58 protein-coding genes (2 of these 58 only partly in view) are annotated in these 56550 nt (G+C 65.8%); 32 read left to right on the top strand and 26 right to left on the bottom strand.

Annotated elements, in window-relative coordinates; all coding sequences use genetic code 11:
- Nucleotides 1–112 carry the beginning of a WhiB family transcriptional regulator gene (locus ACNQS7_RS20210; protein WP_418013960.1) on the bottom strand. 317 nt of this gene lie to the left of the window's left edge, so the window shows 112 of its 429 coding nt (coding positions 1–112); the start codon lies at nucleotides 110–112; its stop codon lies off the left edge, out of view.
- A gap of 146 nt (nucleotides 113–258) precedes the next feature.
- Here ACNQS7_RS20210 and ACNQS7_RS20205 point away from each other — a divergent pair, with 146 nt between their 5' ends.
- From ACNQS7_RS20205 to ACNQS7_RS20180, 6 genes are read left to right on the top strand one after another with little or no spacing between them, the layout of a single operon-like run.
- Nucleotides 259–1035, top strand: a complete 777-nt coding sequence (locus ACNQS7_RS20205; protein ID WP_418013958.1) for a helix-turn-helix domain-containing protein — start codon at nucleotides 259–261, stop codon at nucleotides 1033–1035.
- Nucleotides 1028–1819 (top strand): C40 family peptidase, encoded by a 792-nt coding sequence (locus ACNQS7_RS20200; protein ID WP_418013957.1) that lies wholly within the window; start codon nucleotides 1028–1030, stop codon nucleotides 1817–1819. Before ACNQS7_RS20205 ends, ACNQS7_RS20200 begins: the two co-directional genes overlap by 8 nt.
- Before the next feature lie 15 nt (nucleotides 1820–1834).
- A complete protein-coding gene (locus ACNQS7_RS20195) occupies nucleotides 1835–2188 on the top strand; it encodes a DUF4226 domain-containing protein (RefSeq protein ID WP_418013956.1) in 354 nt (117 codons plus the stop codon).
- A 49-nt stretch (nucleotides 2189–2237) separates the two neighbouring features.
- Complete coding sequence (locus ACNQS7_RS20190) at nucleotides 2238–3629, top strand: DUF4226 domain-containing protein (protein WP_418013955.1); 1392 nt, start codon at nucleotides 2238–2240, stop codon at nucleotides 3627–3629.
- A 21-nt stretch (nucleotides 3630–3650) separates the two neighbouring features.
- Nucleotides 3651–3962 carry an ESX-1 secretion-associated protein gene (locus tag ACNQS7_RS20185; protein ID WP_418013954.1) on the top strand — a complete coding sequence of 104 codons (312 nt, stop codon included), beginning with the start codon at nucleotides 3651–3653 and terminating at the stop codon, nucleotides 3960–3962.
- A gap of 16 nt (nucleotides 3963–3978) precedes the next feature.
- Nucleotides 3979–4284, top strand: a complete 306-nt coding sequence (locus ACNQS7_RS20180) for a DUF2694 family protein (protein ID WP_310777635.1) — start codon at nucleotides 3979–3981, stop codon at nucleotides 4282–4284.
- Between the two features lie 4 nt (nucleotides 4285–4288).
- On the opposite strand, the gene ACNQS7_RS20175 is transcribed toward ACNQS7_RS20180, so the two are convergent.
- On the bottom strand, nucleotides 4289–4432 hold the full coding sequence (locus ACNQS7_RS20175; RefSeq protein WP_310777638.1) for a hypothetical protein: 144 nt from the start codon (nucleotides 4430–4432) through the stop codon (nucleotides 4289–4291).
- Nucleotides 4433–4522: 90 nt separating this feature from the next.
- On the opposite strand from ACNQS7_RS20175, the gene ACNQS7_RS20170 reads away from it, so the two are divergent.
- From ACNQS7_RS20170 to ACNQS7_RS20145, 6 genes are all read left to right on the top strand, one after another.
- Complete coding sequence (locus ACNQS7_RS20170) at nucleotides 4523–5620, top strand: DUF5631 domain-containing protein (RefSeq protein ID WP_418013953.1); 1098 nt, start codon at nucleotides 4523–4525, stop codon at nucleotides 5618–5620.
- A gap of 40 nt (nucleotides 5621–5660) precedes the next feature.
- Nucleotides 5661–6002 carry a YbaB/EbfC family nucleoid-associated protein gene (locus ACNQS7_RS20165; RefSeq protein ID WP_418013952.1) on the top strand — a complete coding sequence of 114 codons (342 nt, stop codon included), beginning with the start codon at nucleotides 5661–5663 and terminating at the stop codon, nucleotides 6000–6002.
- Nucleotides 6003–6047: 45 nt separating this feature from the next.
- A complete protein-coding gene (gene eccB, locus ACNQS7_RS20160) occupies nucleotides 6048–7544 on the top strand; it encodes a type VII secretion protein EccB (RefSeq protein ID WP_418013951.1) in 1497 nt (498 codons plus the stop codon).
- A 2-nt stretch (nucleotides 7545–7546) separates the two neighbouring features.
- A complete protein-coding gene (eccCa, locus tag ACNQS7_RS20155; protein WP_418013950.1) occupies nucleotides 7547–11641 on the top strand; it encodes a type VII secretion protein EccCa in 4095 nt (1364 codons plus the stop codon).
- 82 nt (nucleotides 11642–11723) lie between these two features.
- Nucleotides 11724–12029 (top strand): PE family protein, encoded by a 306-nt coding sequence (locus tag ACNQS7_RS20150; protein ID WP_418013949.1) that lies wholly within the window; start codon nucleotides 11724–11726, stop codon nucleotides 12027–12029.
- A gap of 7 nt (nucleotides 12030–12036) precedes the next feature.
- A complete protein-coding gene (locus ACNQS7_RS20145; RefSeq protein ID WP_418013948.1) occupies nucleotides 12037–13182 on the top strand; it encodes a PPE domain-containing protein in 1146 nt (381 codons plus the stop codon).
- A gap of 81 nt (nucleotides 13183–13263) precedes the next feature.
- Here ACNQS7_RS20145 and ACNQS7_RS20140 read toward each other — a convergent pair whose 3' ends face one another.
- On the bottom strand, nucleotides 13264–14037 hold the full coding sequence (locus tag ACNQS7_RS20140; RefSeq protein WP_418013947.1) for a TIGR03084 family metal-binding protein: 774 nt from the start codon (nucleotides 14035–14037) through the stop codon (nucleotides 13264–13266).
- Nucleotides 14034–15362, bottom strand: coding sequence for an MFS transporter (locus ACNQS7_RS20135; protein WP_418016072.1), 1329 nt, complete (start codon nucleotides 15360–15362; stop codon nucleotides 14034–14036). The genes ACNQS7_RS20140 and ACNQS7_RS20135 overlap by 4 nt, the downstream gene beginning before the upstream one ends.
- A 101-nt stretch (nucleotides 15363–15463) precedes the next feature.
- Here ACNQS7_RS20135 and ACNQS7_RS20130 point away from each other — a divergent pair, with 101 nt between their 5' ends.
- Nucleotides 15464–16072 (top strand): YqgE/AlgH family protein, encoded by a 609-nt coding sequence (locus tag ACNQS7_RS20130; RefSeq protein ID WP_156452530.1) that lies wholly within the window; start codon nucleotides 15464–15466, stop codon nucleotides 16070–16072.
- On the opposite strand, the gene ACNQS7_RS20125 is transcribed toward ACNQS7_RS20130, so the two are convergent.
- The 4 genes from ACNQS7_RS20125 to ACNQS7_RS20110 form a co-directional block, all read right to left on the bottom strand.
- Nucleotides 15986–17353: a sterol desaturase family protein gene (locus tag ACNQS7_RS20125; RefSeq protein WP_418013946.1), complete on the bottom strand. Its 1368-nt coding sequence runs from the start codon at nucleotides 17351–17353 to the stop codon at nucleotides 15986–15988. The two genes, ACNQS7_RS20130 and ACNQS7_RS20125, sit on opposite strands and share 87 nt — an antisense overlap.
- Nucleotides 17354–17513: 160 nt before the next feature.
- A complete protein-coding gene (locus ACNQS7_RS20120) occupies nucleotides 17514–17795 on the bottom strand; it encodes a hypothetical protein (protein ID WP_418013945.1) in 282 nt (93 codons plus the stop codon).
- A 94-nt stretch (nucleotides 17796–17889) separates the two neighbouring features.
- The gene (locus ACNQS7_RS20115; protein WP_055578138.1) at nucleotides 17890–18240 is read right to left on the bottom strand and encodes a hypothetical protein; all 351 of its coding nucleotides are present in this window, start codon (nucleotides 18238–18240) and stop codon (nucleotides 17890–17892) included.
- Between the two features lie 54 nt (nucleotides 18241–18294).
- Nucleotides 18295–19392: an LpqN/LpqT family lipoprotein gene (locus tag ACNQS7_RS20110; protein WP_418016071.1), complete on the bottom strand. Its 1098-nt coding sequence runs from the start codon at nucleotides 19390–19392 to the stop codon at nucleotides 18295–18297.
- 199 nt (nucleotides 19393–19591) lie between these two features.
- Between ACNQS7_RS20110 and leuS the strand changes: the two genes are divergently transcribed.
- Nucleotides 19592–22465: a leucine--tRNA ligase gene (gene leuS / locus ACNQS7_RS20105; protein WP_418013944.1), complete on the top strand. Its 2874-nt coding sequence runs from the start codon at nucleotides 19592–19594 to the stop codon at nucleotides 22463–22465.
- A gap of 8 nt (nucleotides 22466–22473) precedes the next feature.
- Here the strand turns inward: leuS and ACNQS7_RS20100 are convergent, their stop codons facing one another.
- The 10 genes from ACNQS7_RS20100 to ACNQS7_RS20055 all read right to left on the bottom strand — a co-directional run bounded on the left by ACNQS7_RS20100 (nucleotide 22474) and on the right by ACNQS7_RS20055 (nucleotide 31581).
- On the bottom strand, nucleotides 22474–23139 hold the full coding sequence (locus ACNQS7_RS20100) for an SDR family oxidoreductase (protein WP_418013943.1): 666 nt from the start codon (nucleotides 23137–23139) through the stop codon (nucleotides 22474–22476).
- A gap of 38 nt (nucleotides 23140–23177) precedes the next feature.
- Complete coding sequence (locus tag ACNQS7_RS20095; RefSeq protein WP_418013942.1) at nucleotides 23178–23672, bottom strand: MarR family winged helix-turn-helix transcriptional regulator; 495 nt, start codon at nucleotides 23670–23672, stop codon at nucleotides 23178–23180.
- A gap of 79 nt (nucleotides 23673–23751) precedes the next feature.
- Nucleotides 23752–24492 carry an amino acid ABC transporter ATP-binding protein gene (locus ACNQS7_RS20090; RefSeq protein WP_418013941.1) on the bottom strand — a complete coding sequence of 247 codons (741 nt, stop codon included), beginning with the start codon at nucleotides 24490–24492 and terminating at the stop codon, nucleotides 23752–23754.
- The gene (locus ACNQS7_RS20085) at nucleotides 24489–26279 is read right to left on the bottom strand and encodes an ABC transporter substrate-binding protein/permease (RefSeq protein WP_418013939.1); all 1791 of its coding nucleotides are present in this window, start codon (nucleotides 26277–26279) and stop codon (nucleotides 24489–24491) included. Before ACNQS7_RS20085 ends, ACNQS7_RS20090 begins: the two co-directional genes overlap by 4 nt.
- Nucleotides 26280–26317: 38 nt before the next feature.
- Nucleotides 26318–27058, bottom strand: a complete 741-nt coding sequence (locus ACNQS7_RS20080; RefSeq protein WP_418013938.1) for a GntR family transcriptional regulator — start codon at nucleotides 27056–27058, stop codon at nucleotides 26318–26320.
- A gap of 100 nt (nucleotides 27059–27158) precedes the next feature.
- A complete protein-coding gene (locus ACNQS7_RS20075) occupies nucleotides 27159–27959 on the bottom strand; it encodes an LLM class F420-dependent oxidoreductase (protein WP_418016070.1) in 801 nt (266 codons plus the stop codon).
- Between the two features lie 16 nt (nucleotides 27960–27975).
- The gene (locus ACNQS7_RS20070; RefSeq protein WP_418013937.1) at nucleotides 27976–28878 is read right to left on the bottom strand and encodes an alpha/beta fold hydrolase; all 903 of its coding nucleotides are present in this window, start codon (nucleotides 28876–28878) and stop codon (nucleotides 27976–27978) included.
- A 21-nt stretch (nucleotides 28879–28899) separates the two neighbouring features.
- A complete protein-coding gene (locus tag ACNQS7_RS20065; RefSeq protein WP_418013936.1) occupies nucleotides 28900–30003 on the bottom strand; it encodes an inositol-3-phosphate synthase in 1104 nt (367 codons plus the stop codon).
- Between the two features lie 55 nt (nucleotides 30004–30058).
- Nucleotides 30059–30601 (bottom strand): PadR family transcriptional regulator, encoded by a 543-nt coding sequence (locus tag ACNQS7_RS20060; RefSeq protein ID WP_055578147.1) that lies wholly within the window; start codon nucleotides 30599–30601, stop codon nucleotides 30059–30061.
- Nucleotides 30602–30723: 122 nt separating this feature from the next.
- On the bottom strand, nucleotides 30724–31581 hold the full coding sequence (locus ACNQS7_RS20055) for a DUF1707 SHOCT-like domain-containing protein (RefSeq protein WP_418013935.1): 858 nt from the start codon (nucleotides 31579–31581) through the stop codon (nucleotides 30724–30726).
- Between the two features lie 124 nt (nucleotides 31582–31705).
- Here ACNQS7_RS20055 and ACNQS7_RS20050 point away from each other — a divergent pair, with 124 nt between their 5' ends.
- The 9 genes from ACNQS7_RS20050 to dnaB all read left to right on the top strand — a co-directional run bounded on the left by ACNQS7_RS20050 (nucleotide 31706) and on the right by dnaB (nucleotide 40535).
- A complete protein-coding gene (locus ACNQS7_RS20050) occupies nucleotides 31706–32140 on the top strand; it encodes a DUF5318 family protein (RefSeq protein WP_065136884.1) in 435 nt (144 codons plus the stop codon).
- Nucleotides 32133–34637, top strand: a complete 2505-nt coding sequence (locus ACNQS7_RS20045) for a transglycosylase domain-containing protein (RefSeq protein WP_418013934.1) — start codon at nucleotides 32133–32135, stop codon at nucleotides 34635–34637. Before ACNQS7_RS20050 ends, ACNQS7_RS20045 begins: the two co-directional genes overlap by 8 nt.
- Nucleotides 34634–36247: a glycosyltransferase family 87 protein gene (locus ACNQS7_RS20040; protein ID WP_418013933.1), complete on the top strand. Its 1614-nt coding sequence runs from the start codon at nucleotides 34634–34636 to the stop codon at nucleotides 36245–36247. Before ACNQS7_RS20045 ends, ACNQS7_RS20040 begins: the two co-directional genes overlap by 4 nt.
- Complete coding sequence (locus tag ACNQS7_RS20035) at nucleotides 36247–36885, top strand: DJ-1/PfpI family protein (protein ID WP_418013932.1); 639 nt, start codon at nucleotides 36247–36249, stop codon at nucleotides 36883–36885. Before ACNQS7_RS20040 ends, ACNQS7_RS20035 begins: the two co-directional genes overlap by 1 nt.
- A 111-nt stretch (nucleotides 36886–36996) precedes the next feature.
- Nucleotides 36997–37287 carry a 30S ribosomal protein S6 gene (rpsF, locus tag ACNQS7_RS20030; RefSeq protein ID WP_055578152.1) on the top strand — a complete coding sequence of 97 codons (291 nt, stop codon included), beginning with the start codon at nucleotides 36997–36999 and terminating at the stop codon, nucleotides 37285–37287.
- A gap of 76 nt (nucleotides 37288–37363) precedes the next feature.
- A complete protein-coding gene (locus ACNQS7_RS20025; protein WP_055578153.1) occupies nucleotides 37364–37882 on the top strand; it encodes a single-stranded DNA-binding protein in 519 nt (172 codons plus the stop codon).
- Between the two features lie 42 nt (nucleotides 37883–37924).
- A complete protein-coding gene (rpsR, locus tag ACNQS7_RS20020) occupies nucleotides 37925–38179 on the top strand; it encodes a 30S ribosomal protein S18 (protein WP_055578154.1) in 255 nt (84 codons plus the stop codon).
- Nucleotides 38180–38209: 30 nt separating this feature from the next.
- Nucleotides 38210–38668, top strand: coding sequence for a 50S ribosomal protein L9 (rplI, locus tag ACNQS7_RS20015; protein WP_055578155.1), 459 nt, complete (start codon nucleotides 38210–38212; stop codon nucleotides 38666–38668).
- A gap of 487 nt (nucleotides 38669–39155) precedes the next feature.
- A complete protein-coding gene (gene dnaB, locus ACNQS7_RS20010; protein ID WP_418013930.1) occupies nucleotides 39156–40535 on the top strand; it encodes a replicative DNA helicase in 1380 nt (459 codons plus the stop codon).
- 70 nt (nucleotides 40536–40605) lie between these two features.
- On the opposite strand, the gene ACNQS7_RS20005 is transcribed toward dnaB, so the two are convergent.
- Both ACNQS7_RS20005 and ACNQS7_RS20000 read right to left on the bottom strand, forming a co-directional pair.
- Nucleotides 40606–40974: a hypothetical protein gene (locus ACNQS7_RS20005; RefSeq protein WP_418013929.1), complete on the bottom strand. Its 369-nt coding sequence runs from the start codon at nucleotides 40972–40974 to the stop codon at nucleotides 40606–40608.
- Nucleotides 40975–41251: 277 nt separating this feature from the next.
- Nucleotides 41252–41482: a hypothetical protein gene (locus ACNQS7_RS20000; RefSeq protein WP_418013928.1), complete on the bottom strand. Its 231-nt coding sequence runs from the start codon at nucleotides 41480–41482 to the stop codon at nucleotides 41252–41254.
- Between the two features lie 449 nt (nucleotides 41483–41931).
- On the opposite strand from ACNQS7_RS20000, the gene ACNQS7_RS19995 reads away from it, so the two are divergent.
- On the top strand, nucleotides 41932–42519 hold the full coding sequence (locus ACNQS7_RS19995) for a hypothetical protein (RefSeq protein ID WP_418013927.1): 588 nt from the start codon (nucleotides 41932–41934) through the stop codon (nucleotides 42517–42519).
- On the opposite strand, the gene ACNQS7_RS19990 is transcribed toward ACNQS7_RS19995, so the two are convergent.
- The 3 genes from ACNQS7_RS19990 to ACNQS7_RS19980 all read right to left on the bottom strand — a co-directional run bounded on the left by ACNQS7_RS19990 (nucleotide 42509) and on the right by ACNQS7_RS19980 (nucleotide 44394).
- Entirely contained in the window at nucleotides 42509–43000 is a 492-nt protein-coding gene (locus tag ACNQS7_RS19990; protein ID WP_418013926.1) for a TspO/MBR family protein, read from the bottom strand. The genes ACNQS7_RS19995 and ACNQS7_RS19990 overlap by 11 nt on opposite strands.
- Before the next feature lie 100 nt (nucleotides 43001–43100).
- A complete protein-coding gene (locus tag ACNQS7_RS19985) occupies nucleotides 43101–43952 on the bottom strand; it encodes a fumarylacetoacetate hydrolase family protein (RefSeq protein WP_418013925.1) in 852 nt (283 codons plus the stop codon).
- A gap of 1 nt (nucleotide 43953) precedes the next feature.
- Nucleotides 43954–44394, bottom strand: a complete 441-nt coding sequence (locus ACNQS7_RS19980; RefSeq protein ID WP_418013924.1) for a nuclear transport factor 2 family protein — start codon at nucleotides 44392–44394, stop codon at nucleotides 43954–43956.
- Between the two features lie 130 nt (nucleotides 44395–44524).
- On the opposite strand from ACNQS7_RS19980, the gene ACNQS7_RS19975 reads away from it, so the two are divergent.
- Both ACNQS7_RS19975 and ACNQS7_RS19970 read left to right on the top strand, forming a co-directional pair.
- Nucleotides 44525–45232 (top strand): TetR/AcrR family transcriptional regulator, encoded by a 708-nt coding sequence (locus ACNQS7_RS19975; protein WP_418013923.1) that lies wholly within the window; start codon nucleotides 44525–44527, stop codon nucleotides 45230–45232.
- Nucleotides 45233–45359: 127 nt separating this feature from the next.
- Nucleotides 45360–45917, top strand: a complete 558-nt coding sequence (locus tag ACNQS7_RS19970; protein WP_418013922.1) for a VOC family protein — start codon at nucleotides 45360–45362, stop codon at nucleotides 45915–45917.
- Between the two features lie 220 nt (nucleotides 45918–46137).
- Here ACNQS7_RS19970 and ACNQS7_RS19965 read toward each other — a convergent pair whose 3' ends face one another.
- Together ACNQS7_RS19965 and ACNQS7_RS19960 are read right to left on the bottom strand one after the other, a co-directional pair.
- Entirely contained in the window at nucleotides 46138–46305 is a 168-nt protein-coding gene (locus ACNQS7_RS19965) for a hypothetical protein (protein WP_418013921.1), read from the bottom strand.
- A gap of 296 nt (nucleotides 46306–46601) precedes the next feature.
- On the bottom strand, nucleotides 46602–47897 hold the full coding sequence (locus tag ACNQS7_RS19960; RefSeq protein ID WP_418013920.1) for a PucR family transcriptional regulator: 1296 nt from the start codon (nucleotides 47895–47897) through the stop codon (nucleotides 46602–46604).
- Between the two features lie 309 nt (nucleotides 47898–48206).
- Between ACNQS7_RS19960 and ACNQS7_RS19955 the strand changes: the two genes are divergently transcribed.
- Nucleotides 48207–49718, top strand: a complete 1512-nt coding sequence (locus ACNQS7_RS19955) for an aldehyde dehydrogenase family protein (protein ID WP_418013919.1) — start codon at nucleotides 48207–48209, stop codon at nucleotides 49716–49718.
- 97 nt (nucleotides 49719–49815) lie between these two features.
- Here ACNQS7_RS19955 and ACNQS7_RS19950 read toward each other — a convergent pair whose 3' ends face one another.
- Entirely contained in the window at nucleotides 49816–51468 is a 1653-nt protein-coding gene (locus ACNQS7_RS19950; protein ID WP_418013918.1) for a long-chain fatty acid--CoA ligase, read from the bottom strand.
- Nucleotides 51469–51671: 203 nt separating this feature from the next.
- On the opposite strand from ACNQS7_RS19950, the gene phaZ reads away from it, so the two are divergent.
- The 5 genes from phaZ to ACNQS7_RS19925 form a co-directional block, all read left to right on the top strand.
- Nucleotides 51672–52550 (top strand): poly(3-hydroxyalkanoate) depolymerase, encoded by an 879-nt coding sequence (phaZ, locus tag ACNQS7_RS19945; RefSeq protein WP_418013917.1) that lies wholly within the window; start codon nucleotides 51672–51674, stop codon nucleotides 52548–52550.
- 93 nt (nucleotides 52551–52643) lie between these two features.
- Complete coding sequence (locus ACNQS7_RS19940; RefSeq protein ID WP_418013916.1) at nucleotides 52644–53693, top strand: PDR/VanB family oxidoreductase; 1050 nt, start codon at nucleotides 52644–52646, stop codon at nucleotides 53691–53693.
- A complete protein-coding gene (locus ACNQS7_RS19935; RefSeq protein ID WP_418013915.1) occupies nucleotides 53690–54721 on the top strand; it encodes a Rieske 2Fe-2S domain-containing protein in 1032 nt (343 codons plus the stop codon). The genes ACNQS7_RS19940 and ACNQS7_RS19935 overlap by 4 nt, the downstream gene beginning before the upstream one ends.
- A complete protein-coding gene (locus tag ACNQS7_RS19930; protein WP_418013914.1) occupies nucleotides 54718–55575 on the top strand; it encodes an SDR family oxidoreductase in 858 nt (285 codons plus the stop codon). Before ACNQS7_RS19935 ends, ACNQS7_RS19930 begins: the two co-directional genes overlap by 4 nt.
- Nucleotides 55576–55646: 71 nt before the next feature.
- Nucleotides 55647–56550, top strand: the 5' portion of a protein-coding gene (locus tag ACNQS7_RS19925) for a cytochrome P450 (RefSeq protein ID WP_418013913.1). Its footprint extends 410 nt past the window's final position; the window shows 904 of its 1314 coding nt (coding positions 1–904); it begins with the start codon at nucleotides 55647–55649; the stop codon falls past the right edge of the window.

Below are 56550 nucleotides of genomic sequence, written 5' to 3'. Positions count from 1 at the left end.
TCGCCTCGATTGCCGACCGCTCGTAGACGCGTGCCTTGGCGGCACCGTCGCCACCGTCGTCGTCGGGGTAGCCGAACCACAGTTCCGGGTTTGAGGTGCAGGGGTTTGCCATGTTTGAGGCCTCCTCGTCCATCTGAAACGTAGGCAGAAGCGTATACGCAGAAGGGCTGGATAGACAAGATAAACGGATAACAAAACATATAATCACTAGTGAGTCGAGGCGCCTGTGTAACATTCGCGTATGGCCTGGAGCCCGCCGTGAGCCGCGAGTCGGCCGGCGCGGCGATTCGCGCACTCCGCGAATCACGGGACTGGTCATTAGCCGACCTCGCGGCGGCCACCGACGTGAGCATCATGGGGTTGAGCTACCTCGAACGCGGTGTCCGCAAACCACACAAAGGCACTGTTCAGAAGGTTGAGGAGGGCCTCGGTCTGCCTCCGGGCACCTACGCACGGCTGGTGGTCGCGGCGGACCCCGAAGCAGAACTTGCCCGCCTGCTCGCCGCGCGACCGCCGGCACCCGCCTCCGCCCGGAGCCAGGGAGCGGTCACCGTCGAGCGTCACTCTGACACCGATGTGCTCGAAGAGTATGCCGAGGCACAACTCGAAACGCTGCGATCACTCATCGATCGGATGCCGACGAAGACATCAAACGAATATGAGACGTATATTCTGAACGTGATCGCACAGTGCGTGAAGGCGGAGATGCTGGCGGCCAGTTCGTGGCGGGTGGCGGTGAATGCCGGCGCCGATTCGAGCGGCCGCCTGATGGAGCACCTGAAGGCGCTCGAAGCCACTCGCAGCGGGTTGCTGGAGCGGCTGCCGACAAGTCTCAGCGCCCGATTCGACCGGGCCTGCGCGCGGTCGGAACTCCCGGACGCCGTCATTGCGGCGCTGATCGGCGTCGGCACTGACGATGTGTGGGACATCCGCAACCGTGGTGTCATCCCATCCGGGGCCATCCCCCGCGTGCGTGCATTCACAGACGCGGTGCAGGGTCATGAAGCCATCGACGACGGGACCGCAGGTGAGTGAACCGGAAGTCGAGGCACTCGAGCGTGCCCACCGACTGTTCGCGGGGAACACGCCCCCGGTGACGCTGGAGCCGGTTCCGGTCGTTGAAGCGAAAGACGTTGCGCCACCGAGTGGTTATCAGCGTGCCGCCAACCGCAGCCACATCGTCCTGGCATCGGCCGCGCACACGGATTCAGTCCTCGCGACGGTCATGGCCGGGGCGCGGCGGGACCGGGGCGCTGCGCGGGAGCTCACCGCCGGTGTCGTCGATGAAGCTCGCGCTGATGCCGCGGTCGCCCCGGCGACGCCGCTGGCTCAGCGCGAGGCAATACGCCGGCGGGTGGCGCGGTTGCGAGCGCAACGGTCTCACGTTCTCTCCGCGCAAAGCCGCGCGCGGCGGCACGGCGAAGCGCTGCGTACGCTGCGGTATCGCGTCACGCACCGTCGCGCCCGGCTGCCGTCGGCGCACGGTCGCGCGGGCACAGCGGTGCGGGCTGCGCTTTCCCGGCTGGGGCGGCCCTACGTGTGGGGTGCTACCGGTCCCGATCAGTTCGACTGCTCCGGCCTGGTCCAGTGGGCGTACGCGAAGGCGGGAGTGCACCTCGATCGCACCACCTATCAACAGATCAACGACGGCTTTCCGGTGCCGCGCGCCCAGGTGCAGCCAGGTGACCTCGTCTTTCCGCATGCCGGGCACGTGCAGATGGCGATCGGCGACAACCTCGTGGTCGAAGCTCCCTATTCGGGTGCCTCCGTCCGGATCAGCCGACTGGGCACCAATGTGGCGATCCGCCGGCCCTGGTAGAGGAAGGTTCAAGTCATGTCGGACCAAGCGGGATCATCGATCAGCGCCATTGCCGCCCGCCAAGCTGAACTGGCGACCAGGCACCGCGCTGCCTCCGAGGCCGACCGGGTCCTGACCGACACACTCGTCGGCGCGCACGAAGCGCTCCGGGAGAGCCTGCGCCGGCTCGATGCGATCGCCGCGGAGATCGAGCGTGCGCGCGGGCTTGCGCTCGATGCGCCGTTGGGCGCGCGCGAGTTTCAGCGATTCCTGTTGTCCAAACAGCGCGAAATCACCTCTGTCGTCACCGATGCCCGCGAGCTGAGCCGCGCCAAAGGCGCTGTGCTGCAAGGGCTGCGCTCACAGTACGGGCAGCCGTCCACAGGGTGAATTGTCGAGGGGACGGTGCCTGGGTACTGTCCCGCGGCATGGAGGGGTCGTGACGACGTATCAGGACCTCGTGGACACGATGCGACGCATTCAGGAGCGCACCGGCGACCCGTTGGCATGGATGGCCGGGCTGACGCCCGAGGAACGGATCGCCGCGGTATCGCCTCCGACGAGCGGGGCGCAGCTGGCCGAGATCCTGGCCAAGATCCGTCGGCAACACCCGGACCTGTTCCCCCCGACGAATTCGCCGGCGCCCCCGGATCGCGCCGACGGCGATGCTGCCAAGGCCATCGCGGATGCGGAAGTCGCTCTGGCGCACCAAAATTCCATGACATCTCAGCTGGACATGCAGGTGGTTTCGGCAATCCTGAACGCCCACCTGACCACGGTGGAGGGCCGCGACGCACTCACGAAACTGCAGCACGAGATCGAGACCGCCGTCGCAACGCGCTCGGATCTTGACACCCCGGCCGGCGCAAGGGATTTCCAGCGGTGGCTGATCGGCAAACTCAGAGATATCCGCGAGGTGGTCGCGACCGCGAGTCTGGACGACACGTCCAAGTCGGCCTTGATGGCGGCGTGGACGTCGCTGTACAACGCGTCCGAGAACGCGGCGGAGACATCCGCCCGACGGCGGCCGGTGCCGGAACCGACCTCGCCGATCGGGCACGCCGGGGACCGACAGCCGGTGCCGGCCGCCGCAGCGGACCCGTTGCTGGACTCGTTGCTGCTCGATGACCCCGGGTCGGCGCCGGCCGCCGCGCCCGGTCCCTCGCCTACGGCGGTATCACCCCCGACGACTCCACCCAGTTCGGGCGGTGGAGCATCCCCGGCGGGCTCGTCGCCCCCGGCGCTGGGCCTACCAACTGGGTTAACGCTGCCGAATCTGCCGGCCGGCAGCGGTCGCGACGGGCGATCGCTCAACGACGGGCTCTGGGATGACGACCGGATTCATCGAGAATCCGCGGATGAGGACGAACACGACCATCACGACGACGACCATCGGGACGCGGAGCCGCCCGATCCCTCGGGTCAGCATGAGGCGCCGCCGGCAGGTCCGACGACGGTGACGCTGCCGACCGGCGAGACGGTGACCGCTGCCAGCCCGCAACTGGCCGCGGCGATCCAGGCCGCGGCCGGCGGCACCCCGATCGCCGAGGCATTCCAGCAGCAGGGCATCACGATCCCCCCTCCGGGCACCGCAGTCAGCGCTCCCCTGGACCCGTCGCGTGTCGAGCCGGGCGACATCGGCATGTTCAGCGATCGGCACGCGCTGGCCCTCGGACGCAGCAAGGCGCTGCTGGACGGCCAGATTCAACACATTTCGACCGTGGCGGGGCCGAGCTTCCTAGGCTGGGAGCACCCGCCGGCGCCGGCGAGCCAGGCGACAGCACCAGCTACCGAGACACCGACACCGACCCGGCCGTCAGCCACGGCCTAGCCGCAGAGGAGGAGAGAGCGGATGGCAGACCGAATTCATGTGGTGCCGGCGCATTTGCGGGAAGCCGCCGCCCATCACCAGCAGGCCTCCGAGCAACTTCGGGCCCTGCCCGCGTCGCATGCGGCGATTCAGGACAGCCTGGATTCTCTTGGGCCGATCTACAGCGAACTGCGCGAGGCTGGACGGGAACTGCTCGAACTCAGGCGGCAGTGCTACGAGCAACAGGCAGACGACCATGCCGACATCGCTCAGCATCTCCACACCTCGGCGGCGCTGTGGGAGCAGCACGAACAAGAGGCAGCCGACAAGCTCGGCGGCATCCTCGATCGATGACCGTCACTAGACATTCATGACCGACGCCAACCCGGCCTTCGACACGGTGCATCCCAGCGGCCACATCCTGGTGCGCTCATGTCGGGGCGGATATCTGCACAGCGTCGCGCTCAGTGAGGCGGCGATGGAGACGGACGCCCAAACTCTGGCCGAGGGCATCCTGCTGACCGCCGACGTGTCGTGTCTGAAGGCGCTCTTGGAGGTGCGCGACGAGATTGTCGCAGCCGGACACACACCGTCCGCGGAGGTGCCGACGGACGCCGATCTCGATGCCGCTATTGAAAAGCTGCTCGAGCACCGGCTGCGTCGCCGCGCCCCCTGACCTTCTAAAGCAGCCAGGTCCGGCCGGTCTCCGGGTCGGGTGCGATCTCGGTTGGCGGCTCGATCGGGTTGTCGCCGAACAACTCTCGTGCCCGGCTGAGCAGAGAGCGCACCTCGTCGAGTTGCTGCTGCAGTGCGGAGTCAGCCATGGTCACACGCTACCCACGCCACGTCGGCCACACAATTCACCGTTCCCAGAACCGCCGGGACTGCCTGCCGAGTACCGCTACTCTAAGCCGGTGGGGATCTTCGGCCGTATCACGGCGCGTCAGCGGCTGCGCAGAGCTACCCAGGAATCGCTGTCGGTACCCACTTTCAGCGCGCCCCTCGATTGCACACCCTGGGTGATCGGCGGCCTGTGGCCTCCGGAGTTGTCGGCCGGTAACTCCGAAACCGCAACTCTCGCTGGATATCTGAAGGCTGACCTGCAGCGGATCGCCGGCGCCGCAAACGATGAGTTGCGCGTCATCGGCCGATCCGGAATGGAGTACACGGCCCGGCGCGACGCCGAAGCCAGCGTGATCGACGAGGCCCGCGACCTCGCGGTGCGCCGAGTCGAGTCGACGATGCGCCAACTGCGGCGGCTGCGGCAAGAACCGGGCACAGACATGGACAAAACACAGGTCATCCCCGCTGTCCGCGACGAAGCGCCGGTGCCCGCACCGGCACAGAGCGAGGACGGGCAGCGACCCGCCGGGACTACGGAGAGCCCGGCATCGACCGACGACGACCGGCTGCCGCGGCTGCTGGCATTCGTGGCGCGCCAGGAACCACGTCTGAGCTGGGCCGTCGGTGAGCGGCCAGATGGGACGACGGTACTGGTCACCGACCTCGCTCATGGCTGGATTCCGCCCGGCATCGCCTTGCCCGAAAGCGTCCGGCTACTGGAACCACGGCGCCGCAGCGGCCGCGCGGCCGACATGCTGGGTACCACCACCCGCGTGCTGACCTACACACCCGGTGACCCGGCCCGGTGGTCCAGCGATGCCCCCGACCCCCAGACATCGGATCAGCCGTTCGAGCTGCCGCCGGCCGAAGACCTGGACTGGGAGCTGAGGGTGGCGACTCACTGGCGCGAGGGAATACCTCGGATGGTGAACACGATGGTCAGCGCCGTCGCGGCCGGCGCCGACATCGTCGAGCAAGAAGCCGATCTGCTGCGGGTTCAACTGGATACCGTCCGGTACCAGGTGCTGGCGCAGTACCCCGACGTCGACCCGGCGCAACTGCTGAACTGCATGTTGCTCGCCGCTGTCGACAGCCGCGTTTCCGGGGACCCGGTGTCGGCCAACTACCACTTCGCCTGGTTCGCGAATCTGGCTGCCGATACCGCCTGAAACATGAATTGACGCTGGTCGGGGCCGTCGACATACTGTCATGGTGTCGGGGTCGGGTCCTTCCAGCGAGGTCAGCGACCGAAGCGCCGGAAGCGATGCAGACCTCGTCGAAGCGGTTCTTCGTGAACTGAGCGAGGCAGCGGACAAGTGGGAAGCACTCGTCGCTCAGGCTGAGACCGTCACCTACAGCGTGGACCTCGGCGACGTGCACGCGGTGGTGAATGCGGACGGCCGCCTGCTCGAGTTGACGTTGCACCCGGACGTGATGACCGGCTACGCACCCGGCGAGCTGGCCGACAGATTGAACCTCGCGATCGCAGCGCTGCGGGAGGAGGCAGAAGCCGAGAACCAGGCACGGTACGGCGGACGTCTGCAGTGGTGACGGGTACGGAATCGGGTCCGTACCGGTCACCGGAAGGAGAAGACTGTGCCACTCAATCTGTCCAACCGGGACCAGAATTCGGGGCATTTGTTCTACAACCGACGGCTGCGCGCCGCGATCACCCGGTTCTCCGTCCGGATGAAGCACGACGACCGCAAACAGCAAGCGGCAGTGGCCCTCTCTATCGTCCTGGTCCTCATCGGTGTCGGCTGGATGGCCTTGCTGCACATCATGAAGCCCGCCGGGTTGATAGCAAGCTCGGCCGTCATCGGCAACCGCGACACCGGAGCCATTTATGCCAAGGTCAATGGGCGCCTGTACCCGGCATTGAACCTCACCTCCGCACGACTGGTGGTCAGCAGTGCCGCCGCGGTCACCTGGGTCACGGCAAGTGAAATCGCCAAATATCCCACCGGCCCGATGATCGGAATTCCCGGTGTGCCGGACAGCTTGCCGGTCGTGTCCAGCGCGGTGTCGGCCTGGGCAGTGTGTGACACCGCACGCACCGCTACCCGGGGCAGCGCCACGCCGCCTCTCGTCACTGCGATCGCGGGACGTCTGTCCCCGCTGGACCGGGCGGCTGTGATGGAGCCGAAACAGGCACTCCTGACAACCCACAACGGCGCCACCTATGTGATCTGGGGTGGGCAACGGTCGCGGATCGACCCGACCGACCGTTCGGTGACGTTCAATCTCGGCCTGGATCCCGGTGTGACGTATCCGATCGAACTGTCCAATGCCCTCTTCGACGCCATGCCCGCTACGGAACCGCTTGTGTCGCCGATGATTCCGGAGTCCGGCACCCCGTCGAGGTGGCTGCCCGAACTCAAGGTCGGCAGTGTGCTGCAATCGCGCGACGCCGGTGGCACCGTCAACGGTTTCTACGTACTGCTGGGCGGCGGAGTCCAGAAAATCAGCAGCTTCGTCGCAGATCTACTGCGCACCAAGGACTCTCAAGGCTCGCCCGCACCCCTACTGGTAGCCCCGGATCGCCTCGTCCATATCCCGGTCGTCGACGTACTCAACGTCGACTACTACCCACCCGGAAAGCTGGAATTCATTGACACGAAGGCCAATCCCGTGACGTGCGTGGGATGGGAGAAGCAGGCCGGCGATCCCCAGGCCAGGGTCACCATCATCTCGGGCCGGGGGTTACCGGTTCCGAGCGCCATGGACTCCCTTCTGGTGCATCTGGTGCGCGATGACCGGTACCCGGAATCCAGCGAGGCCGACCAGACATTGATGCTGCCGGAAGCGGCCAACTTCGTAGCCACTACCAGCGGTGTATCAACGGCGGACAGCCGCGAAAGCCTGTATTGGGTTGCACCGCAAGGAGTTCGATACGGCATTCAATCGGATGCGCGAACACTGCAAGCGCTCGGGCTGGAGGCGCGCCTCGCCCTGCAGGCGCCATGGCCACTGGTGCGCACCTTCGCGCCAGGCCCGGCGATCAGTCGCGACGCAGCCCTGGTTGCCCGCGACGCCGTATCGGCCGGCGGTGCCCTGGCACCGATTCCCGACAACAGCGACGCCGGGAGCTAGCAGTGTCCAAAAGCGGGTTCGTGCGACCGAAACGCACACCGGTACCGAATGTCCCACCGGTGCGGGTGGCGGTCGGGGCGCCGTTGGCGCTGCCCGAACGCGAGCCACGCAACATCCTGCTGATGATCGCGCTGCCCGCACTACTGGTCGGCATCGTCGGCACGCTGGTCGTGATGTATGCATCCGGGGTCAGGTCATTACAGTCGGGCTTCTTCCCGATGGTCGGCCTGGTCGGTTTCGGCGCTCTGATGTTCGGGGGGCGGTTCGGGCGCGGACGCCGAATCAGTTGGGGTGAACTGGAAAAGCAGCGCCGCAGCTATCTGCGCCAGCTCGATGACGATCGCGAAGAAGTCCAGCGTGCCGCGCGGGTACAACGCCAGAGCCAGCTGTTCGTGCATGCCGACCCGCGGCGACTCGACACGGTGATCGGTGGCCCGCGGATGTGGGAACGGCGCCCCACCGATCCGGATTTCCTCGATGTCCGGCTGGGCATCGGTGTTCAGCAGGCTGGTGACTCCGCCGTCTCGCTGCAGTGGCCGGACGTTCCCATCGGGGAGGAGCTGGAACCGGTAACCGGGGGCGCACTCAGGGATTTCATCCTTGAACAGAGCAAGATCCGGGGAATCGGGAAGGTGCTGAGCCTGCGGTCGAAGCCCGGGTTCAGCTTCACCGCCGAAGATCCAAGCGACCTGCACAATCTGGTGCGCGCGTTGCTGTGCTCGCTCGCCGTCTATCACAGTCCGGAGGACGTGAAGCTGATGGTGGTCACCCGTCATCCGGAGCACTGGCAGTGGCTGGTCTGGTTGCCGCACAGCCAGCACGACGAGATGTTCGACGCGTGCGGGCTGCGCCGCCTGGTATTCGCATCGCCGACGGAGCTGGAAGAGGCACTTGACGCCGAGTTGCACCGCAAGGGCCGTGGGCCCTGGTCGCCGCCCGTGACGGCGAGCCCGACGTCGATGCCGTCACCGATGGAAGCGGCGACGACTCCGGCGTTGGGTCCGCACTGGGTGATCGTGGACGACAACGTCGGCACCCCCGAGCAGTGGGAAGGTGTGACCGGGCAGAAAGGCATGGCCGGAATCACCGTGCTGCGGCTGGCGACTCGCGTCGGCGCCGGCGTCGGATTCGCCGACGAGAGCCAGCGGTTCGCGCTGCGCGGCGGCAGGCTGATCCACCGTGACACCTTCTACGCCGTCGCCGACACCCTGGCGGACAGCACCGCCAACCGATATGCGCGTGCGCTGGCCCGCTGGTCACCGATGAGCGCCGGCGAGCTATCCGAAACCGACAGCCAGGCCGGCGAACTGCTGCGCGCCCTGGGCATCACCGACCCGCGCAACCTGGACGTCGAGCGGCTGTGGGCGGAAAGCCGGGGACGGGGCGATCCGAAGTGGGCGATGGTGCCCGTCGGTGTTCGACCGGGTGGCGACCTGCAGTATGTGATCCTGCGCGCCAAGGACTTCGGTGGCTACGGCTTCCACTCGGTAGTGGTTGGCACGTCTGGTTCCGGCAAGTCGGAGTACTTCCTGTCACTGTGCAGCGGTATCGCGCTGACGCACTCGCCGGAGACATTCATCGTGATCTTCGTCGACATGAAGTTCGAGTCGGCTGCCCAGGATCTACAGGGGTTTCCACACGTCGCCGGGTCGCTGTCGAACCTGGGGAAGGACGACCGCCACCTGGCCGAGCGGATGCGTAAGGCGATCAACGGTGAGATCGCCCGCCGCTACCGCCTTTTGAAGGATGCCGGCGCCCGTGATGCCAACGAGTACGAGGAGATGCGGCTCGCCGGACGGGATCTGGAGCCCATCCCGATTCTGCTGGTGATCATCGACGAGTACCTCGAGCTGTTCATCCATCATCCGGAGTGGATCGACCTGGTGATCCACATCGGGCAGGAGGGCCGCGGCTGCAATGTCTTCTTCACCCTCGGCGGCCAACGGCTGGACCTGTCGTCGCTGAGTAAGGCCAAGAGCAATATTGCTTTTCGGGTCGCGCTGCGCGCCGAGACCGCCGAGGACTCCCGCGACGTGATCGGAAGTGATGCCGCGCTGCACCTGCCATCGCAGGAGAACGGGTACGCGCTGCTCAAAGTTGGCCCGCGCGACCTCGAGCAGTTCCGGTGCTTCTACGTGTCAGCCCCGTTCGTGGTGCCGAAGCCGGCGCTGAACGTGAACAAGACAGTGGCCATGAGCTTCTCGCAACCCCGCGCGTACACCTCGGACTACCAACCGCTCAGTGAGTCCGACAGCGTGGCGTTGGCCGTCGCGGATGCGCCCGAAGAGCCTGACGAATTCCTTTTCCACTCAGACGGTTTCCGCAAGAAGAAACTCGTCGACGTGGTACGCGAGTCGCTCGTCTCGAACCCCGCCCGTCCGCCACATCAGATATGGCTTCCGCCTTTGGAAGTCAGTGAGCCGATAGACGCGCTGGTGGCCCGGTGGCGTGGGCGGCCGTGGCACGACGCCTATGGACAGAACCCAGGTCTGGTGTTTCCGCTCGGAATCGTCGACATCCCCGAGGAACACGACCAGCGCGTGCACGCGATCAACGCAGAAATGGACAACGTCATGGTGGTTGCGACCGCCCAGCGAGGTAAGTCCACCACCTTGATGACGCTGATGACTTCCGCGGCTCTGATGTACCGGCCAGAGCGGGTGACCTTCTTCTGCATCGGGGCGTCGCTCTACCCGGTCGAAGAACTACCCCATGTGGCATCGGTGGTGAGCCCGACCGACCGTGAGGGAGTCTCTCGTACCATCGCCTCGATCGAAGGCCTGATCTCCGCGCGCGAGGCAGCGTTCAAGAGGTATCAGATCGACATCTCCGAGTTCCGGGACCGGCGCTTCGGACTCGACGGTGCCGTTACGGGCACCGGCACCACCGACTCCGGGGACAAATTCGGCGACGTCTTCCTCGTCATCGACAACTTCAGCGATCTCTACGACAAAGACGCCGCCATGGGCGACCGGGCCATCGCCATTGCCCGCCAGGGCCTTTCATACGGTGTGCACATCATGACCACCGCGACGGCTTGGCTCATCGGGCAGAAGCAGCAGTTGGTCAATGTCTCCAACGCACGAATTCAGCTGCGGCTGAGTAATCCCGACGAAACTCAGATGGGTGAGGGATTCGAGCGGAAGAAAGCTGCCCGCAACACCTTGGACCGTCCCGGGTTCGGGGTCACCCGGGAAGGTTTCGAGTTGCTGGTCGCAGTGCCCGAGGTGGTCGGGCCGGCCGGAGAACGGGTGCCGACCCGCGACATCGGTGCCCTCGTATCGGAGATGACCGGGGCCGGGCGGGTCGAGAGCCTCGCCAGGCTGCCCGAACGCATTCCGCTCAGCGAGGTGGCGGACGCGTTTGCCGGTAGTGCCGGGGACGCAGACCCGTTGACCATTCCGTTCGGGATCGGCGAGACCGCGCTGCGGCCGGCGGCGCTGCCCTCGCGGTTGGTACCCAACATGCTGGTGGTGGGACGCCAGTCATGCGGGAAGACAACGACTTTAGCCGCGATGGGCCAGATGATCGTGGCTCGTTGCTCGCCCGAACAGGCGCAGATCACCATCATCGACCCGAAGACGTCTTTGATCGGAAGGATCCAGGGTGAGCAGGTACGGGCGTACGCGTACACCGCGGACGACATCGACGCGGTGATCGCCGAGTTGACGCAGCTGCTGCGCGACCGCCTGCCGCCGTCCGGACTGAGCCAGGAAGAACTCCTCAACCGCAGGAGCTGGGACGGTCCTCACCACTTCGTCCTCATCGACGACGAGCAGGAACTACGACCGCACGGTGTGCTGGGCAAGAATGCGGCGACGGCGCCGCTGTGGGGGCTGATCGAGCGCAGCCGCGAAATCGGCTTGCATGTCGTCGCGTCGCGTTTGCCCGGCAACTGGGCGGGCGTCTCGGTCACCAACCCGTTCCTGCAGAAGATGACGGGCTCCCGGGCGCCGACGTTGTTCATGGACAACGACCCGGTGGCGGTGAAGGTATTCGGCAGGACCAGTGCTCAGCAACTGCCGCCCGGCCGCGGTCTGTTGGTCACCAGCGACGGTGGGATCGAAGGAGTGCTGGTAGCAGAGCCAATGACGTGAATCGACAGGCGCCGGGCCTGAACCTAGACTCAGCGCAACTTGTCGCCGGCAGTGTCCGGCGGGATCGAATTGAGAGGTAGCGATGGGCGGATTCTTCGGCATGGTGCCGGGCGCTGTCGACATGTCGGCGGCCGCCGAGGCGGGGATCAGCGAAGGGATGGCCGCGACGACGGCGGCAGGTGCGGCCGCACTCACCGGAGTGCTGCCGATGGCCGCCGATGCCGACTCGATCGAGTTCGCGGCGGCCCTGAACGCCGCCGGAGCGGCATACCTGGGAACGGCCGCGGAGCACGTCGGGCAGCGCGTCGCGTTCTCCGGGGCCCAGGGTTTGTCGGCGGCCGCCACCGTCGCGGCCGAGGCCGCCAACGCGGGCGCCGTCGGACTGTAGGGCGCCCATGCCAGATCCCCGCTGGACCGGCCCACCCGAAGTCGTCGCCGCGATATTCGAGGCCGGCTCGCCGGCTTCGGTGATCGCCAATGGTGCCGTCTGGGTCACCGAGACCGCCAACAACGAAGTGTCGGCGGGACTCTCCACCCTCAACACGCTGGCCACTCAGGCGCAGTGGCAGGGCGTGGGCTCCACGGCTTCGACGGTCGCTGCGGCAGGCCTGAACGCCGGATTGCAGACCCTGGTGGGTTGGACCGCCGAGAAGATCAATGTCACGCAGGCCGCGGTCGAGGCGTTCATGCTCGCGCGGTCTTCGGTCATCCCGTCGATGGTCTCCCAGACCAACCGCGACGAGTGGGCCGTCCTGAACGCCACCAACTGGTTCGGCCAGAACACACCCGGAATCGTCGAGCGGGACGGCGAGTACTTCGGCGAGCACTGGCCGCACAACTCCGGAGTGGGCTGGGCGTACTCCGGTGCCCTGAGCGCATTGATCGCAGCCTTGGCGGTGCCTCCGCCGATCGCGCCGATGGGCGCCTCACCGGCCGCGCCGGCCGCCGCGGCGGAAGCGGTGGCCCAGGCCGCGGCGCAGACCGGCGTGCAGGCGTCGAGCCAAGCAGGGCAGACGGTGGGCCAGAGCGCGGCCTCTCCCGCCGAGGCGACCGGCCAATTGAGTTCTTTCATGCAGGCACCAATGCAGATGGTGTCGGGGGCCACCGAACCGCTCAAGGGGATGTTGCAGGCGCCGATGCAGGCCATGCAGGGCGTCACCAGCCTGCCCCAAGGGATGGTGCCGGCCTTCGGTGGAATGTTTCCCTCCGCGGGGACCCCAAGTGCGGCGGCCGTCGCCGAACCCGCGGTGGCGGCCGGCGGGAGCGCCGCGGGCGGCGGCACTGGTGCGGCTGGCGGATTTCCCGGTGCCGGGCTCACCAGCTATACCCGGCCCACCAGCAGCTTTGAGCCGGAGGCGGGCGGGAAGCCGGCCGGCCTGCGGGCCGGCGTGCTCAACGCCGCCGAAGTGCGGGGTCCGACGGTCTCAACCGGTGGCACGCCACTGCCGATGACCCCGGCAGGCATGCTGGCGCGTGGTGAGGCGGGCAAAGAAGCCGACAAGGACGTGGCGCGGGCACGCGTCGTGATCGACCCTCGTTAGAACCGCGCCGAGCGTGAAGCAGGCTTCACGTTCGGCGCCGACCGTGCGGCCAGCTTCACGGTCGGCGGAGGCTCCGCGCGCTCATCGCCCGGGTCCGGGCGGGCCCGCGAACGCCTGGGCGATCCGCAACCACTGCTGCGCGTCCTCCCCCACCGCCGTCACATCCAACGCACTCAGCGGCCGCCGCTGCGTGACGAGGAAGCAGAAATCCTCGGCCGAGCCCGTCACGCGCTGGGCCGCCTCCGGCGGCCCCCAGGACCAGGTGTCTCCGCCCGGCCCGCGCAACTCGACATAGAACGCTTCGCTCGGGGGCGTCAAACCGTTGACCATGTACGCGTAGTCGCGGGCCCGCACCCCGATGTGCGCAATCGAGCGCAGCCGGTCCGTCGGCGGCCGGGTGACACCGAGGGCGTCGGCCACGTCCAGCCCGTGCGCCCAGGTCTCCATCAACCGGGCGGTGGCCATCGACGAGGCGCTCATCGGCGGTCCGAACCACGGCAACTTGCGGCCGTCGGCGACGCCGAGCAGGGCCTCGTGCAAACGCCGACGGGTGTCGCGCCAGTCGGCCAGCAACTCGGCGGGCGGCAGCGCCGCCAGTTCCTCCGCGCCGGCATCGACGAACCCGGCCGGGTCTGCGGCGGCGGCGGTCAGCGCCTCGCCGAATGCGGCCTCATCGGTGACCGACAGCAGCGACACCCGGTCGGTCCACAGCAGGTGGCCGATCTGGTGGGCGATGGTCCACCCCGGGGCGGGCGTCATCGTCGCCCACTTATCCGCGGGCAGCGGTGCGACCAGCGCGTCGAGGCCGTCACTCTCGGCCTGCAGATCGGCGACGAACGCAGCTGAACCAGTCATCCCAGAACCTCCTTAACACGTCCTCGACGGCCGACCAGGCTGTGCACCAGCAGCCCGATCAGATAAATCACCGAACCGAACAGCGCAAACGCGGGTGCGCGTCCGTCGTCGGGGATGAACGCGGCGGCAACGGTGACCGCGACGATGAACGAAACCCAGAACAGGGCGTCCTGAACCGCGAACACGTGCCCGCGCAACGCGTCGTCGACATCGATCTGCATCGCCGAGTCGGCGCACAACTTGACCACCTGTCCGGCAATGCCGAGCAGGAAACCGCACACGACCATGACCGGCAGCAACAGCCCCGCGCCCGCCGTCTGGATGACGGCCGCGGCGACCAGAGCACCGTTCGTCGTGGCATACCGGCCCCAGCGCCGTACCAGCACCGGGGCCAGCATGTTGGCCAGAAAAGCCCCCAGACCGGTCGCGGCGAAGAACACCAGAGCGGTACCCAGCCCGTCGCCGTCGACGTTCTTCAGGTGATGCACCAGCAGCAAAATCAGCAGCGAGTTGATCCCGACGACCATCCGGTGCGCGGCCAGCCCCGACAGAGCGGCGGCTACCGACGGGAGTTGAACCACCGTCCGCACGCCGTGCAGCCACCCCGTGACCACGGCGTACACCGCGGACCCGTGAATCGCCCGTTTGGTGTCGTCCGGACCGAGAACCCGGGGCGCGAACCGCAGCGACAGCAGCAGCGCTAATGCCACCGGAACCAGCGCAGTGAAGATGACCGCCGCCGCGCCGTGATCGCCGGCGCCGCCGAGCCAGCGCGGCAGCAGCATGAAATTGGCACCCAGGAAGGCGGAGACCGCGCCGGCCGCGGTAGCCACCGAGTTCATCGTGACGACCTGCTGGCGCGGCACCACGTGCGGCAACGACGCCGACAGACCGGACGCCACGAACCTCGCCAGACCGTTGGCGAGCAGCGCGGCGCCCAGCAACACCCAATCGCCGGCCCCGACCGCGAGAATCGTGCCGATCGCGACGATGAAGCACAGCCGCGCGCTGTTCGCGCCGACCAGCACCAGGCGCCGGTCCCAGCGGTCCATCAGCGCGCCGGCGAACGGCCCGAGCAGCGAATAAGGCAGAAACAGCACCGCGAATGCGCGCGCGATCGCCAGCGGATCGGCGGCCCGGTCCGGGTTGAACAGCAATGCCCCCGCCAGGCCGGCCTGGAACAGACCGTCGCCGAACTGACTTGCCATGCGCACCTGCATAAGTCGCCAGAAGTCGGGCAGGGCGCGCACCGACCGCCACAATTCGACGGGTGCGCTTGCCTGCATCCGGGTGCGAATCACTGAACCCACTTCCACGATCGGCACAGGCAAGGGCGGGTCGGCCCTGCGCCGTCCCAATCACAGTACAAATCTTCATCGAGCGCGGTTGTTTGCACCGGCGATCGGGCATCGGGTGCGATGATGTGATAGTGGCGCAGCACGAAGATCCTGAGGACAACTTCGCACCCGCCGCCCAGCGGGTGCGGGCGGGTACCTTGTTGCTGGCCAACACCGATCTGCTGGAGCCGACGTTTCGGCGCAGCGTCATCTACATCGTCGAGCACAACGAGGGTGGCACGCTGGGGGTGGTGCTGAACCGGTCCAGCGAGACGGCCGTCTACAACGTGCTGCCGCAGTGGGCCAAGCTCGCGTCCAAGCCCAAGACGATGTTCATCGGCGGCCCGGTGAAGCGGGACGCGGCGCTGTGCCTGGCGGTGCTGCGCGTCGGGGCCGATCCGGACGGGGTACCGGGACTGCGGCATGTCGCGGGCCGCATGGTGATGGTCGATCTCGATGCCGAGCCAGATCTGATCGCGCCGGTGGTGGAAGGCGTGCGGATCTTCGCCGGGTACTCCGGTTGGACCATCGGACAGCTCGAAGGCGAAATCGAGCGCGACGACTGGATTGTGTTGTCGGCGTTGCCGTCTGACGTTCTGGCCCCGCCCCGGTCAGACTTGTGGGGGCAGGTGTTGCGCCGGCAGCCGTTGCCGTTGGCGATGCTTGCCACGCACCCGATCGACCTGAGCCGGAACTAGCCGAAGCGGCGCCCCAGTCTTGATTGTCTTGCGCCGGCTTGTCAGCGGCCAGGCGAGTTGACGCAGGTAGCCGGCCGGTTCCACGTCATCGAGACCGTACTGCGCCGGCCAGCGGCGGACAGGCAGGTACAGAGTCCCGAAAATCGCGTCGAGGACCGGGAACTCCCCCGCGAAGTTGCTGTTATGGGCCCGCGGTTCGCGGGCGTGATGCCAGTGGTGGAATTGCGGGGTAGCGATCAGCCATCGCAGCGGGCCGAACCCTGCTTTCAGGTTCGCGTGAATGAAGACCGCTTGCAGCGTCACCACGATCGCGAACGCGCCCAGGCCTACCCGGCCGAAGCCGAGCGCATAGAGCGGTAACACCGCGGCGGACCGAATGAAGGTCTCGTCCACGGGATGCAGGTGGTTGGCCGCGAGCCAGTCCATTTCGCGGACGCTGTGATGGACTCGGTGGAAACGCCACAGCAGAGGTATCTCGTGCGCGGCGCGGTGTCCCGCGTAGTTGCCCACAGCCGAGATCGCCAATCCCGCCACGATCTGCACCCACGTCGGACTCGCGGCAACGGCGAGCCGTAGGGGTTCGGGCACCAACGCACGCAGGAATCCGCCGGCGCCGACCGCCGTGGCGATCAGTCCGAACTTCAACGCGGTTCCGTTGACCAGGTAATGCACCACGTCGGTCCGCCATCCTCGCCGCAGCACGCGACGCCCGTGCAGCGGGAAGAGCCGTTCCAGCGGGACGAAGATGACCGCGAGAGTCGCCAGTCCGAACACGATGCCGCTGCGCACGCTGAGCGCGGCGAGGACCAGCACGATGGTCAACGCCCCCAGCAGGGCCGCAACGGCAGTGGCCGGCGGCCCGCCCGCGGCGCCGTGGTGATCGGAATCCGGCGCCAACTGGCCGCTGCCGGCAGTCGGCGGCGCGACCGGGCGGCCCGAATCCGCGGCATCGGGTCCGGGCTGCGCCAACCGACCCCATCCGGCCAGAATGCCGGTTGCGAGCGCGATCCCAGCGGCCCCGGCGCAACCATTCTGGGTGGCCACCGCGATGGCCGTCATCAAGATTCCCGACTGAAGCGCGAGCCCGGAAACGGATAGCGAACTGCACCCGCGAAGCAGCCGGCGGATCTGCCAACCCACCATCATCACCGCCACCGCCAACGCGACGGCCGGGAGCCGGGTCACATCGCCGCCGGGATGCCACCGGCCACCGCAAGCCAAGGCCACACCGACCAGCACGATCAGTTCGACGCCGTGCAGCACGAGGAGCCCCGACCTCATCATCCGAACGACCTGGACGGCTGGCCGGGCATGTGCAGATGTCGAGGTGGTCCACCGCTCAGGCGAACCGGCCGCGGTCGCTCGACTGAGCAACTGGCCGGCGGCTCCGGCCGCCGGGCTCACGGCGCCGACGACGATGGGTGGCCAAAAGCAGGCGAATTCATCGGGGATCGCTGCTGGGCGGCGGCGTAGCGGGCGGCTTGGTGGTCGTGGCCGCGGGGCCGACGGTTCGGCCCGGCCCGCAGTCGATCGTTGGACCGAAACACGGCCCCCCACCGCCTGCCCCGACCATTCCGTCCAGGAAAGGAAGTCGGTACAGCGACATCACCGTCACGACGAAGACGACCGCAGCAGTGATCACCAGCAACACGGCGACTCGGTAGCGTCGCCCCAACGCGACCCGTACTCGCGACACAGCGGATGATTCCGGACTTGCACTCACGGCTAACAGTATGCGGCGCAGCCGCCGCGAAAACCCGCTCTGAGCTGTGGGTATTTATACCCAACTTGACGCGGCCGGCGGCGAGTGGCAGGACTTAGTGGCAGGACAGAGTGCAGCCCGCGCAGCTGCCGGTACAGCCGGCGGACTCGGCCGGGGCGACTTGACGGCGCAGCGCATATTTCGCGCTCTGCACCGACCCGGTGGCCAGTGTGCCCAGGGCCCCCAGGATGCAGACGATCACCACCACCACCGCGGTCTGCGGCGACGCGGCCAGCGCCACCACTCCCCCGGCGGCGAGCATGATCGCGGCGGCGAACTGCGTAGGTGCCATCGAGCGCAGTGCCAGCTGGGTGGCGTCAGTGGTGGGCGTGTGGGACAGCGACCAGGCACCGAATGCGGCTGACGCTATGGCCGCACATACGCACACCACGCCCGCAATAAGCATGTGCTAACCATACGAGCCCGGCGATCGATCCGCGCGCCGGGCTCCACCGCCCGGCTAGTGCGCAGGGGCCGGCGTCAAGGTGACCAGGGGCGGCTCGGCGGACACCGGGCCGGGAGCGGGCACTGCCCGCGGCGACGCTGCGGCCGGCGGGGCGGACGCCTGGGGGACAGCCGGCACGGTCGATCGGGTGGGCGCCTGCGGAGCTAAGGGTGCTGCGGGTGCGGCCGGCGCCGCGGGCGTTCCGGCCTGCGCCGGAGCCTGGCCGGCCGCGCCGGGTGTGGTCACCCGGAAGCCGCTGACGATGGCGTCGGTGGCGGGTGCGTCGCTGACCGCCTGCGTCGCGGCCGTGGTCACCGACAGCGATACCAGGTACTTGTCGGATCCGGAACTGGCCAGGACGTGGCGCCGCGAGGTGTTCAGCGTCATGTCGTTCTCGCGGTAGGTGCCCTCGATGACCGAGGAGGGGAAGGTGCCGAGGCTGGTCAGGGACGCGTTCGTGGTCTGCCACGCGAGTAGTCGCTGGCTGTCGACGAAGCCATGGCTGATCGCCTCCGTGGCGTCGAAGTCACCCACCAGCTTGTAAACCACTACCTGCGCGTTCGACGTGTACACACTGTTGCCGCCGACCCGATCGGCGATCACCACGAACGCGTCGGGCACGTTAGGGTCCGGCACCTGGGTCCAGCGGGGCGGCATCGGCACGGTGATGTCGAGCGCCTTGAAACCCAGCGGGCGTTGCGCCTCGAGCTTGACGCCTTTGCCTTCCAGGTATTCACGCAGCGTGCCCGTGGTCGCCGGAGTCACCGCCGGCGGCTGTGGAGCGGCCACGGCGGGAGCCGGCCCGGCGGCGGGAACGGCCGCGGGCGCCACCGCCGGAACTGGAGCGGCCGCCGGAGCGGGCACCTGCATCGGCGCGGGCAGCTGAGCCGGCGCCTGCGCGGGTGCGGGGGCGAAGCGGTTGACACCGCCGGGGAACACCCCGTTGCTCTGCGCCGGCGGGGTGCCCGGCTGCATGGGGACCGGGCCGGGCAGCGACGGCTGGGGGACCAGAGGTTCTGCCGAAGCAGTCCCGCCTGCAACCATCACGACGCCGACGACGCCGGCGGCCATACCACCCACGAGTGTTCGCCAGCTGCGCGCGATCCGCTTCATCTCGATCGGTCCCTCCGGAATAGCCGGGGCGTCACTGCCCACCATCGAGGCCGAATGTAACCCCTGCTCAGCGGCGTCGACCATGCCCGAAATCGAGCTGGGATGAACCTCTGACCGGTGCGCAACGGAACCGATACCAACCCGTGCCCGGCGGCCTCGGCGCGGCTACATCCAGACCGGCCCTTATACCCTGTTGGGCGTGACAGAATCGCCGACCGCCGGACCCGACGCGGATGCGCCGCGGTACCGCTACACCGCCGAGCTCGCGGCCGGGCTGGAACGCACCTGGCAGGACAACTGGGCTCAGCTGGGTACGTTCAACGTGCCCAACCCGGTCGGCTCGTTGGCTCCCGCGGACGGCTCAACCGTTCCCGCCGACAAGCTGTTCGTGCAGGACATGTTTCCCTACCCGTCGGGGGAGGGGCTGCACGTCGGCCACCCACTGGGTTACATCGCCACCGACGTCTACGCCCGCTACTACCGGATGCTCGGCCGTAATGTGTTGCATGCGTTAGGTTTCGACGCATTCGGTCTGCCCGCCGAGCAGTACGCGGTGCAAACCGGCACCCACCCGCGCACCAGGACCGAGGCCAACGTCGTCAACTTCCAGCGTCAGCTGGGCCGGTTGGGTCTGGGCCATGACAGCCGGCGTAGCTTCTCCACCACCGACGTGGAGTTCTACAAGTGGACGCAGTGGATCTTTCTGCAGATCTACAACGCCTGGTTCGACCCCGCCGCCGACGGAGCCCGCCCGATCAGCGAGCTGATCGCCGAGTTCGATTCCGGTGCAAGGGTTCTCGAAGACGGTCGGCAGTGGGCGCAGTTGTCGGCGGGGGAGCGGGCCGACGTGGTCGACGGGTATCGGCTGGTATATCGCGCCGACTCGATGGTCAACTGGTGCCCGGGTCTGGGCACGGTGCTGGCCAACGAAGAGGTCACCGCCGACGGCCGCAGCGACCGCGGCAACTTTCCGGTGTTCCGCAAGCGGTTGCGGCAATGGATGATGCGGATCACCGCGTACTCCGACCGGTTGCTCAACGACCTCGAGAGCCTGGACTGGCCGGATCAGGTCAAGACCATGCAGCGCAATTGGATCGGACGCTCGACCGGCGCCACGGCCCTGTTTGCCGCGACCAGGCCGGACGGCTCAGCCACCGATATCGAGGTCTTCACCACCCGGCCCGACACGCTGTTCGGCGCCACCTATCTGGTGCTGGCGCCCGAGCACGAACTGGTCGACGAAGTGGTCGCCGCCAGTTGGCCCGAAGGCGTACCGGAAGCCTGGACCTACGGCGGTGCCACCCCGGCCGACGCGGTGGCCGCCTACCGCCGTGCCATCGCGGCCAAGTCGGACCTCGAGCGTCAGGAAAGCCGGGAGAAGACCGGTGTCTTCCTGGGCAGCTATGCCACCAACCCGGCCAACGGTGAGTCGGTACCGATCTTCATCGCCGACTATGTGCTGGCCGGCTACGGCACCGGGGCGATCATGGCCGTGCCGGGCCACGACCAGCGCGACTGGGACTTCGCCCGGCAGTTCGGGCTGCCGATCGTCGAAGTCATTGCCGGTGGCGATGTTTCGCAGGCGGCCCATTCCGGTGACGGTGTCCTGGTCAACTCCGGCTTCCTGGACGGCAAGAGCGTCGCCGATGCCAAACAAGCCATGACGCAACGGCTGGAGGCTGAGGGGAGGGGCCGGGCCCGCATCCAATTCAAGCTGCGCGACTGGCTTTTCGCGCGGCAGCGGTACTGGGGCGAGCCGTTCCCGATCGTCTACGACGCCGACGGGCGCGCCCACGGGATCGACGAAGCCGCATTGCCGGTGGAACTGCCCGACGTGCCCGACTACTCACCGGTGTCGTTCGATCCCGACGACGCCGACAGCGAGCCGTCACCGCCGTTGGCGAAAGCAACGGACTGGGTGCACGTCGAACTCGATCTCGGCGACGGCCTGAAGCCCTACACCCGCGACACCAACGTGATGCCGCAGTGGGCCGGCAGCTCGTGGTACGAGCTGCGCTACACCGATCCGCACAACTCAGAACGCTTCTGCGCCAAGGAAAACGAGGCCTACTGGATGGGCCCGCGACCGGCCGAGCACGGTCCGGGCGATCCGGGCGGTGTTGACCTGTACGTCGGTGGTGCCGAACACGCGGTTCTGCACCTGCTGTATTGCCGCTTCTGGCACAAGGTTCTCTACGACCTGGGACACGTCAGCTCCCGGGAGCCGTACCGCAAGCTGGTCAACCAGGGTTATATCCAGGCCTTCGCCTACACCGATGCGCGCGGATCGTATGTACCCGCCGAAGAAGTGATCGAGCGCGACGGCGGATTCTTCTACCCGGGACCCGACGGCGAGATCCAGGTCTTCCAGGAATTCGGCAAAATCGGTAAGAGCCTGAAGAATTCGATCTCACCGGATGAGATGTGCGACGCTTACGGCGCCGACACGCTGCGGGTATACGAGATGTCGATGGGCCCGCTGGAGGCATCCCGCCCGTGGGCCACCAAGGACGTCGTTGGCGCGCACCGCTTCCTGCAACGGGTGTGGCGTCTGGTGATCGACGAGGACACCGGCAAAACCCGGGTGGCCGACGCAGACCCGGCCGCCGAGACGCAGCGAGTGCTGCACCGCACGATCGCCGGTGTGTCGGAAGACTATGCGGCACTGCGGAATAACACCGCTGCCGCCAAATTGATCGAGTACACCAATCATCTCACCAAGCAGTACCGCGGCGAGGTACCGCGTGCCGCGGTGGAACCGCTGGTCTTGATGCTGGCTCCGCTGGCCCCGCACATGGCCGAAGAACTGTGGCTGCGGCTGGGCCACACCACGTCACTGGCGCACGGCCCCTTCCCGGTGGCCGATCCCGCCTTCCTGGTGGACGACACCGTCGAGTACCCGGTGCAGGTGAACGGGAAGGTGCGTGGCCGGGTGGTCGTGGCCTCCGATGCGGCCACCGACGCGGTACAGGCCGCCGCACTGGCCGACGAGAAGGTGCAGGCGTTTCTCGATGGTGCCACCCCGCGCAAGGTGATCGTGGTACCCGGCCGGATGGTGAACCTCGTCGTCTGACGTGCCGATCAGCGCGGGCGGATCACCACCTCATGGACGTGGCCGTCCCGGGGGGTGGCCACCACGTTGGCGACCACCTGGGCGACGGTCTCGGGACGCAGGAACTTCGACGGGTCGTACTCGCCGCCCTCGTAGGCGACCAGTTCACGCTGCATGTCGGTGTCCACCCGGCCGGGGTGCACCGACGTCACCAGCAACGCGGGCTCATCCGCGCGCAACGAATCGGCGAAGGCGCGCAGGGCGAACTTGCTGGCCGAATAGGAGGCCATGCCCGGCGACACAGTGCGGCCGGAACCGGAGTTGATGAACACCACGCGGCCCCGGGCCTGCCGCAACGCCGGCAACAGCGCCAACGTAAGGGCCACGGCGCCAAAGACATTCACGCTGAAGGTGGCGCGCCACTCGTCCACGTGCGACTCGTCGACCCGGCCGGGGATCGACACCCCGGCGTTGTGCACGAGCACGTCGAGTTCGTCGACGACTTCGCAACTGGCGTCGATGGAATCGGGGTCGGTCAGATCCAGCGGAAACGTGGTGGCGCCCAGCCGCTCCGCGACAGCATCCAACCGGGCCGACGGTCGACCGGCCAACAGCAACGTGTGCGTGGGTGCCAGCGCCGTCGCGATGGCGGCGCCGATGCCGCCACTGGCGCCGGTGATGAGTGCGGTGGGCATCTGTCAGTAGTTACCAATCTGCTTGGCAACAAACACTTTCACGCCTCGTCGGTGGCCGCCGCGGGCGCGGCCGGCTCACCGCTGGCGAGTCGGGCCAGGGGAGCCAGCGCCTCCATCAGGATGTCCAGGTCGGACTTGGACAGCTGGCTGAGCATCGCCGCCAGCGCGGCGTGTCGGTTGGCCAGCGACTCGTTGTGCACCGCCCGGCCCTGCGGCGTGATGTCGACCAGTACCGCACGCAGGTCCGACGGGTCGCGCGAGCGCTTCACCAGCCCGATCTTCTCGAGCCGGCGGATCGCCACCGTGGTGGTGGGGGTGCGGACCCGCTCGTGTGCGGCCAGGTCCGTCATCCTGATCGGGCCCCGGTCGAGCAGGGTGATCAGGATCGAAAGCTGAGCCAGCGTCAACTCGCCGGCCACCGCGGTATTGGTCGGATCGCCGCGGCGCAGGATGGTGGACAGCTTGGACAGCGAGCGGTGCAACCCCTCCGCCAGCTCCGCCACCTCGGGCGCTGTAGGTTCGCTGTCCGCCATAAATCGGCAGTCTAACCCGCCACGCCCGTGGGCGGAGACAATGCGGTTCGCGGGCGCGCCCGGGTCGAATAATGCCGGGTCACAGCACCTGGGCGAGGAACCGCTGCAGCCGCTCGGTCTCGGCGGCGTCGAATATCTGCTCTGGCGGCCCGAACTCGACGACTTTGCCGTGATCCATGAAGACGACGGCATCGGAGGCTGATCGCGCGAAGCCCATCTCATGGGTGACCACCAACATCGTCATCCCGTCGGCGCCGAGATCGGCGATGAGCTCCAGGACGCCCTTGACCATCTCGGGATCCAGCGCGGAGGTGGCCTCGTCGAAGAACATCACCTGTGGCGCCATGGCCAGCGCGCGGGCGATCGCCACCCGTTGTTGTTGACCACCCGACAGGGTGCCGGGGCGGGCGCCGGCTTTGCCCTTCAGACCTACCCGGTCCAAGTGGTGCAGTGCCAGTTCTCGGGCGTCGTCGGCGGGCAGGCGGCGCAGTTTGCGCGGTGCGAGTGCGACGTTGTCCAGCACGCTGCGGTGCGGGAAGAGGTTGAACTGCTGGAACACCATCCCGATGCGCTGACGCAGCTCATCGGGGTCGTCACGAAGCACCGATCGGCCGTCCAGCAGGATGTCGCCGCTGTCGGGCTCGCGCAGCCGGTTCAATGCGCGCAGCAGCGTCGACTTGCCGGAGCCCGACGGGCCGATCACCGAGGTGGTGGTGCCCGCCGGCACCTGGAGGCTCACCCCGCGCAGCACTGCGGTTCCGCCCAGGACCTGATGAATATCCTTGGCCGCCAGAGAAACCGGATCACGGGGGAGCGTCACGTCATCTCCGTGCCGATGGTCGAGGTGACGACTTCGGGGGGATCGTCGGGCTCGAGTTTGGTGCGCCCCCGGCGCAGCCGGCCGTCGATGTAATTGACCAGGTGCGTGAGCGGCACGGTCAGAATCAGGTAGCAGATGCCGGCCGCCACCAGCGGCGACAAGTTGCCGGTTTGCGCGTTGAGGTCGCGCCCGACCTGGAACAGCTCACGCTGGCTGGCGATCAACCCGAGGAAGTACACCAACGCCGAGGCCTTCAGCAGCGCGATGAACTGGTTGACCAACGCGGGCAACACCCGTCGTATCCCCTGTGGCACTACGACCAGCCGCATCGCCGCCGAATAGCTGAAGCCCAGCGCCCGGGCGGCTTCCAGCTGGCCGGGGTCGACGCTCTGGATCCCGGAACGCAGAATCTCGCCGACGTAGGCGCCGGCCATCAGGCCCAGGGCAGCGATGCCCAGCGGATAGGGGTTGTTGTCGGTCAGCCCGCCCACCACCGGACCGACGCCGAGCCCGATGATCAGAATGATCACCACCTCGGGCAGCCCGCGGAAGACGTCGGTATAGATTCGGGCCGGCCATCGCAACCAGCGCTTATGCGAGATTCCCGCGACGGCCAAGGCCAAGCCGACGGCCAGGCCGATGATCCCGGCGCTGCCGGTCAGAATCAACGTGTTGGGCAGCCCGGTGGTCAGCAGCGTCGGGATGGCCTGGCGGTACATGTCCCAGTCGAGGAATGAGTCGCGCAGCTGCCCGAGCGTCGACCTGGGCGTGGACGGCTGCACCGGCTTGCGGTGGTGCTCGGCGGCGATCGCGGCGAAATCGGGCAGTTTGGGCGACGCGGCCGCCTTCGATCCCGGCTTCCAGTCTGGCGGCAGGGTGCGCGGCACCCACTTGCTGTAGAGCTCGGCCCAGGTGCCGTCCGCGATGACGGCGTCCAACCCGGAATTAAGAGCATCGACCAGCGGTTGATTGTCCCTGGCGACCGCGTAGGCGACGAAGTCGTCGGTGCCGAAGGTGTGGGCGACGATCACCGCGGGATCACTCGGTCGCACTGCGCTCGATGCCTGGTTGGCCGGTGCCACCCACGCGTCGATCTGATGGGTTTTCAAGCTGGCGTACACCGTGGCGAAGTCGGGGTACTTCACCGGCTGCAGGTGCAGGGTGTCCACGACGTAGGTCTCCTCGACCGTGCCTTGCACGACGCCGATCCGCTGGCCCGGCGCCAGGTCGGTGAACTTCTTGATGGTCGACCCCGGGGGCACGACCAGGGAGTAGAAGCCGAAGTCATAGCCGTTGGTGAAGGCCACGGTGTGCCGCCGCGCATCGGTCGCCTTCACCGATGACGAGCCCACGTCGAAGCGGCGCGACGCCACCTGGGCCAGCAGGCCGGAGAAGTCGGTCCCGACGAAACGCACCTGCAGGCCCAGCTTCTTGGCGATCGCGCGCAGCAGTTCGTTGTCGAAGCCGGTGAAGCGACCGGTGGCGTTGATGCAGGTGCTGGGTGGGGCGTCGGACAGGGTGCCGGCCAGCAGAATGCCGGGTGTTCCGAGGCCCAGCGCCGCGGTGTCGACCGAACCCAAAGCCATCACCGACGCGGTCGTGTCGGTGTCATCCGCGGTGCCCGAGTCACCGGTTGTGCGGGAAGACGTGAGGTCTTCGGGCAGGACGGTGGCGCTCTGCACCCCAGGCGGTGCGCATTGACTGCCATCCGCGAACGCGGGCGCCGCGCAGGCCAACCCGGCGATGATCGCGATGGTCGCGACCAGCCCGAACAGTTTTGCCCCCATCACCGCCACCGTATCGAGCGCGCGGCGGCGGCTTCCGCTCAGGACACTATCGACGAGCGCTCGGAGGCTTGGTCCGGATCAGGGTGTACCGGAAGGACCGCGACGTTGGCGTCCGAAGGCTCCTCGCGCGGGGTGAAGACGCCGCGGCGGCACAACTCGGCGACCATTGTTCTTGCCATCAGCTCGGAGCGCCTGATGCAGGCGGCCCGGGCGGCGTCGGGGTCGCGCCGGTGCATGGCAGCGTTCTCTTCTTCGTAGAACGGCAGCATGTCGTCGCGGCTGTGCTGGTAGGTCATGAAGAAGACGCGCGGGATGAGGTTCTGCGACGCCCGAATGGTCGCGTGCAGCCGCGGCCCGGCGTACTCGTCGTTGACCACCCGCCGGTACTCCCAGGCGATCTCGGCGAAGTTCCGCGACTCCTTGGCGGCGCGCAACGAACGCATCAAGGCGTCGAGTTCGCTCAGAATCCGCGGCGTCGGGTTGGCCGCCGCTCGTGCCGAGGCGATGCCGTTGAGCAGGCCGTCGAGTTCGTGGTGTTCCAGGACGGTCGACTCGTCGAAGCGTTCGACGAACGCGCCGCGGTGATACCGCGTGGACACGATGCCGTCGTGTTCTAGCTGAACCAGCGCCTCTTGGATGGGGACCCGGCTGATGCCCAGGTCCTGCGCTATCTCGTTGCGGTCGACCCGGTCGCCGCTGCGCAGTTTCCCGGTCAGCACCAGGTTGAGCAGGTGCGTGACCACCTGGTCTTTTTCTTTGATCCCGTACTTCTTAGGCATCAGTGTTTGACATCTCTTTCAGCCCCCGACGGCCGCCGTGCGCGGCAAGTTTCTCACGACTGAGCGGGAAGGTTGAGATGTTTCGCAGATGAAGCGCGGCTCAAGTCGAACTGTCGCGCCACCGGCACAGCGCTTCGGCGTCCGAAAGGTCGTAATCGGGTCCGTCGCAGCCGACGGTCAGCATCGTGACCCCGAGGCCGACGAGCGCTTCGGCGTTGCCGATCACCGCTGACCCGTTGCCGGCGGACGCGGAGCGTTCGATGGTGGCCGGGTCCCTCCCGACGGCCTCGCAGTGCCGGGCCAGCACCGCCGCCTTGGCGGGAAACTCGTCAGCGGAGGCGAAGCTGTGCCAGATGTCGGCGTGCTCGGCGACCAGGCGCAGCGTCTTACGCTCTCCGCCGCCGCCGATCAGCACCGGAATGTCCCTGGTCGGCGCGGGGTTCAGCTTGCTCAGGCGCGCGGTGATCCGGGGGAGCGCGCCCGCCAGATCGTCAAGCCTGCTGCCGGCGGTGCCGAACTCGTAGCCGTACTCGTCGTAGTCCTTCTGCTTCCATCCCGAGCCGATACCCAGGATGAGCCGCCCACCGGAAATGTGGTCCACGGTACGGGCCATGTCGGCCAACAGTTCTGGGTTGCGGTACGAGTTGCACGTGACCAGGGCGCCGATCTGGATTCTTGAGGTCTGCTCGGCCCAGGCCCCGAGCATGGTCCAGCACTCGAAGTGGGCGCCGTCGGGGTCGCCGTAGAGCGGAAAGAAGTGGTCCCAGTTGAACGCGACGTCCACGCCGATGTCCTCGCAGCGGCGGACGGCATCCCGGATCTGGTCGTACTGCGGGGCGTGCTGGGGCTGCAGTTGCACGCCGATGCGGATGGGAAGGTTGGGGAGCACAGGGGAGTTAATACTCACCACCGTAGGCTCAGGCCCTGTCGATCACCGTGCGCACGAGATCGATCAGAGCGCGCGGCTGGTCGCTCTGCACCGAGTGGCCCGAGTTCTCGACAACATGGGCGCCCCTGAAATATGTTGCGCGCCTGCCGATTTCGGCAACATCATCGTCGTTGACGAAGCCCGACGAGCCGCCCCGGATCAGTGTCACCGGCGCGGCCAGTGCGTCGACGTCGTCCCACAGGGTGCTGAAATCCGGAAAGACCCGGATCGCGTCGTAGCGCCACGTCCAGTTGCCGTTGTCCAACCGGCGCGAGTTGTGAAAGACGCCACGGCGCAAGGCCTTCACCTCGCGGTGTGGGGCCGCGGCGACCGTGAGGTCCAGCATCGCCTGGAAGCTCGGGAACTCCCGCTCGCCGTGCATCAGCGCGACCGTGCCCTGCTGCTCCTTGGTCATCTCGGAGTGACGCTGCAGTGCCGACGGGGTGACATCGATGAGCACGAGTTCTTTGAGCAGCTCCGGTGCCAGTGCGCCGAGCCGGATACCGGTCAGGCCACCCAGCGACATCCCGACCACCAGCTCGGCATCGGGGGCGAGATCACGCAGGACAGGCGCCAGCGCGTCCGCGTTGTGCTGCGGTGAGTAGTCGCCGTCCTCCCGCCAGGAGGAGTGGCCGTGCCCGGGCAGGTCCACGGCGAGCGCGGGTTCGCCCAGGCCGACGATCACCGTGTCCCAGGTGTGCGCGTTCTGACCGCCGCCGTGCAGGAAGACCACCCGCGGCTCGGGTCCACCCCAGCGCAGCGCGCTGATGGCACCGGCGTCCACCCGCTCGACGGTCGGCAAAGGACCGCTGACACCGGCCTGTTCGGCGTTCTCGGCCAGCAGGTCGAACTCGGAGAGCCCGGTCAGGTCGTCATGCGAGGCGTCGGTCACCTCACCGACACTAGCGGCGGTTCAGCCTTCGTTGATGAACTCTTCGAGCTGCGTACGGGCGATGTCGTCGGCCAGCTGCTCCGGCGGGCTCTTCATCAGGTACGCCGACGCGGGCAGCACCGGTCCGCCGATGCCGCGGTCCTTGGCGATCTTGGCGGCGCGCACCGCGTCGATGATGATGCCGGCCGAGTTCGGGGAGTCCCACACCTCGAGCTTGTACTCCAGGTTCAGCGGCACGTCACCGAAGGCGCGGCCTTCCAGGCGCACGTATGCCCACTTGCGGTCGTCGAGCCAGGCGACGTGGTCGGACGGGCCGATGTGGACGTTCTTGTCCTCGACCTTGCCGGCCAGCGAGCCGGTGAGGTTGGACGTCACGGCCTGAGTCTTGGAAACCTTCTTGGACTCCAGACGCTCGCGCTCGAGCATGTTCTTGAAGTCCATGTTTCCGCCGACGTTGAGCTGGTAGGTGCGGTCCAGCGTCACGCCGCGGTCTTCGAACAGCTTGGCCATCACGCGGTGGGTGATCGTCGCGCCGACCTGGCTCTTGATGTCGTCGCCGATGATCGGCACACCCGCGTCCTTGAACTTCTTGGCCCACACCGGGTCCGAGGCGATGAACACGGGCAGCGCGTTGACGAACGCCACCCCGGCGTCGATGGCGCACTGGGCGTAGAACTTGTCGGCCTCCTCGGAGCCCACCGGCAGGTAGGACACCAGCACGTCGACCTTGTTCTCCTTGAGAACTTTCACCACGTCGACCGGCTCGTCGTCGGACAACTCGATGGTGTCGGCGTAGTACTTGCCGATGCCGTCGAGGGTCGGGCCGCGCTGCACCACCACGTTGGTCGGCGGCACGTCGGCGATCTTGATGGTGTTGTTCTCGGAGGCGTAGATCGCGTCGGAGAGGTCGAAGCCGACCTTTTTGGCGTCGACGTCGAACGCGGCCACGAACTTGACGTCGCGGACGTGGTACGGGCCGAACCGGACGTGCATCAGACCGGGGACCGAGGAGGTGTCGTCGGCGTTGTAGTAGTACTCGACGCCCTGAACCAGCGAGGACGCGCAGTTGCCGACGCCGACGATGGCGACTCGTACCTCGGTCGACGCCTGTGTGTTCCCACTCATTGGGCGTTCTCCTAACTTCGTAACTTGGGTTTGTCTTACGTTCTGTGTGCGGTGGTTACGTCTGTTCCACGGGGTTGGGTGCTGCCCGTTCCGCGGCGATCAGCTCGTTGAGCCACTTGACCTCACGCTCGCTGGACTCCAGCCCGAGTTGATGCAGCTGACGGGTGTAGCGGTCAAACGAGCTGCTGGCCCGCGCGACTGCTTCACGCAGGCCTTCCCGGCGCTCCTCGACCTGACGGCGCCGGCCTTCCAGGATTCGCATGCGCGCCTCCGCCGGAGTGCGGTTGAAAAACGCCAGGTGCACTCCGAAGCCGTCATCGGTGTAGTTGTGCGGACCGGTGTCGGCGACAAGTTCGGTGAAACGTCGGCGGCCCTCGTCGGTCAGCTGATAGACCCGGCGAGCTCGTCGTACCGGGGTCCCCGCGGGCGCCGCGTTCTCGGCGATCAGTCCGTCGGCCTGCATCCGACGCAGTGCCGGGTACAAGGACCCGTAGGAGAATGCGCGAAAGGCGCCGAGCAGGCCGGTCAGCCGTTTGCGCAACTCGTAGCCGTGCATGGGTGACTCGATGAGCAGCCCCAAAATGGCCAGTTCCAGCATCGATTCACCTCCTATTGCATGGCTTGTTACGACGATACGACGTCTCGCGTCATAGTATCGCTCCGATATATTAGCGACAACAGCACCGCCCGTTAATGCGCTGTTAGTCACACTCGCGGGCTTCAGCTCACGTAATGGACCTGCTTGACGGTCCCGTCGCCGGCCAACTCGATGTATCCGCTGCCGTAATCGCTGGACACGTAGATAGTCAGCGACAGCGACCCCGGCGCGGTCGGATCCTTGGCCGGCTCCACGATCAGATAGATCGATTTGACGTCCTGTTGTTTGATCCCGACGGTCTCGGGTGCGCCGCGCAGGATGCCTACCACGGTCTTGACGTCGAACTTGCCCAGGTCGACGAGGTCGGTGTTGGTGCTGCTGTTGCGGGCGGAGCTGGACGGGTCGCCCCAGCCGCCGCGGTAGGTGTAGTCCAGGACGCGTCTGTCGTCGGTGGGGTCCTTGCGGTCGATCGACGCGTACTCCGGGTAGACCAGCAGCCGGTAGCCCATGGTGTCTCCGAAGCGCTTGCGGGTCTGCTCCAGTAGTCCGGTCAGGCCGCCCAGCGACTGCAACTGCTTGGGGGGCGTGAGCACCACCGGCGCGATGCCGTCGGACTTGGCTCCGGGATCGGAGGTGAAGTCCAGCGGCGACGTGGTGTTGCCGTAGAGGCCCCACCCGATGCCGATACCCAGCAGTACCGTGACGCCGAACGCCGCGGCGGCCAGCCCCAGCCCGTTGCGTCTCGCTCGGATGATCGGTGTCTGCACCGGCTTCTGGATCTGCGCGCTCTGCCCGGATTGCAGATCGTCTACCAGGAGCTGCAAATCGTCGAGGGTCACGGCGTTGGTGGCCATGCTGACCCGCTCGCGGTGTTCCTCCATCGACAACTCGCCGTCGTTGAGCGCGTTGTCCAGGATCCGGCACGCATCTTGTCGGTCGCTGTCCTTGGCCCGCGTGGTACCGCTCCGAGATTTCGCCACGGGACGATCGTAGAAGTCGGGCCCCCGACCGGCACAGCCTGTGATCACCGGATACCTGCTCAACCACGCGACAACAGCCGCAGTTGCGTGTCGGTGCCGGGGACGGCGACGTACTCTGGTCAGCGTGCGACTGCAGCGACAGGTGGTGGACTACGCGCTTCGGCGGCGCTCACTGCTGGCCGAGGTGTATTCGGGACGCACCGGCGTGTCGGAGGTTTGTGACGCCAATCCGTATTTGCTGCGTGCGGCGAAGTTTCACGGGAAACAAAGCCAGGTGATGTGCCCGATCTGCCGCAAAGAACAACTGACGCTGGTGAGCTGGGTTTTCGGCGAGCATCTCGGGGCGGTCTCGGGCTCGGCGCGTACCGCGGAAGAGTTGGTACTGCTGGCGACCCGCTTTTCGGAGTTTGCTGTCCACGTGGTCGAGGTCTGCCGGACGTGCAGCTGGAATCACCTGGTGAAGTCGTACGTCCTGGGCGCGGCAGTGCCCGCCCACCCGCCGCGGGGTTCAGGCGGCAAGCGGACGGCGCGCAATGGCGCCCGCACCGCCAGTGAATAGCGGAGGGCGCCACCACCAGTCGTCCAGCGACAAACCGGATGAGTCGACGACAGCGGATGGCGGCAGACATTCCGGCGGTGAGCAGCAGGGCGCGCCGCCGCCGCCGCGCCGCGCGGTTCCTCCCGATGACCGGCTGACCACGGTCATTCCCGCCGTGCCCGACGATCGCCCCAGCCGGCACGCCGACCCGATCGACCAGGTCAAGGCCGCCCTCGACAGCCCGTCGTCAGCACCGCCGCCCGCCGACCCCGTGGGTCAGGTGAAGGCCGCACTGGATTCCCGGTCGCCGCGGCCCGGGCACGAGCGGCTCAGCGGCCAGCGCCGTCCGCCGGGCGGGCCGCCACCGTCGGGACCGGCCGGCGCGACCCGCGGGCCCCGTCGCAAGCCGACCTGGTCTCAGCAGATCAACTGGAGATGGGTCCGGCGCTCGCTGTACCTGAGCCTGGCGGTCCTGATCCTGCTGCCGATCGTCACGTTCACCATGGCGTACTTCATCGTCGACGTGCCGCGGCCGGGGGACATCCGAACCAACCAGGTGTCCACGATCCTGGCCAGTGACGGCTCGGAGATCGCCAAAATCGTGCCCCCCGAAGGCAATCGGGTAGACGTCAACCTCAACCAGGTCCCGGTCCACGTGCGGCAGGCCGTGATCGCCGCCGAGGACCGCGGCTTCTACTCCAACCCGGGATTCTCGTTCACCGGGTTCGCCCGCGCCGTCGGCAACAACCTTTTCGGTGGTGATCTGCAGGGCGGTTCGACGATCACCCAGCAGTACGTGAAGAACGCCCTGGTGGGCTCCGCGCAGCACGGGTGGAGCGGCATGATGCGCAAGGCCAAGGAACTCGTCATCGCCACCAAGATGTCGGGGGAGTGGTCCAAAGACGATGTGCTGCAGGCCTATCTCAACATCATCTATTTCGGCCGCGGCGCCTACGGGATCTCGGCGGCGTCCAAGGCCTACTTCGATAAGCCCGTCGAGCAGCTCACCGTGTCCGAAGGTGCGCTGCTGGCGGCGCTGATCCGGCGGCCGTCCACGCTGGACCCCGCCGTCGATCCCGAAGGCGCGCTCGCGCGCTGGAACTGGGTCCTCGACGGCATGGTGGAAACCAAGGCCCTGGCGGCCAAAGACCGGGCAGGGCAGGTGTTCCCCAAGACGGTGTCGCCGGACCAGGCGCGGGCCGAGAATCAGACCACCGGCCCCAACGGGCTCATCGAGCGGCAGGTCACCAAGGAACTGCTCGAGTTGTTCAACATCGACGAGCAGACCTTGAACACCCAGGGGCTGCAGGTCACCACCACGATCGATCCGCAGGCTCAGCAAGCTGCCGAGAAGGCCGTGTCGAAGTACCTGGACGGCCAGGACCCCGACATGCGGTCCGCGGCGGTCTCCATCGATCCGCGCACCGGGGCAGTGAAGGCCTATTACGGCGGATCCAATGCGTTGGGATTTGATTTCGCTCAGGCCGGCCTGCAGACCGGATCGTCGTTCAAGGTCTTCGCACTGGTCGCGGCACTCGAACAGGGCATCGGCCTCGGTTACCAGGTGGACAGTTCGCCGCTGACCGTCGACGGCATCAAGATCACCAACGTCGAGGGCGAGAGTTGCGGCACCTGCAACTTGGCCGAGGCGCTGAAGATGTCGCTGAACACCTCCTACTACCGGCTGATGCTCAAGCTCAAGGGCGGGCCGCAGGCCGTCGCCGACGCCGCGCACCAGGCCGGAGTTGCCGAGAGCTTTCCCGGTGTCCCGCACACGCTGTCCGAAGACGGCAAGGGCGGCCCACCCAACAATGGAATCGTGTTGGGGCAGTACCAGACCCGGGTGATCGACATGGCTACGGCCTACGCGACGCTCGCCGCCTCGGGCCTCTACCACCGCCCGCACTTCGTGCAGAAGGTGGTCAACGCAGAAGGCCAGGTCCTCTTCGATGCCGGCACCGCCGACAACAGCGGAGACCAGCGCATCCCGAAGGCGGTGGCCGACAACGTCACTGCCGCGATGGAGCCGATCGCCGGGTATTCGCGCGGCCACAACCTGGCCGGCGGACGGCAGTCCGCGGCCAAGACCGGCACGACACAGTTCGGCGACACCACGTCCAACAAGGACGCCTGGATGGTCGGGTACACGCCGCAACTGTCCACCGCCGTATGGGTAGGAACGGTCAAGGGCGACGAACCTCTGGTGAGCGCCTCCGGCGGAGCGGTATACGGGTCCGGACTGCCCTCTGACATCTGGAAGTCCACGATGGACGGCGCCCTGAAGGGGCAGCCGAACGAGACGTTCCCCAAGCCGACGGAGATCGGGGGATATGCGGGTGTGCCAGCGGCCCCTCCGCCGCCGCCGCCACCGCCGTCGGAGACGGTGATTCAACCGACGGTCGAGATCGCGCCGGGAATCACCGTGCCGGTGGGCCCGCCCACCACGATCACGGCGCCGCCGCCCGGCGGGCCGGTCCCACTGCCCCCGCCGTCTGACGTCCCCCAACCGCCCCCGTGAGCGAGCGCGCCACCATTTCCCCGCGGCCGCTTGCTGCCGACCGCCGCAGCGCCGACAGTCGAGACTGCCCCAGCCGCAACGACATTCTGGGTGCCGCGCTGGCCGGCGTGATCGGTGGGCCCGTGGGTCGGCACGCGCTGATCGGCCGCACCCGCTTCATGACACCGGTGCGGGTGATGTTTGTGATCGCCCTGGTATTTCTGGCCCTGGGCTGGTCGACGAAGGCGGCTTGCCTGCAGAGTACCGGCACCGGAACGGGTGATCAGCGGGTTGCCAACTGGGACAACCAGCGCGCCTATTACGAACTGTGTTACTCCGACACGGTGCCGTTGTACGGGGCGGAGTTGTTGAGCCAGGGCAAGTTTCCCTATAAGTCGAGCTGGGTCGAGACGGACGGCAGCGGCACACCCCAGATGCGCTACGACGGTCAGATCGCAGTGCGCTACATGGAATACCCGGTGCTGACGGGGGTTTACCAGTACGTCTCCATGCGACTGGCCAAGGCCTACACGGCAGTCAGCAAGATCCTGCCTGTTCCGGTGATCGCCGAAGTGGTGATGTTCTTCAATTTCGCTGCCTTCGGGCTGGCGCTGGCCTGGCTGTTCACCGTCTGGGCCACTGCTGGGCTCGCCGGTCGCCGCATCTGGGACGCGGCGCTGGTGGGCGCTTCGCCACTGCTGATCTTCCAGATATTCACCAATTTCGACGCGCTGGCAACGGCTTTCGCGATGGGTGGCCTGCTGGCCTGGGCGCGCCGCAGGCCGGTGATGGCCGGTGTGCTGATCGGCCTGGGCGCCGCGGCCAAGCTGTATCCATTGTTGTTCTTAGGCCCGTTGCTGGTGTTGGGGATACGGACGGGACGGCTGCGCGATGTCCTGCGGACCACGCTGATCACCGCGGCGACCTGGTTGGCGGTGAACCTGCCGATCATGGTGCTCTTTCCGCGTGGATGGTCGGAGTTCTTCCGGCTCAACACCCGTCGCGGCGACGACATGGACTCGTTGTTCAACGTGGTGAAATCGTTCACCGGTTGGCGGGGGTTCGATCCCGTTCTGGGGTTCTGGCAACCGCCGACGGTACTGAACAGCGTTGTCGCCGTGCTCCTCGTATTGTCTTGCGCGGCAATCGCCTACATCGCGCTGACCGCGCCGCAGCGGCCTCGGCTGGCGCAGCTGGCGTTCCTGGTGACCGCGGCCTTCCTGCTGACCAACAAGGTGTGGAGTCCGCAGTTCTCGCTGTGGCTGGTGCCACTGGCCGTGCTGGCCGTGCCGCACCGCCGGGTTTTGTTGGCGTGGATGACAATTGACGCTCTGGTGTGGGTGCCCAGGATGTATTACCTGTACGGCAACCCGAACCGTTCGTTGCCACAGCAATGGTTCACGGCGACGGTGCTGCTGCGCGATATCGCGGTGATGGCTCTGTGCTTGTTGGTGATTCGGCAGATCTATCGCCCGGAGGAAGATCTGGTGCGCTGGCAGGGGCGCGTCGACGATCCGGCCGGAGGCCATTTCGATCTCGCCCCGGACAGCCCGCCCGGGTGGCTGCCGGTGTGGTTGCGCCCGGCCCGTCGCCCGCGGGTCGCCGAACCCGAGTTGGTCGGACAGACGTGATGCAGGTTGCCATTCCGGTGTTTCCCCGGTTCACCGCACTCGATGCCATCGGGCCTTACGAAGTGCTGCAACGCATTCCGTCGATCGACGTGGTGTTCGTCGGGCATCGGCGCGGTGAGGTGCGCACCGAGAACGGCATGCTGGGCGTCACCTGCGACGCCACCTTCGACGAGGTCACCGCGCCGGATGTGGTGGTGTTCCCCGGCGGTATCGGGACCCGGGTGCTGGTCGACGACGAAACCATCCGCGGCTGGCTGCGGGCCGTGCATCCGGCGACCCGATTCACCACGTCGGTCTGCACCGGTGCCCTGTTGCTGGCCGGCGCCGGTCTGCTCGACGGGTTGACCGCTACGACGCATTGGCGCGCGGCCGACGAGCTGAACCGCCTGGGCGCGCGATATGTGCCCGAACGTGTCGTCGAGCACCTGCCGGAGCGCATCATCACGGCGGCGGGGGTGTCCAGCGGCGTCGACATGGCTTTGCGGCTGGTCGAGTTGCTGTTCGACCGGGTCGCCGCCCAGGCGGCTCAACTGCTGATCGAGTACGACCCACAACCGCCGTTCGACTCCGGCGCGCTGGCCAAGGCGGACGAGGCGACACGGGCCAGGGCGCTGGAATTCATCCAGTCCCGGAAGTGAATTTCGGGTCAGCCCGGCCATCCGGTAGCCTGGGGCGGTTGCCGACGCAGGCGACCCTCCTGCCACGGAGGTTCCGTGGCCGCCCAGACCAGAGGAGGTGATGAGGTCCCTATGCGTCCATACGAAATCATGGTCATCCTTGACCCCACGCTCGACGAACGCACCGTTGCCCCGTCCCTGGAGACGTTTTTGAACGTCGTCCGTAAAGACGGTGGATCGGTCGAGAAGGTCGACATTTGGGGCCGGCGGCGGCTGGCGTACGAGATCGCCAAGCACGCTGAAGGCATCTACGTGGTCATCGACCTGAAGGCCGCCCCCGCGACGGTCTCCGAGCTCGACCGCCAGCTGAGCCTGAACGAGTCGGTGTTGCGCACCAAGGTGATGCGCACCGACAAGCACTGACCGCCCTGTCGGAGCGGTTGCCTAGGCTTGCTCAAAGCTCGTAAAACCACCCACCAGGCGGACCCAGGAGGCATTCATGGCTGGTGACACGACAATCACTGTCGTAGGAAACCTGACCGCTGATCCCGAGTTGCGGTTCACGCCGTCGGGTGCGGCCGTGGCGAACTTCACGGTGGCATCTACCCCGCGGATTTACGACCGCCAAAGTGGCGAGTGGAAGGACGGCGAAGCGCTGTTCCTGCGCTGCAACATCTGGCGCGAGGCAGCCGAGAACGTCGCCGAGAGCCTGACGCGCGGCGCCCGGGTGATCGTCACCGGGCGCCTCAAGCAGCGGTCCTTCGAAACCCGCGAGGGCGAAAAGCGCACCGTGGTCGAGGTCGAGGTCGACGAGATCGGCCCCTCGCTCCGGTATGCGACTGCCAAGGTCAACAAGGCCAGCCGCAGCGGCGGCGGTGGCGGCGGCGGCTTCAGCGGTGGCGGTGGCGGTTCGCGGCAGTCCGCGCCCGCCCAGTCCGGCGGATCCGGTGAGGACCCGTGGGGCAGCGCCCCGGCGTCGGGTTCCTTCGGCGGCGGCGACGACGAACCGCCCTTCTGACCTACCTAACTTTCACAGCACGAGAACGGAAAGATTGACACCATGGCCAAGTCCACCAAGCGGCGTCCGGCTCCGGAAAAGCCGATCAAGGCGCGCAAATGCGTCTTCTGCGCCAAAAAGGGCCAGAACATCGACTACAAGGACACCAACTTGCTGCGGACCTACATCAGCGAGCGCGGCAAGATCCGCGCCCGCCGGGTCACCGGCAACTGCGTGCAGCACCAGCGGGACATCGCGGTCGCGGTCAAGAACGCCCGCGAGGTCGCGCTGCTGCCCTTCACCTCCGCGACGCGCTGATCACGCGCGCCCAACGAAAGTATTTGAACGATGAAGCTGATACTCACGGCTGACGTCGACCACCTCGGTTCCGTCGGCGACACGGTGGAAGTCAAGGACGGTTACGGCCGCAACTTCCTGCTGCCCCGCGGTCTGGCGATCGTCGCTTCACGCGGCGCCCAGCGGCAGGCCGACGACATCCGCCGCGCCCGCGAGACCAAGACGGTCCGCGACCGCGAGCACGCCAACGAGATCAAGACCGCCATCCAGGCGCTCGGATCGGTCTCGCTGCCGGTGAAGACCGCGGCCGACAGCGGCAAGCTGTTCGGTTCGGTCACCGCCGGTGACGTGGTGGCGGCTATCAAAAAGGCCGGCGGCCCGAACCTCGACAAGCGGATCGTCCGGCTGCCCAAGGCCCACATCAAGGCCGTCGGGACGCACCCGGTGGTCGTGCACCTGCACCCCGAGATCGACGTCGAGGTCGCTCTCGAGGTCGTCGGCGAGAGCTAACTAGATCTGCCCTCACCCGGTGTGGCCCTGAGGCCGCACCGGGTTTTCGGCTGCGCGGAATCGGATTCGCGCAGCGGCATTCTGGCGAACAATTCCGAAGGTGTACGCACCGGGCCGGTGTAACCCTGCATTAACTCGGCGAAAATGTGGCTGAAAACCAACACGCCCGACACGATAACCTGCGCCGACACGCCGTAGAGATTCTTGTCCACATGATTTCGGCGGCGTTGTATGGCGGTCAGCAGCAGTGATGTACAAAAACGCGAGAATGATCCACAGGTACTCCACACCCCGTTCAACACGGGTGTTCAACGATATGCACACTCGATCCACAGCTTCATGAACAGGCCCTGTTGGAGTCCCGTCTAGCAACGTTTACGTTTTCATCCGGCGCGAAGCTAGGGGCTGGGGGTCGGTGCCATGACTTGCTCTCGGAATGTCAGTGATCGAATGTATGTTCGGTGGGTGAGTCGAAGGGAGGTGGTCTGTGGCGGTCGTCGATGACATGCCTCACCCGGGGATGGATACTCCGCCGCCGAGCGAGGACTACGGTCGCCAGCCTCCCCAGGATCTCGCCGCGGAGCAGTCGGTGCTGGGCGGGATGCTGCTGAGCAAAGACGCCATCGCCGATGTGCTGGAGCGGGTGCGGCCCAGCGACTTCTACCGCCCCGCCCATCAGAACGTCTACGACGCCATCCTGGACCTCTACGGCCGCGGCGAGCCGGCGGACGCCGTGACCGTGGCCGCGGAATTAGATCGCCGCGGGCTGCTGCGCCGCATCGGTGGTGCGCCGTATCTACACACGCTGATTTCCACGGTTCCCACAGCTGCCAATGCCGGCTACTACGCGGGCATCGTCGCGGAGAAGGCACTGCTGCGCCGCCTGGTCGAAGCCGGCACGCGGGTGGTGCAGTACGGCTACGCGGGCGCCGACGGCGCCGATGTGGCCGAGATCGTCGACCGGGCCCAGGCCGAGATCTACGAGGTCGCTGAACGGCGCACCTCCGAAGACTTCGTGCCCCTCGAGGACCTGCTGCAGCCGACGATGGACGAGATCGACGCCATCGCCTCCAACGGCGGCATCTCGCGCGGTGTGCCGACCGGGTTCACCGAGCTCGACGAGGTGACCAACGGGCTGCATCCCGGGCAGATGATCATCGTGGCCGCGCGGCCCGGTGTGGGGAAGTCGACCCTGGGACTGGATTTCATGCGTTCCTGCTCGATCAAGCACCGCATGGCCAGCGTCATCTTCTCGCTGGAAATGAGCAAGACCGAGATCGTGATGCGGCTGCTGTCGGCGGAGGCGAAAATCAAACTGGCCGATATGCGCTCGGGCCGGATGACCGACGATGACTGGACGCGTCTGGCGCGGCGGATGAGCGAAATCAGCGAAGCGCCACTGTATATCGACGACTCGCCGAACCTGACCATGATGGAGATCCGCGCCAAAGCGCGCCGACTGCGGCAGAAGGCAAACCTGAAACTTGTCGTCGTCGACTACCTGCAGCTGATGACGTCAGGTAAGAAAGTCGAGTCCCGGCAGATCGAAGTATCGGAATTCTCAAGGCATCTCAAGCTTTTGGCCAAAGAGCTGGAGGTTCCGGTAGTCGCGATCAGCCAGCTGAATCGTGGTCCCGAGCAACGCACTGACAAGAAGCCGATGCTGTCCGACCTTCGCGAGTCGGGCTCACTAGAACAAGATGCCGATATGGTCATCCTGCTGAACCGCCCCGACGCATTCGAACGCGACGATCCACGCGGGGGAGAGGCGGATTTCATTCTCGCCAAACACCGTAACGGCCCGACCAAGACCGTGACCGTGGCGCATCAGTTGCACTTGTCGCGGTTCGCCAACATGGCGCGGTGAGAGCCACCCCGGGCACATCTATTGCTGCCAGCCGCACCGGTTCCGTCAGCGGACCTCACGACCGCCGCGACTACGCCTGACCCAAACTCGGCCGGTAATCAGCCGCGTCGGCTTCGGCAGCAAGCAATGCACCGAGCTCACCCTCCTGCTGGGCAACGAACACACCGATCACCTGCCGGCACACCTCCGGCACGCTCACGCCACGCATATCGGCAATACGTTTCAGCCCGAGGAGCATTGACGTAGACACGTGAAACTGCACAGCGAACTGACCGCACGAACCGTCCTCTGGCGGCAACCCCGGACCCACTACCACAGGTTCATCCACCCCGTACTCGTCCACCTCGGCACGCCGAACTCGCTCAACAACCCCACCACTGGCGCCGCCACCAGCGTCGTCGGCCGGGTCCCGGAACTCTTCATGACTGAACAAACCCATTCCGCCCACGCTAGACCCCGCAGGATTCCCAGGCCGCCAACTAAGCGACCCCGGTCGCGAGAGACCCTAGCGAAGCGGAACCGTACGGTCCTCGGATTCGCCACGTTGACCGGTAAATCACCGAACCCGCGTCACCTGAATTTCTGCCACAAAGATTGACGGGGTATGGAGGTAATCCATCCTTGCCAAAGTGGCCCGACGTTTCTTGGCAGTCTTCCCTGAATCTCGACAACCCGCTGCTGTCGGGTCGATTCGGGCCCGTTGCGTCCGTTCACACTCAGCTCGGTCGGATCGCCAGCTGGCTGAGGCTGAACATGAACGAATTGGCGATGCCGGAGTTGAAGAAACCGACGTTGTTGTGGCCGGAATTGCCGAAGCCGATATTGCCGTTACCGGAGTTGAGCAGACCCGCCAGATTGATGCCCACCTGGTTGTCGCCGGTGAGCCCCATACCGATGTTGTTGTTGCCCCGGCCCGCGTGGAAGGTGTACAGGTCTGGATTGTTCAAGTCGGCTGGGCCGCCATTACCGAAATTGATGTTCCCGTTTCCGTTGTTACCGAAGCCGAAATTGCCGTTCCCGACGTTTCCAGCGCCGACGTTGCTGTTGCCCTGGTTGCCGCCACCGACATTGTTGTGACCCGACTGCGCGGAGGCGAGCGAGCTGTGACTTTTCGCCCCCGGTCCGTGGCCCGGGCCGGCGCCCCCAGCCCTCCGATGACACCCGCCTCGGATCCATCGGACCTCGCGGCCCGAGCAGTCGTGCCCACAGACGAACTGAGCGACTCGACGCCCTCCCGCAGCGGACCCATAAGGGCGGCGAGGCTCCGCCGCGCCTCGTGCCGTCCTTCGGCGATAGCGGTGTGTTCGCCACGAGCCGCCTCGACGTGTCAGAGGGCGGGATTAAGCTACGGGCCTGTTTGAGGCCGGGTTTCAGCGGGACCGGGGGAGGGGGAACGATGGCAGCCAGGGTGTGCCGGGATGACGACGATAACTATCTGGACTGGCTTGCCCGCCAAAGCGATCCCTCCCGTGCAGTAACTTGCCGCTCCGTCGACATCGTGCGCCACGCGGTCAAAGCCAGCGGTGGCCTGGGCGAGACGTGGTGCATCGACGGGGACGATGCGATACGGATCGGCAACCTGATGCTAGTGATCGAAATGGACGACCTCGGCTGGATTGTGACGGCGTACACGATCGACGGCGCAGAGGCCGATCTTTTCGCGGTGGTGGCCGCGGAAAACGGCAACCCTGTGCGGGTGGTTACCGATTGGCTGCGGGCCGCGGCTGGCACGATGAGCTGGAAGCGCGTCGAGCCGGGCGTGTACAGCTCTGGCGGTTATGTTGTCGGCAGGCTTGATACCGGTGAATGGTTCGCAGAAGGTCCCGGCGTTGATCAGTGCTTCGACCATAAGAACGACGCTCAGGCTGCGTGCGCAGCCGCCCGCAGCCATAGCACCCCTCTGCCGGCGAGTACCGGGCGGCGAAGGCGTGGGGACGGTGGCCCCGTTTCGTACCCGGCCGATGCAGAACTTGTCAGTTATTGAGTTGCCACACGGCGAAATTCAGGCAAATGGCGAACGTAGTCCAGAGAAGGTACGGCACTAGCAGCCATCCGGCCGCGGCGCTACGGCGAAAGAACAACACGACAGTGGTGACCAGGACCACCCACAGAATCGAGATGTCTATCAACGCGATTCCACGCCAGCGGAGTCCGAAGAACAGCGGCGTCCAGGCCGCATTCAGGGCCAGCTGCGCGGCGTACGCGGCCAGCGCAGTCCGGGTCGCGCTGAAGGGTCCGCTGCGCCACACCAACCAGGCTGCCACTGCCATCAGCGCATAGAGGGTGGTCCATACCGGTCCGAACAGCCACGAAGGGGGTGCCCACGAGGGTTGCCGCAGCCGGCCGTACTGCTGGGCGCTGTTGGCGGCGAGCCCACCTACCCCGGCGGTGAGCATGACCGCGAGCAATGACAAGCCCAGTGCGACGAAATTCGTGGCTCCCCGGCGGTTGGCGGCATCTACCATGCGACCACGGTAACGACCGGTCGTGCCCGTCAGCGGCCAGGGAGGGGTCGACCTCGGCCAACGCGCGTTCAGAACCATCAACTCGGTCCTGCCCTCTCGGCTAAGGACGCGCGGCAGTCACCTGGTTGCGAATGGTGCCGATACCAGCGACGTCGACTTCGACGACGTCGCCGGCGCTCAAGAAGCGCCCGCTGGTCTCGCCAACCCCTGCCGGCGTACCGGTCAGAATGACGTCACCACAATGCAATTCGGTCTGGTGGGACAGCGCCTCCACGATCTCGCCGAATTCGAAGACCATGTCATCAGTCGAACCTTGTTGCCGCTGATCGCCGTTGACGCGAGTGACAACGGTGAGCGCGCCTTGATCCCTGACACTGTCCGCCGTGACGATGCAGGGGCCCAGCGGTTTGAACGACGGAAACGACTTGGCCCGTACGATCGCCGCGATATCGACGAGCTGTCCATCACGGGTGCCCTCATGCTGAATGTCACGCGCGGAGACGTCATTTGCGACGCACATTCCGGCGATGTGATCCCACCCGGACCCCTGGGTGAGCGCATGACACGGCCGACCCACGACGATGGCGATCTCGCCTTCATAGTCGACGTGATCAGGGGCTTCCGGCGGCAGAACAATAGGAGCGAACGGACCTGAAAGTGCCGTCGACGGAATGGGAAGGCCGATCGGGCGCGGGGGAGCCTGCAAGCCGACCTCGTCGACGTGGCTTCGGTAATTGAGCCCGAGCAGAAACATCCGGCCCGCCGAATCTACCGGTGCGCGCAGAACGGCGTCAGTCATCGCGAGGCGGGCACGAACCGGTATTCCTGACACGTCAGCAGGGGTGTCCGCGAGCAACTGCGCGATGCTCGGTGGCCCCGAAATATCCAGGACCGCAAGCTCTTCGCCGTCAGCGCGTGCAATTCCCTGAGTCGTACGAAACAGCTGCAGCATTTCAGCGAGATCCCGCCAGAATGGTGGCGATCCGACGGGAGAAAAGCCACTGTCCGTCTGCCCCACGCCTGAACTCGTCGTCGAATGTGGTGATGGCGTGCGCGCTGAGTTCCTCGTCGCCACCCAGTACATACAAGAAGAGCAGGGACCGCGCCCGCGCGCAGTCTGCATCGGTTCGTTCAAAAACGATGTTGGTGATCTGGTGGCGTGTCTTGCGTGCGACATCGGCCTCTCGCGCGGCCATCGCCGTCGCAATTTGGCCATGGCCGCGTAGAAAGACGTTCGCCAAACCCATTTCAGCGCTTTCGGTGAACAAGTCGACGTTCTTGGTCGCCTCGCCCGAATCGATGTTGAATACGAACCGATAGATCAGATCCTGACACGCCGTCTGTGCGTGCAGTTGCTCCAGAAGGGAGTTGGCTGCGGGCGCTTGATCCTGCACGGGCGCGGCTCCTATCGACGGTTCCTGACGCTTCGCAGCAGCCTACGCAAAGTTGACTGAAAGTCAATACTGCCGACGGTCGTCTGCGGATAGATGATGGGGCGGGCACCCTCGGTGTACGGTTTCGCCTGTGCCTCGACAATCGCCGGCCAAGACGACGCGCAGCAGCGACGACAGCAAGCGACCTCCGGCCCGTACACCCACCACCGCCGGCACCAGGGCTGCGTCCAAAGCCGACCGACGACAACAGCTGACGATCGCGGCGCTGCGACTGTTTTCGCAACACCCGTACGACGACGTTTCGATCGACGACATCGCGAGCGAGGCCGGGGCGGCGCACGGCTTGGTGTCCTACTACTTCGGCGGCAAGCGAGGCGTGTACCTCGCCGCGCTCGCGATGGTCCAGCGGGATCTGGATTCGCTCACCCAGCCGTTGCAGTCCGACGGGGATGTAACAGCGCAGATCAAGGGGATGTCGCGGCGACACTTTGAGTATTTTCGCGCTCACCCCCACCTGATGATCGGAATGCTGCATTCCGGCCCTGTCGACCCGCAGACCAGTCAGATCGCCGAAGCAAATCAGGCCTCCGGTGCCCGGGCACTCGTACGGATGCTGAACCTGCCGGAGAACGACCAGCCGGCGCCGCTCGAGGCCGCTCTGCGCGGTTGCATGGGTTTTGTGAACGCCCTCACCGTCCACTGGCTGACCCACGATCAGGACCTCTCGATCGATCGGGTCGTCGACCTGGTTTTCGACGTCGTGACAGCCGCGGCCGCCAGCGCCGTGGGGATCTCGACCGTCGAGGCGGCGCTGGGACGACCCCTGGCGGGGCGCTGAACCGGCGCGATCGATTATTGACTATCAGTCAAACTCTTGGCACACTGTCCTACGAAGCGGGGAGTGGCTGCCGGCACCGTGACGACCCGCAACGACCGGCCGTTCGTCATGAATCTCGGGAGGCATCATGCCCGCGCCCCAGAAGCTGGCCCATATTGTCCTGGCGTCCGGCCAGCGCAACGTGATGCGCGACTGGTACTGCAAAGTGCTCAGTGCCCGAGTGCAATTCGAGAACGAATTCCTGTGCTTCCTGACCTACGACGATGAACACCACCGGATCGCCATCGGGGAGATGCCCGGTGCTCAGAAGCCTCCGCCCATGTCAACCGGGTTGCAGCACGTCGCATTCAGCTACGACACGTTGGGCGACCTGCTCGACACCTACGACGAGTTGCGATCACAGGACATCCTCCCGATTTGGTGCGTGAACCATGGAACGACCTCATCGCTCTATTACAGCGACCCGGACGGCAACTGGATCGAATTGCAGGTCGACAACTTCGCCTCCAACGAGGAAGGCAACGAGTATCTGCGGTCGCAGCGCTTTGCCGCCAATCCCATTGGGGTACAGCTTGATCCGGAAGCCTACCTGCAGCGGCTGCGCAATGGAGAATCAGCGCAAGATCTGCTGGCAGAACTAGCCCATGTTGAAGGTCCGCCGGCGCTTCTGCCGAATCACATCTAAGGTGGCTGGAAGTCGCGTTTCGGCGACGCGGGCGAAAACCGCTGCGATCCCTTTGCGCAGTCGCCCACGGAGACGGCTTGAGCCACGCACTTTCCGCGTGAACATCACCGGCTCATCGCCGACATAGCAGCAGTGCCCCACGGAACGCTCGACACGTACATTGTCGGGACACGCATCGCGTCATGTGACAATCCAAGCGAGCAATGTTGCTGCGGGGGAGCTAAGCCGCTGCGGGCTGCATGCGGGTGCCGACCGCCTGCGGCTCCTGGTTCACCGAACGCCAGTCGCGGTAATCGTGCCAGGCGGTTACAAGACCGGGGACGAGCACCGGGCTCAATATCGCGAGGCAGAAACCGATGATGGTGAGGTAGCTGCCGAAAATAGCCAACATAATATTTGTCGCCTCAATCCTAAGTCGAGTGGCCAGATGAGCGTTGCTTTGCGAAAGCTCTTTGAATTCGTCGCAAAGCTATCCGGACCACGGCCCAAAGACGATGTGTCCAAGAGCTCAAACTCTTGTCCTGTGGGGACAAACGCCACCAATACCGCCCGTCGGTAACGGGTGAAGGTAAGGGCTCGGCCCCGCCAGCCGCGGCACGTTCGAGGAGCGTCCTGGCAGCAGGTTCTCGCTCAACACATTTGGACCCTGCCCAACCGCCTGTCGTGGGCCGCGACAATCGCCAGTCAGGTCCTCGCCCGCAACAGAACGGCATTTCCGAACCAGTGACACAGCAGCAACGCAAGTTCGACGTCAAGCCGATCGTTTGCGATCCCACGCCCGCGCCTCGCCAACGCCCGAGCCACCCGGTACTTGACCGTATTGAAGTGCACAACCAACTCTTCAGCGGCAAGCTTGTAGCTAGCGCCACAGCTCAGAAACACTCGCAGTGTGTCGCGCAGTAATGCGTCGTTATCCGTAGGGCTGGCCAGTTTGCCGAGCACATCGGCGACCCACTCCCGGGCGTGGTCGAGATCTCCGCCGAGCAGCGCGGCCGCCCCTAAACCGGGGTCGCTACTGGCCAACGCGACGGCCCTTGACTTTCCACAAGCCAAAGCGAGGGTCCGCGCGGTCTCGGCCTGGTAGTGCGATCGACGAAATCCGTCGACACCGGGGGCGACCGAACCCATCGTCACATTCGGTGATTCGCTGCGCTGCAACGCATATCGCTTCACTGCATCGGTAATCTCCGCCGGCGCGCTTTGAAACGGCAACCATGCCCACGCGCTGGCACGGTCGGTAGCGACAAACAACGGCGCGGCAGTCGCCTGGACAGCTGCCCCCAGACCCCGTACGAAGCGGAGTAGGCGATTCAAATCGTCCGCCTCGGGACTGGCCACCGGATACCACAACGCCAGCCCCACATGATGCCAATTCAGTGGATAGCGAATCGCGTTGGTAGCCCAATCGGCATCAACATGCGAGCCACCCGCCAAGACTTCTCGAACCCGCAACGCGCGCAAACTGTTGTTGGACTCGAGCCACCGCTCGCGCTCCTCCTCGTAGATGGCGATGATCTGCTGCGACATCCAGTCGACGTAGATGAAGAGCATCTCAGTGATCGCCTCCACCACACCGACTCGTGATTCGGGCGCAATATCGATTCCGTGCAGCTCCCCGAAGACCAGATGCGTGAGGCGTCGCTGCCCCAAACGGTATCCGCGGATCAGCGCCGTCAGGGGCACTCCTTGTTGAGCAAGACGTCGGGTGTGCTCAATCGCGGCAGTCGGCGCCCGCACGTCGTCAACCGAAATGTTGTGGCGCAGTGCGTACAGGATGGTTTCCACATTGCCCTGAATGGCGTCGTCCAAGAGTGCAATCTGTGATTCGTCACGCGTCTCCGGAATCATTTCAGGAATCTCTTCGCGGACCGACACCTCAATCAACGAGACCGCGTCGGGCACCTTGTCGACGAGACGCGCGGCGAGCTCGGCGACGCACCGCTCGACATCGCCAGCTCGTGTATTCGTCACTGTGCTCATACATTCCCCGAAACATGCCGGACATCGCTGACCGGGAAGGCCCCGGAAATGGGAGGCTCGCGGACGCTGCGCGCAGACCCGGCATCGACCCGCCGCCGAGCGAAACGTACCGCCTCAATAGCCCTGGCCACACCTGTACGAACGGGGTGCTTTTATCTCCTAATCGGAGCACTGTGTGCGGCCGGCACCCGCAGGGGTACTGGCGCTTCTTGCGAGAGAGCTATCCGAACACTCCGTTCGAGCGATGGTGCGTGCGAGTGCTCGACGGTTGACTGAATTCATCGTGAATCACCAGACGCTGAGGTGGCAATGAACATCAAGCACTATCAAATGCTCATCGACGGAAAGCATGTCGACGCCGACGAGATGGACGAGATACTCGACCCGGCAACTGAAGAACTGTATGCGACGATCGCCAGGGGGACGGTCGGGCACGCCGACGCCGCAGTTGCCGCGGCGCGGGCTGCGTTCGAGTCGGGTACGTGGTCGCGGCTGGCCCCCAGCGAACGGTCGCGCATCATGACCAATATCGCTGACCGGATCGGGCAGGAGCTCGACGATTTGGTCGAGCTCGAGATCCACACCAACGGAGCTACGGTGCGGCAGGCGACGGTGTTCCACGTGGGTTATGCCGCGCCTCATTTTCTCTACTTCGCTGAGCTTGCAGCGTCCTACGAATGGCAGCGACAGATACCGACGGCGGCCTACCCGACGCTGTCAACGAATGTCCTGCACCGCGAACCCATTGGTGTGTGCGCCGCTATCGTGCCGTGGAACTTCCCGTTGCTCCTGGGCATTTGGAAGATCGGGCCGGCGCTGGCGGCCGGCAACTCGATCGTCATCAAACCCGACGAGAAGACACCCTTGACGCTCCTGCGCTTCTGCGAGATCGCACAAGAGTGCGGTGTCCCCGATGGGGTGATCAACCTCGTTACCGGGCCCGGGCCGGAGGTCGGTGCGCGGCTGGCCGAACACCCCGATGTCGACAAGGTCGCGTTTACCGGATCGACCGGGGTCGGACGCGAAATCATGCGGCTCGCCTCCGGCACCGTCAAGAAGGTGTCACTCGAACTCGGCGGCAAAGGCGCGCAGGTGCTGTTGGACGACGCCGACCTCGACGTGGCTATCGACGGCGCGCTTTTCGGCTGCATGTTGTACTCGGGCCAAATCTGCGAATCGGGCACCCGGTTGCTGGTCCCCGACGACATGTACGACCAAGTGGTCGACCGGCTGGTCGACCGCGCATCGGCACTGAAGCTCGGCGATACCACCGACCTTGATACCGACGTTGGTCCGGTCATTTCCGCCAAGCAGCGTGACCGGGTGCTCACATTCGTCGACGGCGCAAAGGGCGACGGCGCGAAAGTTGTTCTGGGTGGCGGGATTCCACACGGAGACCGCTTCACCAAGGGCTACTGGATCGAACCGACCATTCTTACCGAGGTTGACAACGACATGGATGTAGCCAGGGAGGAGATCTTCGGGCCGGTCCTGTGCGTCCTGCGATACTCCGACGAGGCAGATGCGATTCGTCAGGCGAATGACTCTCAATATGGGTTGAGTGCCGGGGTCTGGAGCACCGACTATGAGCGGGCCCTGGCAGTCGCGGCGCAGCTTCGGGCAGGCACAGTCTGGATCAACAACTGGCATCAGATCGATCCGGCCCTGCCCTTCGGGGGTTACAAGCAAAGCGGACTGGGCAGAGAACTGGGACAACACGCGCTCGACGAGTACACCGAGGCCAAGCATGTCCATGTCGACCTCACCCAGACACTTGAACGCCACATCTTCGACGCGTTGCTCTCGGAACCGCCCAGCTGAACATCCTGGGAAACGTGCGGCGCGTCGCGTTCCGGCGCAAAAAGCGTCGCGAAGAGGCTGTGCCCGTCGGTCATCTCATGCCGGCGGGCCACGGTCGTCAACCCTTTGGGGTCTGCGACCCCACCGCCCGCCGCCCGGCAAGTCGGCCTTCCGCTAGTTGCTCGCGCAGTTGCTTCTTATCGAACTTGCCCACGCTGGTCTTGGGTACTTCGGTGATGTAGGCGTATTCATCGGGCAGTTGCCACTTGGCGAACCGGCTCTGAAGGTGTGCATTGAGAGCCTCGGGGGTGAGATCCCCGCTGTTCACGACAACACAGGGCAGGGGCCGCTCAGTCCAGCGCTCATCCGGCTTTGCGATCACGGCCGCTTCCAAGACTGATGGATGAGACATCAGCGCATTCTCCATCTCGATGGAGGAAATCCATTCTCCGCCAGACTTAATGACGTCTTTGGTGCGATCGGTGATCTGGATGTAGCCAAGCGCGTCGATCGTCGCGACGTCGCCGGTTCGTAGCCAGCCGTCGTGGAACTTGTCTTCGCCGGCCTGCTCGTCGAGATAGTAGCCCGACGCTATCCATGGCCCGGCCAGCTCGAGTTCCCCGGATTGCTCGCCATCCCAGGGAAGTTCACGACCGGCGGGATCAACGATGCGAGCCTCAACGAGGGGTGTGATGCGGCCGGTCTTGGCACGGTAACGCCAGTACTCCGCACCGCTCGCGCCGGCCGGGGCCTCGGCGATCGCGACCAGCGGGCTTGTCTCCGTCATGCCGAATCCCTGCACCAGCGGAACACCGAAGGCTTCCTCGAATCGCTGCATCAGTGACAGCGGGACGGCGGCGCCGCCACAGGCGACCCGCCGAAGCGATGCCAGGGCCTGCGGTTCGAGTGCCGTCCTGCGCAAGACGTCACTCCAGATGGTCGGGACGGCCGCGGCGAAGGTGACCGCTTCGGCGGAGATCAGTTTGACCAACGGGTCGGCCTGCAGGAAACGGTTGGGCATCACCAGCGCAGCGCCCAACATGCCACATGTGTAGGGCAGACCCCAGGCGTTGGCATGGAACATCGGCACCACCGGCAACACCCGGTCGGTGGACCGCACGTCAAGGGTGTCGGTGAGGCATTCGGCCATGGCGTGCAACACCGTTGAGCGGTGCCCGTAGAGCACGCCCTTCGGATTGCCGGTCGTCCCGCTGGTGTAGCACAGGCTTGCCGCGGCAGTGCCCTCGATCGGGGGGTAATCGAAACCCTCGGGCTGGTCCGCGAGCAACTCCTCGTAGTCGACCGCCCTAGGCAGCCGGGCCGCGCCGACAGTTCCGCCGATGACAATGAACTGTTCGACGACATCGATCGCAGGAAGAATGCGTTCGAGCTGAGGCAGCAGTGAGTCGTCGGCGATGATCACGCGGTCCTGAGCGTGATTGATCACGTAGACGAGTTGCTCGTCGGATAGCCGGATGTTGAGCGTGTGCAGAACCGCGCCCATGCACGGTACTGCGAGATACGCCTCGAGGTGCTGCTGGTTGTTCCACGCAAAGGTAGCCACGCGGTCACCCGGGCGAATTCCGAAAGCGTGCAGCGCATTAGCCAGCCGGTCGGCCCGTCGTACCACCTCACCGTAAGTGGCGCGAGCCAACGATCCCTCGGCATCGAGCATCGTCACCACCTCGACACCGGCGTTCATCGTCCGCATCCGCCGCATGACGTGTTGAATCGTCAGCTCGAAATCGTTCTGAACCAGCGATTGCACCATCGGAATCCTCGTTTCCACCCGGAGGCGGCCGAATACCCGGTACCGCCATCAGATGGACGCGCTGTCGTGAACAGAGCGCGTGCATCCTCGTAACCACGCTAGAAACCCCAAGGGCGCCCGGCGATCTCCCGTTCGTAGGAATGCCCTCTGCCATCTGGTTCGGCGAGCTGTCTGGCGGTTACCGGTGCAGGTAGCGTCCGCGCTTGACCGACAACAACGCAGGGCGGCTGCACGCGGTACAGCTGCGCAGGGAGGAAGCAATGGAAATCGCCCGTGACCAGACTGGTTCGGATCTCGACACTAGAGTTTTCGACATCGACGGGCATCAGTTGCGCGTCGCGGTCCGGGAAGGGACATCCGACCGGCCACCATTGTTGCTGCTCAACGGTTTAGGGGTTCGAATCGAGGGTCTGCAACCCTTCGTTGACGCGCTGAGCCCGGCTGCCGGCGTAATCCGTTTCGACGTGCCGGGCACTGGTGAGTCGTCCACCCCGAGACTGCCGTATCGCATGTGGCAGGTCGCGCGGCTGACCAATCATCTGCTCGATGCGCTCGACGCTCCTGTAGTCGACGTATTGGGCGTTTCGTGGGGCGGTGTATTAGCGCAGCAGTTAGCATTCCAGCATCGCCGGCGGTGCCGGCGACTGATTCTGGTGAGCACTGCCGCAGGCGCGTTCATCCCTGGCCGCCCACAAGTCGTTCGGGAGATGTTGACGCGCAGACGTTTTGACGATCCTGAGCATGCCCGCGACGTGGCGCCCATGATTTACGGCGGTAAGGCCCGCACGGCAGGCCAGGCCCCGCCTCTGTTCAAGCATATGCGAAATGACCCACGGGGCTTGCTTTTCCAGCAACTGGCTGTATTGGGTTGGACCAGTATCCCCTTCGCCCGAATGATCAGGCAGCCGACGCTGATTTTGAGCGGTGACGACGATCCCATCCTTCCGCCGTTGAACGGCAAGCTACTGCGATCGCTGATTCCGAACGCGCACCTGCATCTCTTCAATGACGGTCACCTCGGATTGCTGACCAGTGCGGACGAATTGGCACCGCTGATCGAAAGTTTTCTCGATCAGCCCTGACCTCGATCAGGTTATCAACGCCGCGCCTTGCGGTCGGTCCCGGCGAGATCGGAGCGGCCGCCCCCCGATCGAGGGACGTCAGTCCATCTTCTGATGGCTGGTCCGGCGCTGTCGGGCGGACGAAGCTCGATCCAGACGGTTAGCACCGACAGAAGTAAAGGAGTTGGGGTGAGCCAAGTCCCGCAAATGCAGGAGCGAACGGTCGAACTGATCGTCGCTTCGCGTGAAGTACTGGCCGACGATGTCGTGGGCCTCGTACTTGAAGACCCCAACGGGGCAGGGTTACCGGCTTGGAATCCCGGTGCACACATCGACCTGTTACTGACCGACGCGATGGTGCGGCAGTACTCACTGTGCTCGAGTCCCGGTGACCTCCGGCAATGGAAGGTGGGCGTATTGCTTGACCACAACGGTCGCGGGGGTTCCGAGCATGTCCACCAAGCCCTCGAAGAGGGCACCACTGTTCAGGTGCGGGGGCCCCGTAACCACTTTCCCTTGCAACGCGCCCAGCGCTACCAGTTCATCGCCGGCGGTATCGGCATTACTCCGATCATGCCGATGATTGAGGCAGCCGAGGCTGACGGCGCCGACTGGCACCTGCTTTACGGTGGCCGCCAACGCTCCTCCATGGCCTTCCTGAAGGAACTGTCCCAATACAGCGACCGGGTTACCGTCTGGCCCCAAGATCAGGACGGCATTCTCGATCTGGCAAGTGTGTTGGCCATCCCGCGCGAGGACACCCTGGTGTACTGCTGCGGACCCGAGCCGCTGCTGAACGCCGTTGAAAAGGCCTGTGAAATTTGGCCGAAAGCTGCATTGCACGTCGAACGTTTCGCCGCTAGGCCGGCCGACCAGGCATCGTCGCAAGACGCACTCGACGAATTCGAGGTGGTCTGCCAGCGGTCCGGCATCACCATCGAGGTCGGCGCGGGGGACACGATCCTTGACGCGTTGCGGACCAATGGCGTCAGCATGTTGGCGTCGTGCATGGAGGGCATCTGCGGCACGTGCGAGACACCGGTGCTCGAAGGGACACCTGATCACCGCGATTCGGTGTTGAACGATGATGAGAAAGCGGAGAATGACTGTCTGATGGTTTGCGTCTCACGCTCGCGGACCCCGCGATTGGTGCTCGACATATGAAGACCAACTATCCACGGGACTGCTGGTACGTGGCGGCCACCGGTGACGAGATCACCGATCACCCCCTGCGCCGGCGCATCCTCGACCTTCCAATCGTGTTGTATCGCAGCGCATCCGACGGTGTGGTCGCGCTCGCTGATGCCTGCGGGCATCGCGGCTACCCCCTTTCGCGGGGGCGACTCGTCGGCAACAACATTCAATGTGGCTATCACGGAATCCAGTACGACCCGAACGGTGTGTGCGTCCTGGTGCCCTCCCAGCCGCAACCGCCCTACGGGGGCTGTGTTGCGCACTACCCGATCCGAGAAGTAGGTCCGTTCGTGTGGATCTGGCTCGGTGAACCTTCGCGCTCCCAGGCGCGTTCGGTCCCCGCCCTACCGTGGCTGACCGGGCCGGGCTGGGCGTCCTCGGGTGCGGCTGCTCACGTCGAGGCAAACTACATGCTGCTGCACGAGCACTACCTCGACCTCACCCACATCCCCTGGGTACACCCCGAGGAAACACCTCCAACCGTTGAAAACGTGCCGCCGCTCGATGAGATCGAGGTATCGGAGACCGCGGTGACATTCTCCCGCGAGATTCCGTTGGCGCCCCTGGCGCCGTGGGAAACTCAGGCCACCGGCCTGCCGCCCGCGGGTTCCTACCGGCGTCGGCACCATGGCACATTCATCAGCCCCGCCGTGCTTGCCGAAGGTTGGGATCTCTACAGCGATCGCGGCGACAAGTTCGGCCACGTTCGCATTCAAGCCGTGACCCCCGAGACACCCTCGACCACACATCTGTTCTGGCGGTTCGCCCACAACTACCGGTTGGACGACGCCAGCGTGGGTCAGCACCTGCACGACGTCTTTGAACACGTCATGCGCGTCGACGTCGACGTCATCGAAACCCTGCAAGCCAATGTCGGCGACGCAGGGGCCGGCCAAGGTTTCAAGGTCGCCGCCGACGCCGGGGTGCTCAAGGCACGAAGCATTGTCGGTTCGATGCTCGACAAGGAGAACCCACGTCGTACCCGGTCGTCGCGATGACGAGCCCCCGCGGGAGCGGCCTCGGCAGGCTGGTGGCGCCGGACCTACTCAAGGGCGCATCGGTATTCATCACCGGCGGCGGCAGCGGCATCAACCTTGGAATCGCTCGGTGCTTCGCGCAAGTGGGTGCCAACGTCGCCATCTGTGGCCGTACCCCAGAACGGTTGGACCTCGCGGCGCAAGAACTACGCGGTTTGGGTGCGCGGGTCTTCACGGCAGTCGCGGATGTTCGCGATCCCGATGCGGTTGCCGCGGCAGTCGCGAATGCCGGAGCCGATCTCGGCCCGTTGTCCACGGTCGTAGCCGGAGCGGCCGGCAACTTCATGTCATCCGCAGAATCGATGTCCAGCAAGGGATTCCGTACGGTGGTCGAAATCGACCTGGTCGGTTCGTTTCATGCCGCGCAGGCGGCTTTCGATCAACTCAAGCAAACCCACGGCAGCGTGTTGTTCGTTTCGGCGGGGCAAGCCGACAGACCCTACCTCTACCAGGCGCATGTAGGTGCCGCCAAGGCCGGAATCGACAGTCTGATGCGACATTTGGCGATCGAGTGGGGTCCACTGGGGATCCGTAGCAACGCCATCGTTCCCGGCCCGATCGAGGACACCGAGGGCATGAAGCGACTTGCTGCCCAAGCCGGCCCGCAGGCCTGGACCGACAGCATCGCTCTGGGGCGCTACGGAACGGCCGAGGAGGTCGGCGCGATGGCCGTGGTACTCGCGTCGCCCTTGGCGTCCTTCGTCACCGGGGCACGCATCGTCGTCGACGGCGGACTGGCGCTGTCGGGATCGGGCCTCGTCAACCGTGCCATGGTGCAATCGGTTGCCGCCGGACAGGCACAGGACGTCCGGTGAGTGCGACCGCTTCTCCGATGGCACCCCCAACGAGAGATGCGGTTGCCCCAAGTGCCGGATCGTCAAGCGGTTTGCTCGATGGCACCGTTCTAGGCATGACCGCAATTGCCGACCATCCCACGATTACCGACCCTGACCTGGACCTGTCGGCCCGGTCGTTTTGGGCGCAGGATTTCGAAACACGCGATAAGGCGTTTGCCCGCTTCCGCAACGAAAACCCTGTCCCGTATCACCGGCCGTACGAGTCCACGTTGCTGCCCCCTCAGGACGACACCCCCGGCTTCTGGTCGGTGACCAAGCACGCCGACTGCCGCTACATCTCGCGCAATCCCAAGCTTTTCTGCTCCGGCAAGGGCGTCCTCATGGAGGACATGCCGGAAATCGTGATCACGGCCACCGCTTCGTTCCTGGTGATGGACGGCGAGGCGCACCGCAAGTTGCGAGGCATTGTCGAGCAGGCCTTCACCCCCCGCAACGTCCGCAAGCTCACCCAATGGATCGATTGCCACGCCAAGGACCGCCTCGACGAGATCATCGATCGCGGCGAGGGCAACTTCTCCGAGGATTACGCCAAATACGTTCCAGGACGGATCTTTGCGCACTTTTTCGGCCTGGAACGCGACAGCGAAGAACAGCACATCGTGATGGAGGCCGCCGAGCGGATGCTGGCCTGGGATGACCCACGCATGGCCCTCGGCCGCGACGCGTTGACCACCCACGCCGAGGAGGCCGAACGCATTCAGGAGATCGCCCTGGCGCAAGCCGAGAAGCGCAAGAAAGAACCCAAGGATGACCTGATGAGCTGGGTTGTCAACGCGGAATTCGAGGGACAGACGCTCGAGGACTGGGAGATCGCCGCGTTCTTCTCCCTGCTTGGTTCGGCAGCCAACGACACCACCCGTCATTCCATCGCCCACGCGGTCCGCCTTTTCTCCCAGCACCCCGACCAGAAGGCCTTGCTCGTGCAGGATCTCG

This window comes from Mycobacterium sp. 23, assembly GCF_048287075.1.
Classification (GTDB): domain Bacteria; phylum Actinomycetota; class Actinomycetes; order Mycobacteriales; family Mycobacteriaceae; genus Mycobacterium; species Mycobacterium gordonae_B.
Note: the sequence above shows the minus strand (reverse complement) of the source record. Positions and strands in the feature narration are given on the sequence as shown.

Coding starts and splice junctions, on each gene's coding strand:
- ACNQS7_RS20195 (WP_418013956.1), top strand. CDS start 1,835: ATGTCGGACCAAGCGGGATCATCGATCAGCGCCATTGCCGCCCGCCAA.
- ACNQS7_RS20185 (WP_418013954.1), top strand. CDS start 3,651: ATGGCAGACCGAATTCATGTGGTGCCGGCGCATTTGCGGGAAGCCGCC.
- ACNQS7_RS20180 (WP_310777635.1), top strand. CDS start 3,979: ATGACCGACGCCAACCCGGCCTTCGACACGGTGCATCCCAGCGGCCAC.
- ACNQS7_RS20175 (WP_310777638.1), bottom strand. CDS start 4,432: ATGGCTGACTCCGCACTGCAGCAGCAACTCGACGAGGTGCGCTCTCTG.
- ACNQS7_RS20165 (WP_418013952.1), top strand. CDS start 5,661: ATGGTGTCGGGGTCGGGTCCTTCCAGCGAGGTCAGCGACCGAAGCGCC.
- ACNQS7_RS20150 (WP_418013949.1), top strand. CDS start 11,724: ATGGGCGGATTCTTCGGCATGGTGCCGGGCGCTGTCGACATGTCGGCG.
- ACNQS7_RS20145 (WP_418013948.1), top strand. CDS start 12,037: ATGCCAGATCCCCGCTGGACCGGCCCACCCGAAGTCGTCGCCGCGATA.
- ACNQS7_RS20140 (WP_418013947.1), bottom strand. CDS start 14,037: ATGACTGGTTCAGCTGCGTTCGTCGCCGATCTGCAGGCCGAGAGTGAC.
- ACNQS7_RS20125 (WP_418013946.1), bottom strand. CDS start 17,353: ATGAGGTCGGGGCTCCTCGTGCTGCACGGCGTCGAACTGATCGTGCTG.
- ACNQS7_RS20115 (WP_055578138.1), bottom strand. CDS start 18,240: ATGCTTATTGCGGGCGTGGTGTGCGTATGTGCGGCCATAGCGTCAGCC.
- ACNQS7_RS20110 (WP_418016071.1), bottom strand. CDS start 19,392: ATGAAGCGGATCGCGCGCAGCTGGCGAACACTCGTGGGTGGTATGGCC.
- ACNQS7_RS20100 (WP_418013943.1), bottom strand. CDS start 23,139: ATGCCCACCGCACTCATCACCGGCGCCAGTGGCGGCATCGGCGCCGCC.
- ACNQS7_RS20095 (WP_418013942.1), bottom strand. CDS start 23,672: ATGGCGGACAGCGAACCTACAGCGCCCGAGGTGGCGGAGCTGGCGGAG.
- ACNQS7_RS20085 (WP_418013939.1), bottom strand. CDS start 26,279: ATGGGGGCAAAACTGTTCGGGCTGGTCGCGACCATCGCGATCATCGCC.
- ACNQS7_RS20080 (WP_418013938.1), bottom strand. CDS start 27,058: ATGCCTAAGAAGTACGGGATCAAAGAAAAAGACCAGGTGGTCACGCAC.
- ACNQS7_RS20065 (WP_418013936.1), bottom strand. CDS start 30,003: ATGAGTGGGAACACACAGGCGTCGACCGAGGTACGAGTCGCCATCGTC.
- ACNQS7_RS20060 (WP_055578147.1), bottom strand. CDS start 30,601: ATGCTGGAACTGGCCATTTTGGGGCTGCTCATCGAGTCACCCATGCAC.
- ACNQS7_RS20035 (WP_418013932.1), top strand. CDS start 36,247: ATGCAGGTTGCCATTCCGGTGTTTCCCCGGTTCACCGCACTCGATGCC.
- rpsF (WP_055578152.1), top strand. CDS start 36,997: ATGCGTCCATACGAAATCATGGTCATCCTTGACCCCACGCTCGACGAA.
- ACNQS7_RS20025 (WP_055578153.1), top strand. CDS start 37,364: ATGGCTGGTGACACGACAATCACTGTCGTAGGAAACCTGACCGCTGAT.
- rpsR (WP_055578154.1), top strand. CDS start 37,925: ATGGCCAAGTCCACCAAGCGGCGTCCGGCTCCGGAAAAGCCGATCAAG.
- rplI (WP_055578155.1), top strand. CDS start 38,210: ATGAAGCTGATACTCACGGCTGACGTCGACCACCTCGGTTCCGTCGGC.
- ACNQS7_RS20005 (WP_418013929.1), bottom strand. CDS start 40,974: ATGGGTTTGTTCAGTCATGAAGAGTTCCGGGACCCGGCCGACGACGCT.
- ACNQS7_RS19995 (WP_418013927.1), top strand. CDS start 41,932: ATGGCAGCCAGGGTGTGCCGGGATGACGACGATAACTATCTGGACTGG.
- ACNQS7_RS19990 (WP_418013926.1), bottom strand. CDS start 43,000: ATGGTAGATGCCGCCAACCGCCGGGGAGCCACGAATTTCGTCGCACTG.
- ACNQS7_RS19985 (WP_418013925.1), bottom strand. CDS start 43,952: ATGCTGCAGCTGTTTCGTACGACTCAGGGAATTGCACGCGCTGACGGC.
- ACNQS7_RS19970 (WP_418013922.1), top strand. CDS start 45,360: ATGCCCGCGCCCCAGAAGCTGGCCCATATTGTCCTGGCGTCCGGCCAG.
- ACNQS7_RS19960 (WP_418013920.1), bottom strand. CDS start 47,897: ATGAGCACAGTGACGAATACACGAGCTGGCGATGTCGAGCGGTGCGTC.
- ACNQS7_RS19955 (WP_418013919.1), top strand. CDS start 48,207: ATGAACATCAAGCACTATCAAATGCTCATCGACGGAAAGCATGTCGAC.
- ACNQS7_RS19950 (WP_418013918.1), bottom strand. CDS start 51,468: ATGGTGCAATCGCTGGTTCAGAACGATTTCGAGCTGACGATTCAACAC.
- ACNQS7_RS19940 (WP_418013916.1), top strand. CDS start 52,644: ATGGCTGGTCCGGCGCTGTCGGGCGGACGAAGCTCGATCCAGACGGTT.
- ACNQS7_RS19935 (WP_418013915.1), top strand. CDS start 53,690: ATGAAGACCAACTATCCACGGGACTGCTGGTACGTGGCGGCCACCGGT.
- ACNQS7_RS19930 (WP_418013914.1), top strand. CDS start 54,718: ATGACGAGCCCCCGCGGGAGCGGCCTCGGCAGGCTGGTGGCGCCGGAC.